This is a genomic window from Streptomyces sp. NPDC052236 (assembly GCF_044548015.1).
Lineage (GTDB): Bacteria > Actinomycetota > Actinomycetes > Streptomycetales > Streptomycetaceae > Streptomyces.
Genome location: NZ_JBIUBL010000012.1, coordinates 172,890 through 230,160, shown reverse-complemented (window position 1 = coordinate 230,160; position 57,271 = coordinate 172,890). Strand labels below are relative to the sequence as shown.

The 57,271-nt window shown below is 68.6% G+C and carries 48 protein-coding genes and 3 pseudogenes (1 of these 51 running past the window's edge); 21 read left to right on the top strand and 30 right to left on the bottom strand.

Annotated features, from left to right (window positions below):
* The first annotated feature begins 68 nt into the window (after positions 1-68).
* Both ACIHCQ_RS21530 and ACIHCQ_RS21525 read left to right on the top strand, forming a co-directional pair.
* Positions 69-752 carry a DUF899 family protein gene (locus tag ACIHCQ_RS21530; RefSeq protein WP_399664416.1) on the top strand — a complete coding sequence of 228 codons (684 nt, stop codon included), beginning with the start codon at positions 69-71 and terminating at the stop codon, positions 750-752.
* Positions 753-856: 104 nt separating this feature from the next.
* Positions 857-1,321 carry a helix-turn-helix domain-containing protein gene (locus ACIHCQ_RS21525; protein ID WP_399664413.1) on the top strand — a complete coding sequence of 155 codons (465 nt, stop codon included), beginning with the start codon at positions 857-859 and terminating at the stop codon, positions 1,319-1,321.
* On the opposite strand, the gene ACIHCQ_RS21520 is transcribed toward ACIHCQ_RS21525, so the two are convergent.
* The 3 genes and pseudogenes from ACIHCQ_RS21520 to ACIHCQ_RS21510 form a co-directional block, all read right to left on the bottom strand.
* Positions 1,257-1,397, bottom strand: coding sequence for a hypothetical protein (locus tag ACIHCQ_RS21520; RefSeq protein ID WP_399664532.1), 141 nt, complete (start codon positions 1,395-1,397; stop codon positions 1,257-1,259). The two genes, ACIHCQ_RS21525 and ACIHCQ_RS21520, sit on opposite strands and share 65 nt — an antisense overlap.
* Positions 1,398-1,533: 136 nt before the next feature.
* Positions 1,534-1,695: pseudogene (locus ACIHCQ_RS21515) on the bottom strand (branched-chain amino acid ABC transporter permease); the annotation flags it as partial.
* Positions 1,696-1,814: 119 nt separating this feature from the next.
* Positions 1,815-1,895 (bottom strand): ATP-binding cassette domain-containing protein, encoded by an 81-nt coding sequence (locus tag ACIHCQ_RS21510; protein ID WP_399664529.1) that lies wholly within the window; start codon positions 1,893-1,895, stop codon positions 1,815-1,817.
* Positions 1,896-1,973: 78 nt separating this feature from the next.
* Between ACIHCQ_RS21510 and ACIHCQ_RS21505 the strand changes: the two are divergent.
* Both ACIHCQ_RS21505 and lpdA read left to right on the top strand, forming a co-directional pair.
* Positions 1,974-2,114 (top strand): annotated as a pseudogene (locus ACIHCQ_RS21505) (4-hydroxy-2-oxovalerate aldolase); the annotation flags it as partial.
* A 279-nt stretch (positions 2,115-2,393) separates the two neighbouring features.
* A complete protein-coding gene (gene lpdA, locus ACIHCQ_RS21500) occupies positions 2,394-3,806 on the top strand; it encodes a dihydrolipoyl dehydrogenase (protein ID WP_399664409.1) in 1,413 nt (470 codons plus the stop codon).
* A 75-nt stretch (positions 3,807-3,881) separates the two neighbouring features.
* Here lpdA and ACIHCQ_RS21495 read toward each other — a convergent pair whose 3' ends face one another.
* The 4 genes from ACIHCQ_RS21495 to ACIHCQ_RS21480 all read right to left on the bottom strand — a co-directional run bounded on the left by ACIHCQ_RS21495 (position 3,882) and on the right by ACIHCQ_RS21480 (position 8,939).
* A complete protein-coding gene (locus tag ACIHCQ_RS21495; protein ID WP_399664406.1) occupies positions 3,882-4,985 on the bottom strand; it encodes a hypothetical protein in 1,104 nt (367 codons plus the stop codon).
* Between the two features lie 195 nt (positions 4,986-5,180).
* Positions 5,181-6,305, bottom strand: coding sequence for a ferritin-like protein (locus ACIHCQ_RS21490; RefSeq protein ID WP_399664403.1), 1,125 nt, complete (start codon positions 6,303-6,305; stop codon positions 5,181-5,183).
* A 59-nt stretch (positions 6,306-6,364) separates the two neighbouring features.
* The gene (locus ACIHCQ_RS21485) at positions 6,365-8,638 is read right to left on the bottom strand and encodes a hypothetical protein (RefSeq protein WP_399664400.1); all 2,274 of its coding nucleotides are present in this window, start codon (positions 8,636-8,638) and stop codon (positions 6,365-6,367) included.
* Between the two features lie 61 nt (positions 8,639-8,699).
* Positions 8,700-8,939, bottom strand: coding sequence for a hypothetical protein (locus ACIHCQ_RS21480; RefSeq protein ID WP_399664397.1), 240 nt, complete (start codon positions 8,937-8,939; stop codon positions 8,700-8,702).
* Positions 8,940-9,257: 318 nt separating this feature from the next.
* Here ACIHCQ_RS21480 and ACIHCQ_RS21475 point away from each other — a divergent pair, with 318 nt between their 5' ends.
* From ACIHCQ_RS21475 to ACIHCQ_RS21445, 7 genes are all read left to right on the top strand, one after another.
* On the top strand, positions 9,258-10,451 hold the full coding sequence (locus ACIHCQ_RS21475) for an inositol-3-phosphate synthase (protein WP_399664394.1): 1,194 nt from the start codon (positions 9,258-9,260) through the stop codon (positions 10,449-10,451).
* A gap of 53 nt (positions 10,452-10,504) precedes the next feature.
* On the top strand, positions 10,505-11,356 hold the full coding sequence (locus ACIHCQ_RS21470; protein ID WP_399664391.1) for an SCO3242 family prenyltransferase: 852 nt from the start codon (positions 10,505-10,507) through the stop codon (positions 11,354-11,356).
* A 38-nt stretch (positions 11,357-11,394) separates the two neighbouring features.
* Positions 11,395-12,303: a sugar phosphate isomerase/epimerase family protein gene (locus ACIHCQ_RS21465; RefSeq protein ID WP_399664388.1), complete on the top strand. Its 909-nt coding sequence runs from the start codon at positions 11,395-11,397 to the stop codon at positions 12,301-12,303.
* The gene (locus ACIHCQ_RS21460; protein ID WP_399664385.1) at positions 12,300-13,046 is read left to right on the top strand and encodes an EboA domain-containing protein; all 747 of its coding nucleotides are present in this window, start codon (positions 12,300-12,302) and stop codon (positions 13,044-13,046) included. Before ACIHCQ_RS21465 ends, ACIHCQ_RS21460 begins: the two co-directional genes overlap by 4 nt.
* Entirely contained in the window at positions 13,046-13,915 is an 870-nt protein-coding gene (locus ACIHCQ_RS21455; protein ID WP_399664382.1) for a TatD family hydrolase, read from the top strand. Before ACIHCQ_RS21460 ends, ACIHCQ_RS21455 begins: the two co-directional genes overlap by 1 nt.
* A gap of 62 nt (positions 13,916-13,977) precedes the next feature.
* The gene (gene eboE / locus ACIHCQ_RS21450) at positions 13,978-15,177 is read left to right on the top strand and encodes a metabolite traffic protein EboE (protein WP_399664380.1); all 1,200 of its coding nucleotides are present in this window, start codon (positions 13,978-13,980) and stop codon (positions 15,175-15,177) included.
* Between the two features lie 225 nt (positions 15,178-15,402).
* A complete protein-coding gene (locus ACIHCQ_RS21445) occupies positions 15,403-16,770 on the top strand; it encodes an alkaline phosphatase family protein (protein WP_399664526.1) in 1,368 nt (455 codons plus the stop codon).
* A gap of 288 nt (positions 16,771-17,058) precedes the next feature.
* On the opposite strand, the gene ACIHCQ_RS21440 is transcribed toward ACIHCQ_RS21445, so the two are convergent.
* The 3 genes from ACIHCQ_RS21440 to ACIHCQ_RS21430 form a co-directional block, all read right to left on the bottom strand.
* Positions 17,059-18,591, bottom strand: a complete 1,533-nt coding sequence (locus ACIHCQ_RS21440) for a helix-turn-helix domain-containing protein (RefSeq protein WP_399664377.1) — start codon at positions 18,589-18,591, stop codon at positions 17,059-17,061.
* 281 nt (positions 18,592-18,872) lie between these two features.
* On the bottom strand, positions 18,873-19,733 hold the full coding sequence (locus ACIHCQ_RS21435; RefSeq protein ID WP_399664375.1) for a fructosamine kinase family protein: 861 nt from the start codon (positions 19,731-19,733) through the stop codon (positions 18,873-18,875).
* Between the two features lie 70 nt (positions 19,734-19,803).
* Complete coding sequence (locus tag ACIHCQ_RS21430; RefSeq protein ID WP_399664372.1) at positions 19,804-21,666, bottom strand: DNA/RNA non-specific endonuclease; 1,863 nt, start codon at positions 21,664-21,666, stop codon at positions 19,804-19,806.
* Between the two features lie 616 nt (positions 21,667-22,282).
* Between ACIHCQ_RS21430 and ACIHCQ_RS21425 the strand changes: the two genes are divergently transcribed.
* Positions 22,283-23,830 carry an esterase/lipase family protein gene (locus ACIHCQ_RS21425; RefSeq protein WP_399664369.1) on the top strand — a complete coding sequence of 516 codons (1,548 nt, stop codon included), beginning with the start codon at positions 22,283-22,285 and terminating at the stop codon, positions 23,828-23,830.
* Positions 23,831-23,843: 13 nt separating this feature from the next.
* On the opposite strand, the gene ACIHCQ_RS21420 is transcribed toward ACIHCQ_RS21425, so the two are convergent.
* From ACIHCQ_RS21420 to ACIHCQ_RS21395, 6 genes are all read right to left on the bottom strand, one after another.
* Positions 23,844-24,803 carry a hypothetical protein gene (locus ACIHCQ_RS21420; RefSeq protein WP_399664367.1) on the bottom strand — a complete coding sequence of 320 codons (960 nt, stop codon included), beginning with the start codon at positions 24,801-24,803 and terminating at the stop codon, positions 23,844-23,846.
* A gap of 817 nt (positions 24,804-25,620) precedes the next feature.
* Complete coding sequence (locus ACIHCQ_RS21415; RefSeq protein WP_399664364.1) at positions 25,621-26,844, bottom strand: hypothetical protein; 1,224 nt, start codon at positions 26,842-26,844, stop codon at positions 25,621-25,623.
* A 333-nt stretch (positions 26,845-27,177) separates the two neighbouring features.
* Positions 27,178-29,031 (bottom strand): peroxidase family protein, encoded by a 1,854-nt coding sequence (locus tag ACIHCQ_RS21410; RefSeq protein ID WP_399664362.1) that lies wholly within the window; start codon positions 29,029-29,031, stop codon positions 27,178-27,180.
* 54 nt (positions 29,032-29,085) lie between these two features.
* The gene (locus tag ACIHCQ_RS21405) at positions 29,086-29,208 is read right to left on the bottom strand and encodes a hypothetical protein (protein WP_399664359.1); all 123 of its coding nucleotides are present in this window, start codon (positions 29,206-29,208) and stop codon (positions 29,086-29,088) included.
* The gene (locus tag ACIHCQ_RS21400; protein WP_399664356.1) at positions 29,205-29,318 is read right to left on the bottom strand and encodes a hypothetical protein; all 114 of its coding nucleotides are present in this window, start codon (positions 29,316-29,318) and stop codon (positions 29,205-29,207) included. The genes ACIHCQ_RS21405 and ACIHCQ_RS21400 overlap by 4 nt, the downstream gene beginning before the upstream one ends.
* A 397-nt stretch (positions 29,319-29,715) precedes the next feature.
* Positions 29,716-30,108, bottom strand: coding sequence for a PPOX class F420-dependent oxidoreductase (locus tag ACIHCQ_RS21395; protein ID WP_399664354.1), 393 nt, complete (start codon positions 30,106-30,108; stop codon positions 29,716-29,718).
* Between the two features lie 132 nt (positions 30,109-30,240).
* On the opposite strand from ACIHCQ_RS21395, the gene ACIHCQ_RS21390 reads away from it, so the two are divergent.
* A complete protein-coding gene (locus ACIHCQ_RS21390; RefSeq protein WP_399664351.1) occupies positions 30,241-30,816 on the top strand; it encodes a TetR/AcrR family transcriptional regulator in 576 nt (191 codons plus the stop codon).
* Between the two features lie 375 nt (positions 30,817-31,191).
* Positions 31,192-32,862 carry a cellulase family glycosylhydrolase gene (locus ACIHCQ_RS21385; protein ID WP_399664348.1) on the top strand — a complete coding sequence of 557 codons (1,671 nt, stop codon included), beginning with the start codon at positions 31,192-31,194 and terminating at the stop codon, positions 32,860-32,862.
* Positions 32,863-32,924: 62 nt separating this feature from the next.
* Here the strand turns inward: ACIHCQ_RS21385 and ACIHCQ_RS21380 are convergent, their stop codons facing one another.
* Entirely contained in the window at positions 32,925-33,545 is a 621-nt protein-coding gene (locus ACIHCQ_RS21380; RefSeq protein ID WP_399664345.1) for a cysteine hydrolase family protein, read from the bottom strand.
* Positions 33,546-33,619: 74 nt separating this feature from the next.
* Between ACIHCQ_RS21380 and ACIHCQ_RS21375 the strand changes: the two genes are divergently transcribed.
* The 4 genes from ACIHCQ_RS21375 (at position 33,620) to ACIHCQ_RS21360 (ending at position 38,360) form a co-directional block, all read left to right on the top strand.
* Positions 33,620-34,597, top strand: coding sequence for a GlxA family transcriptional regulator (locus ACIHCQ_RS21375; RefSeq protein WP_399664342.1), 978 nt, complete (start codon positions 33,620-33,622; stop codon positions 34,595-34,597).
* A 553-nt stretch (positions 34,598-35,150) separates the two neighbouring features.
* Complete coding sequence (locus ACIHCQ_RS21370) at positions 35,151-36,491, top strand: SGNH/GDSL hydrolase family protein (protein ID WP_399664523.1); 1,341 nt, start codon at positions 35,151-35,153, stop codon at positions 36,489-36,491.
* A gap of 114 nt (positions 36,492-36,605) precedes the next feature.
* Positions 36,606-36,869, top strand: a complete 264-nt coding sequence (locus tag ACIHCQ_RS21365; RefSeq protein ID WP_399664340.1) for a GlsB/YeaQ/YmgE family stress response membrane protein — start codon at positions 36,606-36,608, stop codon at positions 36,867-36,869.
* Positions 36,870-36,998: 129 nt separating this feature from the next.
* Positions 36,999-38,360 carry a CAP domain-containing protein gene (locus tag ACIHCQ_RS21360; protein WP_399664337.1) on the top strand — a complete coding sequence of 454 codons (1,362 nt, stop codon included), beginning with the start codon at positions 36,999-37,001 and terminating at the stop codon, positions 38,358-38,360.
* Here the strand turns inward: ACIHCQ_RS21360 and ACIHCQ_RS21355 are convergent.
* Positions 38,357-38,770 (bottom strand): BlaI/MecI/CopY family transcriptional regulator, encoded by a 414-nt coding sequence (locus ACIHCQ_RS21355; RefSeq protein ID WP_399664334.1) that lies wholly within the window; start codon positions 38,768-38,770, stop codon positions 38,357-38,359. The two genes, ACIHCQ_RS21360 and ACIHCQ_RS21355, sit on opposite strands and share 4 nt — an antisense overlap.
* 146 nt (positions 38,771-38,916) lie before the next feature.
* On the opposite strand from ACIHCQ_RS21355, the gene ACIHCQ_RS21350 reads away from it, so the two are divergent.
* Together ACIHCQ_RS21350 and ACIHCQ_RS21345 are read left to right on the top strand one after the other, a co-directional pair.
* Positions 38,917-39,492 (top strand): TerD family protein, encoded by a 576-nt coding sequence (locus ACIHCQ_RS21350; protein ID WP_399664332.1) that lies wholly within the window; start codon positions 38,917-38,919, stop codon positions 39,490-39,492.
* 83 nt (positions 39,493-39,575) lie between these two features.
* Entirely contained in the window at positions 39,576-40,157 is a 582-nt protein-coding gene (locus ACIHCQ_RS21345; RefSeq protein ID WP_399664329.1) for a TerD family protein, read from the top strand.
* A 10-nt stretch (positions 40,158-40,167) separates the two neighbouring features.
* On the opposite strand, the gene ACIHCQ_RS21340 is transcribed toward ACIHCQ_RS21345, so the two are convergent.
* From ACIHCQ_RS21340 to ACIHCQ_RS21325, 4 genes and pseudogenes are all read right to left on the bottom strand, one after another.
* The gene (locus ACIHCQ_RS21340) at positions 40,168-40,884 is read right to left on the bottom strand and encodes a hypothetical protein (RefSeq protein WP_399664326.1); all 717 of its coding nucleotides are present in this window, start codon (positions 40,882-40,884) and stop codon (positions 40,168-40,170) included.
* A 7-nt stretch (positions 40,885-40,891) separates the two neighbouring features.
* The gene (locus ACIHCQ_RS21335; RefSeq protein WP_399664323.1) at positions 40,892-47,365 is read right to left on the bottom strand and encodes an RHS repeat-associated core domain-containing protein; all 6,474 of its coding nucleotides are present in this window, start codon (positions 47,363-47,365) and stop codon (positions 40,892-40,894) included.
* 261 nt (positions 47,366-47,626) lie between these two features.
* Complete coding sequence (locus ACIHCQ_RS21330) at positions 47,627-48,154, bottom strand: NUDIX hydrolase family protein (protein ID WP_399664520.1); 528 nt, start codon at positions 48,152-48,154, stop codon at positions 47,627-47,629.
* A 565-nt stretch (positions 48,155-48,719) separates the two neighbouring features.
* Positions 48,720-49,172: pseudogene (locus tag ACIHCQ_RS21325) on the bottom strand (MFS transporter); the annotation flags it as partial.
* Between the two features lie 230 nt (positions 49,173-49,402).
* Between ACIHCQ_RS21325 and ACIHCQ_RS21320 the strand changes: the two are divergent.
* On the top strand, positions 49,403-49,642 hold the full coding sequence (locus ACIHCQ_RS21320) for a hypothetical protein (RefSeq protein ID WP_399664320.1): 240 nt from the start codon (positions 49,403-49,405) through the stop codon (positions 49,640-49,642).
* A 68-nt stretch (positions 49,643-49,710) separates the two neighbouring features.
* Here the strand turns inward: ACIHCQ_RS21320 and ACIHCQ_RS21315 are convergent, their stop codons facing one another.
* From ACIHCQ_RS21315 to ACIHCQ_RS21280, 8 genes are all read right to left on the bottom strand, one after another.
* Positions 49,711-50,682 carry a hypothetical protein gene (locus tag ACIHCQ_RS21315; protein ID WP_399664317.1) on the bottom strand — a complete coding sequence of 324 codons (972 nt, stop codon included), beginning with the start codon at positions 50,680-50,682 and terminating at the stop codon, positions 49,711-49,713.
* 83 nt (positions 50,683-50,765) lie between these two features.
* Positions 50,766-51,668 carry a helix-turn-helix domain-containing protein gene (locus ACIHCQ_RS21310; protein ID WP_399664314.1) on the bottom strand — a complete coding sequence of 301 codons (903 nt, stop codon included), beginning with the start codon at positions 51,666-51,668 and terminating at the stop codon, positions 50,766-50,768.
* 195 nt (positions 51,669-51,863) lie between these two features.
* Positions 51,864-52,055, bottom strand: a complete 192-nt coding sequence (locus tag ACIHCQ_RS21305) for a hypothetical protein (protein ID WP_399664311.1) — start codon at positions 52,053-52,055, stop codon at positions 51,864-51,866.
* A 236-nt stretch (positions 52,056-52,291) separates the two neighbouring features.
* Positions 52,292-54,145, bottom strand: a complete 1,854-nt coding sequence (locus ACIHCQ_RS21300; RefSeq protein ID WP_399664308.1) for a hypothetical protein — start codon at positions 54,143-54,145, stop codon at positions 52,292-52,294.
* A complete protein-coding gene (locus ACIHCQ_RS21295) occupies positions 54,142-54,765 on the bottom strand; it encodes a hypothetical protein (RefSeq protein WP_399664305.1) in 624 nt (207 codons plus the stop codon). Before ACIHCQ_RS21295 ends, ACIHCQ_RS21300 begins: the two co-directional genes overlap by 4 nt.
* Positions 54,762-55,625 carry a carbohydrate ABC transporter permease gene (locus ACIHCQ_RS21290; protein ID WP_399664302.1) on the bottom strand — a complete coding sequence of 288 codons (864 nt, stop codon included), beginning with the start codon at positions 55,623-55,625 and terminating at the stop codon, positions 54,762-54,764. The genes ACIHCQ_RS21295 and ACIHCQ_RS21290 overlap by 4 nt, the downstream gene beginning before the upstream one ends.
* The gene (locus ACIHCQ_RS21285) at positions 55,622-56,596 is read right to left on the bottom strand and encodes a carbohydrate ABC transporter permease (RefSeq protein WP_399664298.1); all 975 of its coding nucleotides are present in this window, start codon (positions 56,594-56,596) and stop codon (positions 55,622-55,624) included. Before ACIHCQ_RS21285 ends, ACIHCQ_RS21290 begins: the two co-directional genes overlap by 4 nt.
* Positions 56,593-57,271, bottom strand: partial view of an ABC transporter substrate-binding protein gene (locus ACIHCQ_RS21280; protein WP_399664296.1) — the 3' portion only. 614 nt of this gene lie beyond the right edge of the window; 679 of the gene's 1,293 nt are visible here — the last part of the coding sequence; its start codon lies beyond the right edge, outside the window; it ends in the stop codon at positions 56,593-56,595. Before ACIHCQ_RS21280 ends, ACIHCQ_RS21285 begins: the two co-directional genes overlap by 4 nt.

Genomic DNA, 57,271 nt, shown 5'->3' with positions numbered 1-57,271 from the left:
CCGCCATAGACTTGAAGGACCGGTTCGGGGACCGGGGACCGGGGGGATGGCCACCCCAGGAGGACGCGATGTTGCGGTACACCAGACTGGCCGGGGAATCAGCGGGCTACCTCGCCGCCCGCGAAGAGCTGCGCCTGGCCGAGATCGACCTCATGCGCCACCGCGAGAAGGTCGCGGCCCAGCGGCGGGCACTCCCGCAGGGGCCGCCCGTCGACGACTACGTCTTCATCGAGGGCCCCGCCGGCCTCGACGCCGGCGACACACCTGTCCGCGAGGTCACCCTGAGCGGGTTGTTCACCGCCCCCGACCGCCCGCTGATCGTCTACCACTTCATGTACGGCAAGCTGCAGACCGTCCCCTGCCCGATGTGCACCCTGTGGATCGACGGCTTCAACGGCATCGCCCACCACATCGCCCGCAACGCCGACTTCGCCGTCGCCGCGGCCGCCGACCCGCCCGCCCTGCGGCAGCACGCCCGCAACCGCGGCTGGCACCGGCTACGGCTCCTGAGCTGCGGCGACAGCACGTTCAAGTACGACTTGGGCAGCGAGGACAAGGACGGCGAACAGGACTCCACCATCTCCGTCTTCACCCGCGACGGCGACGGCACGATCCGCCATTTCTACTCCACCCACCCACGCATGGCCGACGACATCGACGAGCGCGGCATCGACCTCCTGGCACCCGTGTGGCACCTCCTCGACCTGACCCCGCAGGGCCGCGGCGACTGGTACGCGAGCCTCGACTACTGACCCCGGACAACGGCCACCGCGGCGCCGGGCGTCGCGGCGTTCGCCCTTGAGTAGACGTCGCCAGGTGCGGTAACTGGAGTGGTGAGGTGTCAACAGGAAACGCCGTGGTCGCGCGCACCATACGCATCTTCCGGGAGCAGCGGGGCCTGTCCCTCGCCGAGCCGGCCCGGCAGGCGGGCCTGGCCAAGCAGACGCTGTCGAAGCTGGAGCAGGGCACCGGCAATCCCACCGTGGACACCCTGTTCGCCATCGCCATCGCCATCGCCACCGCGCTCAGCGTGCCGGTGACCCGGCTGGTGGCCGAGCGGGAGCAGGTGATGACCGTACAGCGGGCCGACGACGTGGTCTGGCAGACGCACGGCGGGTATGCGAGCCGGTCGCTGGACCATGTCTATGGCTCCGGTGTGATCGAGAACTACCTGATCCGCATCCCGGCCGGACAGCAGTCGCCCGGCGGTCGGTCGGAGGCCCACCCGGTGGGCACGCTGGAGCACCTGTATGTCATCAGCGGGCGAGTACGGGTGGGCCCGAGTGGCTGTCCAGACCGGCGGTCGGGAACGTCGACATGAAGACGCCCGCCCCGGCGGCCAGTGCCCCACCGATCAGCCAGGAGACCGTGGCCACCCGGCTGAGCCGGATACCCATGGGCGAGGCGGCCTCGGGGTCGGCCGACGCGGCGCGCATCGCCACGCCCCAGCCGGTGTGGCTCGGTGATCAGCAGGATGCCGATGGTGGCGATGGCCAGCGCCATGTGGTCGTGACCGCGGGCGCGGGTCAGCAGCAGCCGGATCAGCAGGGCTTTGGCGACCGTCACCGCGATCCCCGCGCCCGCCGCCGCCCAGAAACCGAGGGAAGGGGCGAGCCGGGCCACCGTATAGGCGCCGAGTACCAGCAGCGAGCCCTGGGCGAAGTTGACGACCCGGGTGCCCTTGTAGATGACCACGAAGCCCAGGCGATGAGCGCGTAGAGCGTGCCCAGTGACAACCCCACGGCAAGCAGTTCCAACAGGCGTGTCATACGTGCTCCGCAGAGGTTGTGTCGTCGGCCCGAGGTAGGCGCGGATCACTTGTGGATCGGCGCTGACCTGTTCCCCGACAGGGCACGCATCAGCGTGGACTTGCCGGCTCCATTGGCGCCCAGCACCGTGACGGCCGCCGTTCCGGCACCTGGAGGCTCACGCTCCGCAGGGCGAGCTGTGCCTTGCCGTAGCGCACACCGGCTTCCAGCTTCCTACGCCACGCCGAGGCCGCCGCGGCCCGCTACGGCCTGGACACCCGCTCCGTACTGGTCGAGGCCGGGCGGCGCGGCATGGTCGGCGGACAGGAGGACGTGATCACCGACATCGCCCTGGACCTGGCCTCGCGCGTCCCCGCCCCGCTCCGACGTGGGGAGCGGGCGTCGTCCTCCAAGGCGCCCGCCCTCATGGCCAGGGGCATGTCGTGGAAGTCCCACGCTTGCCCTCGCCGGGGCCCAGGGCGTGACTCAGGTCACCGCGACCGGTGTGCCGGGCCGCCCCGGCCGATGGAGCATGCTGGCGGAGGACGGCCGGGTAGCCGCCGCTGAAGTGATGAACAAGCCGTTCGACCGGGAGTGCGTCGGCCCTCGTACGGGGTCGGCCGCCCCATCAGAAAGGAACCTTCCATGAATGAGCAGGGCGAGCACTTCGACGTCGTCGTCCTCGGAGCGGGCCCCGGCGGATATGTCGCCGCCGTCCGCGCCGCACAGCTCGGCAAGCGCGTCGCGGTCGTCGAAGAGAAGTACTGGGGTGGCGTCTGCCTGAACGTCGGCTGCATCCCCACCAAGGCCCTGCTGCGCAACGCCGAGCTGGCGCATATCTTCACTCGCGAGGCGAAGACCTTCGGCATCAAGGTCGAGGGGCAGGTGTCCTTCGACTACGGCGAGGCGTTCCGGCGCAGTCGCAAGGTGGCGGACGGCCGGGTCAAGGGCGTCCACTACCTGATGAAGAAGAACAAGATCACGGAGATCAGCGGGCGCGGCACGTTCCGCGACCCGCACACGCTCGACGTGGCCCTTTTCGACGGCTCGACGCAGACGATCGGGTTCGACCACTGCGTCATCGCCACCGGCGCGACGCCGAAGCTGCTGCCCGGCACCCGCCGCACCTCCCGCGTGGTGACGTACGAGGAGCAGATCCTGGCTGAGGACCTCCCGCAGTCGATTGTGATCGCGGGCGCCGGCGCGATCGGCGTCGAGTTCGCCTATGTCCTGCACAACTACGGCGTGAAGGTCACGATCGTGGAGTTCCTGGACCGGGTCGCACCCCTGGAGGACGCCGACGTATCCGCCGAACTCGCCCGCCAGTACCGCAAGCTGGGCATCGACGTGCTCACCTCCACCCGGGTCGAGTCGATCGACGAGTCCGGCCCGCAGGTCCGCGTCACGGTCACCGGCAAGGACGGCAACCAGCAGGTTCTGGAGGCCGACAAGGTGCTCCAGGCGATCGGCTTCGCCCCGAACGTGACCGGTTACGGCCTGGAGAACACCGGCGCGACGGTCACCGAGCGCGGCGCCATCGACGTCGACGGGCGCTGCCGCACCTCCGTCCCGCACATCTACGCCATCGGCGACGTCACCGCGAAACTGATGCTCGCGCACGCGGCCGAGGCGATGGGCGTCATCGCCGCCGAGACCCTCGCGGACGCGGAGACCATGGAGCTCGACTACGCGATGATCCCGCGCGCGACCTTCTGCCAGCCCCAGATCGCCAGCTTCGGCTACACCGAGGCCCAGGCCCGCGACCTCGGCCACGACGTGAAGGTGGCGAAGTTCCCCTTCACCGCCAACGGCAAGTCGCACGGCCTGGGCGACACCACGGGCTTCGTGAAGCTCATCAGCGACGCCAGGTACGGCGAGCTGATCGGTGGCCACCTGATCGGCCCGGACGTCACCGAACTCCTCCCCGAACTGACCCTGGCCCAGCAGTGGGACCTCACCGTCCACGAGGTGGCCCGCAACGTCCATGCCCACCCGACTCTGGGCGAGGCCGTCAAGGAGGCCGTGCACGGCCTCGCAGGGCACATGATCAACATGTGAGAAGGCTCATCGAGGCGCGTACGAGTATCCCGTCGTGCGGCATCGGCTGCGAACCGGAGCACCCGGACCGACGCCTTACGACCGCGTCGCCGTTCCGCACCCCTCGTCCGCGGCCTCCATTCGCTGGGCCATCGACGAGCTGCGGTCGTAGGGGTCGACCTCGGCGCCGTCGCCCGCGCCGATGGCCGGCCGTTCGGCACCGAACTCCGGAGTGAGGTAGCCGGTGACGTTGTTGCAGCCGCCGTTGGTCATGTCGACCTTGTACGAGACGAGGGAGAAGGTTCCCGGCTCGGTGATCACCTTGGCGGGGTCGTCCCAGCTCAACACCACCTCGCGTCGCACGATCGTGCGCGCGACCTCGTCGCTGCCCGCCGCCGCCCGCGCGAGCGGATACACATATGTGACATCGGTGGTCACCTGGAGGGCGCCGCGCTCGCCCTCCCCATACGTGATCCGGCCCCGGGTTTTGACCACGTCCCCGACAACGCGCGCGTGCGACTTCTCGAACCGGCTGAAGAGCAGCAGCGGGTCGTTCTCTTTGCTCGGCGTGCGGAACGCAGCCGTCAGAAAGTCCTGGACGTCCTGCTGATGCGGGTTGATCAGGGCGATCGCCTTTCCAGGGTGCTCACTCCGCAGCACCCCCGGATCCAGGCTGGACGCGGTGAGGAAGTCCCGGGTCTGCGCGAGAGCCCGTGCCACTTGCGCCGTACTCATCCACCCGGTCGCTCTGGCCGCGGGTACCGTGATCCCGGCCGTGCCGCTCGCCCAGCGCGCCGCAGGCGACCCCTTGAACGGTTCGTCAAGCGTGGGCCGTTGGGCTGCCTTCATGGGGGGCGGTTGGTCCGGGCGCTCCGACTCCATGGCCAGCGGCTCCCCGGCCTGGCCGTCACCACCGAACCATCCGGTCACTCGCCCCGGATCCAGCGCCACTACCAGCAAAGCCAGCGTGGCCAGCAGCCCGACCGCATACCAGCCTTTCCTCCGCCCGGGCCGGGCCGGCGGGTACGCGCGCCATGCCTCTGCCTTCGCGGGCTCCTCACGCAGCCGCCGCGTCACGACTCGGGCTCGCGCCGACGGTTCCTTGGGCGCATCCGCCACGCCGTCCACCGAATCCCGCAGGAACTGGTCCCACTCCTCGTCAGGCACGGATGAACCGCTCCGCTCCCCACCCGTGCTCACACTGAACTCCTTGCATCGAGCACCACTTTGGCCCCTCCCCAGGGTCATCCTTCCAATGATCGCACAGAGGCTCCTGAGCTGCTGAAAGCCGACTGGGCGTTCTCGGAAAGACCCGAAGGGACTGAAGAAACCCGAGAACGCCCAGCCGACGGCATAAACAGAAGTGCGCCGCCAAGGGCTCGAACGCCGGACTCGCTACTGAGGGCGCTGCGGCAGTTCGAAGGTCGGGGCCGCGAACTTGTCCTTTCCGGGGCCGTCCACCAGTTTGACGGAGAGGACGCGCTGGGCGTATCCGTCAAGCTGGTGCATCATTCCGATGGCGTTGTCCACCTGCCCCGGGTGGCCGTTGAAGCCGACGTGCAGGTTTTCGACGATCTTCCCGTAGAAGCTGTTGAACTCCATGGCACGCTCCTTGGCCACGCCCGAGTACATCGACACGCTCGGGTTCTTCGGGATCGGCACAACACCGCTGGGGAGAGGCACTTCGTTGAAGGTCTTCGAGGGTTGGCACGGAGCGTTGTCCTTGCCCCGCACGTACTTCTTCTTCTTGCGCAGCTGGTCGAACGCGTAGTAATGGGTGAGTTCTCCGTTCTGGTCCCACACCCGCGTCTTGTCGCCCTCGCCTTCCTCGATGATGTCGTTGAGCAGCGTGACGGCATCATCGATATTGGAAACCCTGATGTCGTCCTGGCCCCCGAAGCTGGTGTACTGATTCTGCCCGGACGCGTCGTCCGGGAAGACGTAATCGTGTCCGTACTGCTTGTTCAGCTCTTGGATGCTCTCCACGATGTCCGTGTAGAACAGGCCAATCGAGCCGTACCCCGGCGCCAGCCGCTGATACCGCACCCCGCCGAAGTCGAAGAAGTGACTCCCGTCGATCTCGGTCACCGTCACATCTTCCGCGATCTCACCCTCGATTTTTGTGCCGCACGCGGGAGGGAGCGGTGAGGGCTCCTCAATGAACAAGCCCGTCCTGATGAATTCGTCCCCGTACGCGCAGAGTTCGACCTTCTTTGTTTTGTCCAGATTCGGCAGCGCGCACGGATAGCTCGGAGCGGCACTGCGGAAGTCCGGCTGTCCGCCGGTGGCGATGAGTACGTTTGCCGCGATGCACATGTGCCGCATCTCGGCGATGGCGATACTCATGATGAGATCGGCAACCTGCGAGTAGCGCTTGCGGTCACTGATGGTCCACCAGCCGGTGAGGTAGACGGGGATGGTGGCGAACTCCAACGCCACCGCGTCCTGCAGCTTCGCGCGCAATTCCTCGATGGTTTTGATGTTGGGGGCGCTGATGGTCTCCTGGACGGTAACTGCCATGGCGGGTGGTCCTTTCTTTCACCGGATACGCTGGATGCGCCAGGGCGTGTTTTGGCACCCTAGAGCGTCACCGATGTCGACCAGTCGTTCTTGACGAGCTTCTGGTACTCCATCAGGACCTCTCGCTTGCCCGCTGACAGATCGCGGGACACGGGCATGTAAACCGTGCTGTTGTCCTGGTCCCTCAGTTTCGGGTCGGCCAAGTCCACGATCAGGTCGATGTTCTTCTCAACGCTCAGTTGGTCGCCCAGATCGAGCCCGGCGTTGTACCGCATCACGGGGTAGATCACGTCGAACATGCACAGCACGTTCTCGTAGAGGAACTGCCATGCCTTCTCCCGGTCCTTGGTGCTGTTCCAGTGCTTCCTGAACGCTTCTGGAAGGGCGTTGTCGAAGGGCATCACCCGTACGGAGCAGAACGGCGCCCATACGGTGGTCAGCGTCCCGTCATTGTGGGCGGGGATCGGTGGCGCGGTGAGTTCCTTTGGTGGTGCTGCGGGGAACCCTTCGTCATGAGGAGCGAAGACGATGATCGAGTTTCCTGGCGCGGGCTGGATCGACCCGTCCGCAGAGGGTTTCTCCGGCAACATGACGTCGAAGGTGGCCTTCCCCTGCTTCCCTGGGACAGTGATTTCCTGCGGGGAGATTTCGACCACGCCGGGAGCGTCCTTTGAAATCAACTGCCAGCCGTGGGCGCCGGGCGCCGGGGGGTAAGGATTCGGCACGTACTGCCACAGCCGGATCTTCACGCTATTATCGGGCACCTTCCCCCTGTCCCTGATGTGGACGGTGATGGTGACCTTGTTACGGGGGGCTTGGGGGTCCTTGGGGTTCTGCTCGATGTAGACACTGCGCTGGTCGGTGTCCACGGTGTACCGGCACTCAGTCAAGAGGTCGACGATTCCCTTCGACTGACCGTTTTCTTTCAATGTCCCCTGCAGGATCAGGGCGCCCTTGTCGATGTCGACGTCCTGTGGCAGTTTGATGTCGACGATGCCGGCAGTTTTCTCGTAGCGGCTCTGTTCGTAGTCGGCTTTCTTGATTGTGGCCAGGGTTGTCTGATCGTCACTGTCCTTCTTCAGCTTGAGTGTGAGGTCGCCCAGATCGTACTTCTCTCCCTTGATGTTGATTTCTGGAATGGTGTTGCCGAGATCAACGGTGATGTAGTGGTCATTGCCCACTTGTGTCTTTCTCGCCGACGTCGGCCCGAGGAACGTCTTCATCTTGTTGGTATTTTGCCCGACAATGCGGAAGGGGTTTTCTGGCCTCAGCATGCGATCGCCCGGCGATGACGTGAGAAAGTCGTCATCGAGCCACAGGCCCACCGTGCCGACGATCTTCGCCACTGCGGGATTCTGGCTGGGAGTCCGCCCTGCTTCGATGTCCTCGTTCCACATCTGGACCATCCGTCTGTACATCGCAGTGAGCCAGGCTTCGTGATCCTTGTTCTTTTTGCGGAACTCCTCAAGTGTGGGGAATCCATCCAGGTTGAAGTACAGGGTCGAGTGCGCGTTGATCCGCACCATGAGACCTCTGACCGTTTTATCTTCCCGCAGTGTCTTGTCGAATTTCTGCAGGATACTGGAAGTTCCGGGGTTGATCTGGAGCGTTTCCTTGGGAAGGCAGGCTTGCAGTACCACCCCGGCGATGCCGGCGGACCGCAGATAACCGTCCTCGTTGAGGTTCCGCTGGAGGTTGAGCCACCGAGACGTCATGTACGTGCCCGGCTCGATCTCTCCGGAAAGAAAGTGCTCGGGAGCCGACGTGGTGCCCAGCTGGAACTTCCGTAGATAGAAGTTGGTTGCCCAGTAGGCGTTGAAGGGATTGTCTGTCATGCGCGCCGGAGTGTGGAACGTGCTCCCGGGGAATCTGTCCCCGACGACGTTGACGGTGGCCTTGACATTTTCTTTGGCCTTGGTGACCAAGGCGTCGTCCTCGGAGTAGCGGCCATCGTCGCCGATGCCCGTTACGATGGTGTTGGCCCTGGACGGACCGTTTTCTGTCGGGAGTCCCCAGCGGACCTTGGTCCTGGTGTGCAGCGCCCACTCCATGCCGCCGTAGTAATTCCATTGTCCCGGCGTCTGCTGCCACCTTCTGCGGACTTGGCCCTGAGCGTTCTTCTCCTCGACAGTGCGCAACTTCCGTGCCCACTCGGGGAACTTGTCACGCACATTTTCCGGGGTAATGCCGCTGCCGACTTCTTCGAGGTAACTCCAGTTGAGCTCCGCCCGGGAACTGTCGACGACCGGCCACACGTCGTTCCCATTGGCCAGGGCAGGGTTCCACTCCGCCAAACCCCTGAAGTAAATACGTGGAAAAGAAAGGACGCTCATTTTTTCTCCTAGTCCGAGCGGGACGAGAACGTACGGGAGGACTCAGGGCTCGCCGGAACCGTCAGGAGGACTGGATGACGTTCTCGGACGAGACCGCCAGCGTGATGACGGTCTCTCCGTCGCGCCGCAGCGCCAGCTCGACGGGCGTCTCCTGGTACTCGGCCAGACGGCGCATCAGCTCGGTGCGCTCGTCCTCGGCGATGTCGGCGGTGACGGGCTCCGGCCTGGGCTGCGATTTCGAGAATTCCTCCTCGTACCCCGGCACTTGGCTCCGGATCATTTCGTGCAGGTCTCCGACCATGGGATTCACCTGATTTCTGGAAGAAGCCGCCTGGGCGCTATCGGAGAGCACCGCACAGCGTCCTCACGCGGTACGGCGTGGGTTCTCTGTCCGACTGGAGAGGTAGCACAATCGGCACCGCGCAAACGAGTTATTCGCCCGACCGGCCTTTCCGTGTCATGCGCAAGGGTGACACGGGCGCGTGAGGTGCCGTTTCCGTCCAGTGGCGTTCGTACGGTGTTCCCGCCAGTCGGCCACGTTGCGTCCGTTTGTCGGTGAATTCCCGGGCTGGGCATTGGCGTCACATTCCGAAGGATCAACGCACCGAGGGAGAGCAGTATGCAGCGAACGGGACGCCGCACGGGGGTATGGCTGGTCGGGGCACGAGGTGCGGTGGCGACCACCGCCGTGGTCGGTGCCGCGGCGATCCGTGCGGGGCTCGCGGAGCTGACCGGCTGCGTCACCGCGTGCGAGGGATTCCCGGGTGACCGCCTGCCGGCGCTGGACGACCTGGTGTTCGGCGGGCACGACCTGCACGGTTTTCCCTTGACCGACCGGGCAGAGGAGCTGGCCGCCGGGAGGGTGTTCCCCGCCGGCCTGCTGGAGCCGCTGGAGAAGGACCTGGCCGCGGCCGACCAGGAGATCCGCGAAGGGTACGTCGGAGGAGAAGGCCGGGGGCGCGGCCCCGGCGGCGCGGCGGTCTCCCAAGAGGAGGCGGCGCGGGCGCTGGCGGCCGACATCGTGGACTTCCGCGAGCGCCTGGAACTCGCCCGGGTGGTGGTGATCCACGTCGCCTCCACGGAGGCCCCTGTGCGGCCGCGCCCCGAACACGAGAACCTGGCGGCGCTGGAGAAAGCCCTGTCCGCCGGGGCAGACGTGCTGCCGCCCAGCTCTCTCTACGCGTATGCCGCCTTCTCGGCAGGCTGCCCGTACGTGGACTTCACCCCGTCCACGGGGGCCCGGCTCCCGGCGCTGGATGAGCTGGCCCGTCAGCGCGGGCTGCCCTACGCGGGCAGGGACGCCAAGACGGGGGAGACGCTGATGCAGTCGGCCCTGGCGCCGATGTTCGCCGCGCGGGCGCTTCGGGTCCGCGCCTGGTCAGGTACGAACCTGCTGGGCGGCGGCGACGGCGCGACGCTGGTGGCGCCCGGCCCGGCGGCGAGCAAGACGATGTCCAAGCGGCGCGGGCTGGGACACCTGCTGGATGATCGCGTCGAGGGAACGGTGCACATCGACTGCGTGCCGTCGCTCGGCGAATGGAAGACCGCCTGGGACCACGTGGCCTTCGAGGGCTTTCTCGGCGTGCCGATGAGCATGCAGTTCACCTGGCAGGGCTGCGACAGCGCGCTGGCCGCGCCGCTGGTGCTGGACCTGGCCCGGCTCACGGCCGCCGCGCACGCGGCGGGCCTGGCCGGACCGCTCGGAGCGCTCGGGTTCTTCTTCAAGGACCCCGCCGGAACCGACGAGCTCGGCCAGGCCGCCCAGTACCAGGCTTTGCGCTCCTTCGCCGCGGCGCTCGGCGGCCACGCGTGAGACCGGGGGCGGCCTGCCTCCGGCGGCCCCGGGCGCCGGAACTCCGGGCGGTCGTGCAGCTGGTCAGGGCACCCGCCGCGCTCACCGTGCCGGGGGACACCCTGGCGGGTGCGGCGGCTGCGGGCCGGCCGTTCGGCACGGGCATGCCGGTGCTCTGCCTGTCGTCGGTGTGCCTGTACTGGGCGGGCATGGCGCTCAACGACTACGCGGACCGGCATGTCGACGCCACAGAGCGCCCGGAGCGACCCATTCCCTCCGGCCAGGTCGAACCCGGCTTCGCGCTCGCGCTGGCCGCCGGACTGACCGGGGCGGGACTCGCCCTGGCGGGGGCCGCCGGAGGCCCGCGGGCACTGGCGGTGGCCGGGCCGCTGGCCGCGACGGTATGGGCCTACGACCTCGCCGCCAAGCGCCACGTGGTGGCCGGGCCGGTCGCGATGGCCACCGCGCGAGTGCTGGACGTGCTGCTGGGCGCCGGGTACGGGCGGCTGCGCGCGGCTGCCCCCGCCGCCGCGGTGCTCGGAGCACACACCCTGATCGTCTGCGCCCTCAGTGGCCGTGAGGTGCGCGGCGCCGACGGGCCGCTGCTGAAGGCGACGCTCGCGTCCACCGGCGGTGTCGTGGCCCTGGCCGCCCGGCCGGCGCGTGGCTCGCGCTGCGGCAGGCGGCACCGGGCGGTGGGCCTGACCGCGCTCGCCGCGTACACGGCCGGATTCGCCGGCGCCCAGGTCACCGCCGGCCACCTCGATCCGTACCGCCTCCAGCGGGCGGTGACGGCGGGCATCGTCGGCACGCTCCCGCTCCAGGCCGCCTGCTCCGCGCGGGCCGGAAGACTGTCGGTGGCGGCATCGCTGCTCGCCTGTGTCCCGACGGCCCGGCGGCTGTTCCGGAAGGTGTCACCCACGTGACTGATGTGACTGACGTGGCTGATGTAACCGTGACCGGCGTGGCTGACGCAGCCGCCGCAGCACCGGTTCCCGGTGTGCCGGAGCGGCCTGCCGGGTTCCGCTTCGGCTACGGAACCAACGGGTTCGCGGGTCACCGGCTCACGGACACCCTGGCGGTACTGGCCGATCTCGGCTACCAGGGGGTCGCCCTGACACTGGATCACTGTCACCTCGACCCGTTCGCCCCGGGACTGGCCCGGCGGGTCGCCGCCGTGTCGCGTCGACTCGGCGAACTCGGGCTGGCCACGGTGGTGGAGACCGGCGCCCGGTATCTGCTCGACACCTGGCACAAGCACGCCCCGACCCTCCTCGACGACGAGCGCGACCGGAGACTGGAGTACCTGGGGCTCGCTATGCGGGTCGCCGCTGACCTGGGGGCGGAAGCGGTGTCCCTGTGGAGCGGCGCCGCGCCGCCCCGGCTTCCGGCACGTGCCGCATGGGACAGGCTCGTGAGCGGCTGCGCGTGGGCCCTGGACGAGGCCGAACGGCGGGGCGTCGTGCTGGGCTTCGAGCCGGAGCCGGGCATATTGGTGGACACCCTGGACGCGTACGACCGGCTGTCCCGGCTGCTGGGCGACCCGCCGCGCTTCGGCCTGACCCTGGACGTCGGCCACTGCCGGTGCCTGGAGGCGGCTCCGGTGCCCGACTGCGTCCTGCGGGCCGGCCCGCGCCTGGTCAACGTCCAGATCGAGGACATGCGCCAGGGCGTGCACGAACACCTGGAGTTCGGCGCGGGCGAGATCGACTTCCCGCCGGTCCTCGCAGCGCTGCGCCGGACCGGCTACCAGGGGCTGATCAGCGTCGAGCTGCCCCGGCACAGCCACGCCGCGCCGCGGATCGCCGCGCGCTCCCTGGCCTTCCTGCGGGCCGCGGCGGGGGCGGTCTCCACGCCGGAGACGGTGCCATGACCGCCGGCAGTGTCGGCAATGTCGGCAATGCCGAGGAGGTCAGCGTGGACCGACTGCGCGCCGCGCTCGGCGTGCGCCTCGCACCGGACGCCGCCCGGTGGCTGGACACGGGCCTCAGCCAGGTGACCGCGGACCCGGAGACAGCGCTGTGCCGCCGCTTCGCGGAGGCGGGCCGCCAGTGCGGCCGGACCCTGCTCGCAGCCGCGCCGGAAGCCCATCCGGCCGACGGCCTGCCCGCGGCCGCGCCGGCTGAGGCTCTCGCCTGGACCGTCGACGACGCCGTACGCGCCCTGCTGCTGGCAGCCGTGCCGGTACGCGCCGCCGACGCGGCCCGCTGGGCCACGGCCGTCTACCAGGGCGGGGACGCCACCGAACGGCGCGGTGTGCTGCGCGCGCTCAGCCTGCTGGACGTGGGGGACCACGCCGTACCGCTGGTGACCGACGCCCTGCGTACGAACGATCTCCGGCTGGTGGCCGCCGCCCTCGGCCCCTACGCGGCCCGGCACCTGGAGGCGCACGCCTGGCGGCAGGCCGTCCTCAAATGCCTGCACTGTTCGATCCCGCTGCGGGCCGTGGCCGGTCTGTCCCGCCGGGCGGACGCCGAGCTGGCCCGCATGGCCCGGTCGTACGGCCGCGAGCTGACGAGCGCCGGCCGCCCGGTGTTCGCCGACGTGCGGTCGCTCGCCGGACCCCCGCCGCCCAGGACCGTACGCCGTCCCTCACCGCACTCCTCCGAGGCCTGATGCGCATCTTCGACCCCCACATCCACATGACCTCTCGCACCACCAGCGACTACGAGGCCATGCACGCGGCCGGCATCCGAGCGGTCGTGGAACCCGCGTTCTGGCTGGGCCAGCCACGCACCGGCGCCACCAGCTTCACCGACTACTTCGACTCGCTCCTCGGCTGGGAACCCTTCCGCGCGGCCCAGTTCGGCATCCGGCACCACTGCACCCTCGCGCTGAATCCCAAAGAGGCGAATGACCCCCGCTGCGTGGAGGTGCTCGACCTGCTGACGCGCTACCTGGACAAGGACGCCGTAGTGGCGGTGGGCGAGATCGGCTACGACTCCATTACGCCGGAGGAGGACCACGCGCTCGTCACTCAGGTGCGGATGGCGATGGACCACGGGCTGCCGGTCCTGGTCCACACCCCCCATCGCGACAAGGCCATCGGCACCCGCCGCACGCTCGCGGTACTGCGCGACGTCGGCATCGCACCCGAATCGGTGCTCATCGACCATCTCACCGAACTGACGGTGGCGGAGGTCGCTGACACGGGCTGCTGGATGGGGTTCTCCATCTACCCGCACACCAAGATGGACCCGCAGCGGATGGTGCGGGTCCTCAAGGACCACGGAACCGACCGCATCCTGGTCAACTCGGCCGCCGACTGGGGGAGAAGCGACCCGCTGGCCACCCGTCGTACAGCGGAGGCGATGCTCGCGGCCGGTTTCACCCCCGACCAGGTCGACCACGTCATGTGGCGCAACCCTGTGGCCTTCTACGGCCAGAGCGGACGGCTCACCCTGCCGGACGACCCCGACGAACCTGCCGCCGCGCCGCCGCGCACGGCCGCCTACCTCGGGAACTCCGTCATCCGCGGCGAGTAGCCCGCTCCACGCGGGACCGCCTTACCCGCCGGACGCCCACGACGACAAGGAGACCGGCCGCAATGCGCCTGCGCCACCCGGACGGCAGCACCGTCCACCTCGCCTACTGCACGAACGTCCACCCCGCGGAGGAACTCGACGGCATCCTCCGCCAACTCGCCGTCTTCGCCGAACCCGTCCGCGAACGGCTCGGGGCAGCCCGCCTCGGGGTGGGCCTGTGGCTGCCCCACCGGACGGCGCGGCTCCTGGCGCACGACGAGAAGGCCCTGGCCCGGCTGCGCGGCGAGTTGTCGGCGCGCGGGCTCGAAACCGTCACGCTCAACGGCTTTCCGTACCGCGGCTTCCACGACCCCGTCGTCAAGCGCGCCGTGTACGCGCCTGACTGGAGCGAACCCTCCCGGCTGGCGTACACCCTCGATCTGGCCCGGATCCTGTCGGCGCTGCTGCCCGAGGACGCGACCCGCGGCAGCATCTCCACCCTTCCTCTGGGCTGGCGCACCTGCTGGACCCCGGCCAGGCACGACCGCGCACGGCGCGCGCTCGATCTGCTGGCCGAAGGACTCGCCGAACTCGCCGCCCGCACCGGCAGGACCATCCGCGTCGGCATCGAACCCGAGCCCGGATGCGCCGTCTCCACCGTGCGCGACGCCTGCGCACGACTCAGCGGCCTCGACACCGAGCACATCGGCGTCTGCCTGGACGCCTGCCATCTCGCCGTCGACTTCGAAGAACCCGGTCCCGCGCTCCGGAGACTTGCCGCGGCCGGCCTGCCGGTGGTCAAAGCCCAGCTTTCCAGCGCCCTCCAGGCCGACGACCCGTCCGACCCCGCCGTACGCCAGGCCCTTGCCCGCTTCGCCGAGCCGCGCTTCCTCCACCAGACCCGCGCCGGGGCACACGAGGCCCTGGCGCACTGGGACGACCTGGACCTCGCACTGCGTGCGACCGGCGGCCCTCGTGCCCGTACCCCCGTCGAGGCCGGGTGGAAGTGGCGCGTCCACTTCCACGTGCCCGTACACGCCGACCCCTGCCCGCCCCTCACCTCGACCAGGCCGGTACTGGCCGACACCATCCAGGCTCTCCTGTCCGGCCCCCGACCGCTCACCGACCATCTGGAGGTGGAGACCTACACCTGGTCGGTGCTGCCCGGCACCCGCCGTTCCGCTGGTCCCGCCGACAAGGACGCTCTGGTCACGGGCATCGCGGCCGAACTGGCGTGGGCGCGCGACCGCCTGCTCGCCTCCGGGCTGAAGGAGCCGGACTGATGCAGCCGGACTGATGCAGCCGGGCTGATGCAGCCGGACTGAAGGAACCGCACCGAAGAGGCCGCACCGAAGAAGCCGCCACCGAAGAAGCCGCCACCGAAGTAGTCGGACGACCAGTCCGGACCCGCACCCGAAAAGGACCACCGCGTGACCGCCGCCCCACCCGCCGGCGCGGGACGACCCGCCCCGCTGCTCGTCCTGAACGTCGTCGGACTCACTCCCCGCATGCTCCGCCACATGCCCCGGCTCCGCTCGCTGACGGGCGCCCCGGACAGGCCCACCGCGCACATCGCGCACCTGGACCCCGTGTTTCCCGCCGTCACCTGCTCCGTGCAGGCCAGCCTGCTGACCGGCCTCCCGCCCAGCCGGCACGGCATCGTCGGCAACGGCTGGTACTTCCGCGACCTGGGCGAGGTCCTCCTGTGGCGCCAGCACAACCGTCTGGTCCACGGCGAGAAGGTGTGGCAGACGGCACGGCGTCGCTACCCGGGGTACCGCGTGGCCAACATCTGCTGGTGGTACGCGATGGGTGCCGACACCGACATCACGGTCACGCCACGCCCGGTCTACCACGCCGACGGCCGCAAGTCCCCGGACTGCTACACCACCCCTCCCGGACTGCACGACGAACTGACTCAGGCCCTGGGGCCTTTCCCGTTGTTCGACTACTGGGGGCCGCGAGCCTCCCTCGCCTCCACGAAGTGGATCGTCAACGCCACCGCACACGTCATGCGGACGGCCGACCCGGACCTCACCCTGGCCTACCTGCCGCACCTGGACTACGACCTGCAACGCCACGGCCCCGACGGTCATCAGGCCGTGACCGCGGCCACCGCCCTCGACGACGCCGTCGCGCCGCTGCTCCGGCTCGCGCGCGAGCGTGGAACGACCGTGGTGGCGCTGTCCGAATACGGGATCACCGCCGTCGACCGCCCCGTGCACATCAACCGGGCGCTGCGCGAAGCGGGACTGCTCGCCGTCTACACGCAGGCGGGCATGGAATACCTCGACCCCTGGACGTCCCGCGCCTTCGCGGTCGCCGACCACCAGGCCGCCCACCTGTACGTGCGCGACCCGGCGGACTTCGCCCGCGTACGGGAACTGGTCGCCGCCCTCCCCGGGGTGGAACGCGTCCTGGACGCGGCAGGCAAGGCCGCCTACGGAATCGACCACTCCCGGGCCGGCGAATTGGTCGCCATTGCCGAGCCCACCGCCTGGTTCACCTACTACTACTGGCTCGATGACCCCCGCGCGCCGGACTTCGCCCGCTGCGTGGACATTCACCGCAAGCCCGGCTATGACCCCGTCGAACTCTTCCTCGACCCCGGCGACCGCCTGGTCAGACTCCGCGCCGCGAGCGCCCTCGCCCGCCGTCGGCTGGGGCTGCGCTCCACCCTGTCTGTGGTTTCCCTGAACGCCGACTGCGTACGCGGCAGCCACGGCCGCCTGCCCGACCACCCGGACGACAGCCCCGTACTGCTGTGCTCCGACGCCGACCGCCTGCCCGACCCGCGCGCCCGGTACCACGCCACCGAGGTCGCCGGCCTGTTGCTGGGCCTCATGGACCGAATTCAGTTCAGTACCCGCGCGTAAGAACAGCCACCCACCCGAAAACTTGGCATGAAGTCCGATGATGTCCCCAGGCGCTTCGGTTCCCGAGGAGGGCAATTGCCGGCAAGGAAGCGATCCGGTGACCGGACAGCGGGCGGGATTTGACATAGAGAGCGCTGTTCCAGCGGCACACCGGCCTCCGTCGCCACCGGGCGTGTAGTGGTGTTCACGCCCCGTCCCCCGAATCAGGGCGTGAACACGGCCCCGACTCTAAGTTCCGTGCGGCGGACCGGCGAGAGTCAGACTGCACAGCCGGACCGGCCGACGGTTTCAGAAGTTCCTGTCAGGCTTTCCGCCCTCAAGGACCTTCACGGCCAGCCACAAGTCATGACGCGCGTTCGGGACCCGCAACAGCGACCGGCACATGACCTGTTCGAGCCGCATCAGTCGCTTACGGGCTCCCGTCACCGACACACCGAGCGCCTGCGCCGTCGCACTCAGCCGGGTGTCGTTCCGCAGCCAGGTGCGCAGCGTCGTCTCCAGCGCGGGCGCTTCCTCATGTACGGGGCGCAACTGCGTCAGCGCCCACTCCCGTACGGCCGGCAGGCGCAGCAGCGCCTCGAAGGCGTCCTCGGCCGGAGTCGCCGCCACCACCACCCCCGCCGGGCCGTGATCCATCACACGCGGCAACGCCCCGATCCGCAGCGCCAGATCGAGCTTCGCCTGATCACCCATCAGGGACAGGTCCAGACCGAGGAGCACCTCAACGCGGCGGAGACGCGAGGCCAGGGTGTTGCGGTGGATCTTCATATGCCGGGTCGCGGCCGACGTGAAGACCAGCCACGACCGGACCGTGTCGGTCAGCGTGCGGCTGTCGGGGTCGGCGCCCCGGGCGGGGACATACCCGGTGAGCGGCGCCAGCAGGTGGTCGGCCCAGGCGCGGCCCTGGCGGGCCACCACGACGGGCAGACCCAGCGCTGCGTCGAACCGCGCCCAGCGCTCGGGGCGGCCACGGGCCACCGCGAGCGCGTGGAAGGCCTGTTCGTAGCCGACGGCCGTATCGCGCAGCGCCAGCGCCTCGCCGGTCCCCACGACACAGCCCTCGATCTCGGCCGCGAGGGCGGCTTCCAACGGGCGGGCGTCGGCGGGGACACTCGTCGCCGACGCGACCACGAGCACATGGTCGGAGTAGATGGGACACCGTACGATCCACGCCCGGCCGCCGGTGAGTTCGGCGCAGATACGGATCGTCTCGGCCCGCCGGTCGACGCCGCACTCGATGACATGGAACCGGGCCGGATCGTGGAGGCGCGGTCCGAGGACGTCCGCGATCTGATGCGCCGTCGTCAGGTTCCCGGACATCAGCAGATGCAGCACGGCCTCCCGTCCGCGCGCGTCGGCGATCTCCACGCGCCGCCGGGTCTGTTCGGTCTCCTTCGCCCACCAGCAGACCCCGAGCAGCGGCACCGCGTCGGCCGGGGCGGCCGTCCTGAGGGGGTCGGGTCCGACGACCGCGAGGACCTGTCCGGACGGGACGGGTCCGGACTGGTCCCCGGGTATGTCGACGGCCAGCAGCGCGCCCGAGAGGCCCAGGGACTCGCCCGCGACGAACGTACGCAGCCCCCGCTCACGCATCACGCGCAGCGCGTCGGCGACGAGCGTCATCACATCGGAGTCGTACTCCAGGGGAGATGCCGCCTGTACACCGCCGTGCGGGTCCACCAGCCCGACCCAGCACCCCGTCCGGCGCGCCAGCCACCGCAGCAGCGCCTGTACGCCGTCCCCCTTGCGGGCCAGCCGGTGCATGGTCAGGATGTCGGCCGCGCGCCGGGACTCCGGGGACGGCGCCGCTGGCACGCCCACGCCGCACTCCTTCGCCTCGTCGGTCAGTGTGCGGGGTTCTGGAAACCCGCCACGGGAGGAGACCGATTGTCCCCGCTGTGGCGGGACTCCTGCTACGCCCGGCGCGCGGCTCACCACCGAATACCCGGCCCTGCCGCCACCGGCGGCAGGGCCGTCTCGACCAGGCGGCCGTCAGTATCGGCATGCCCTGAGGAACCCTTCCCCAAGGCATTGGAGACGGAGGGCCCGCAGCCTGTCGCGGCCGTCCCAGGACGGCTTGGCTCAAGTTGCCTGCGTTGGGGTCAGCTGTAGCGCCGCACGAGCCGACGTACCGGCGCGAGTGCCCACTCCTGGTGCCCGGCCGCGATCAGCACCAGCAGCTCCCTCAGGTTCAGCAGCTCCAAGTGCTCGCGCCAGCCGGGCTCCGGTGGGTGGATCTCGTGGTAGGCGGCGAAGAACCGTTCCTGCGCTTGGGAGCCGCCGCCCTCGGCCATGCCCCTGTCGCACAGCATCATGCTCAGGTCGACCTCCGGCCAGTTGAAGGACACCGCGCAGTCGATGACCGCAGGGGTGCCGCCGGGCATGGCCATGATGTTCCTGTGCCACAGGTCGCCGTGGGTCAGGACAGGCCCGGACGGCGGCGGCACCAGCTGCGGCAGCTCCTCACAGACCCGTTCGATGACCGCGATCTCGGCGGGATCGAGCACCGCCTTCACCTCCGGCTCGTACAGGAATCGCAGGATCCGGTGGCGGGCGTAGAACTCGTACGGGTCCTGCGTCCAGGTGTTGACCTGCCGGAACGGCCCCAGCCAGTTGTCACGGTGCCAGCCGAACGCCTGTCCACGTACCTTGTGCAGCGCGGCCAGCGCCCGGCCCGCTCCCTCCCAGAAGCCGAGCGCGTCGTCAAGCCCCGGCACGGGCCGCAGCTCCTCCATGGCCAGGTACGTGTCGTCGTATCCCAGGACCAGGGGCGTCCCCATCGCGCCGCTCTCCCGCAGGGCGGCCAGGCCCTCTGCCTCCGCCTCGAACATGCCGGGCGGCGCCTCGGGGGTGGCTTTGACGACGCAGCGGGAGCCGTCCTCCCGGGTGACCAGCCAGCACGTGTGATGCGTACCGCCGGTGAGCGGCTCGGCCGCAAGGGCACTGTCCAGAGGGGAAGTCACCGCGCCAGGGTAGCGCTCCAGGTCAGGTGTCTTCGAGGGCTTCAAGGGCTTCTGGCCGGGCGGACAGACCCTATTGCCAGGCGATGTCCGACAGGTCCTCCAGGGGCGTCCGAGCTGCGAGTGATTCGGGCACGGCCAGGGTGTCGGCCTTGCTCAGGGCGGCGGGGAAACGGAAGCGGCCGCGGCTTTCCAGCTCGCTCAGCATGACCTGGAACACGCGGAACTCCTCCAGATCGAGGGCTTCGAGCTGATTGAGGTTCTGCGTGAGGAGGAAGGCCTTTGCCTTGAGCTGCCCCTGCTCGGAGAACGCGAGCACCTTCCAGTACTCGCGCGGGATTTGGACCCCGCGGAAGACCCGGTCGTCGTCCTGGAAGACCGGTCCGCCGAAGGCGCTCACCTTCAGGTCGTCGACCTCGACTTCGGCAAAGAGGGCCTCCTCGAGCCGTCCCCACAGGCCATCCTTGCCGGACTGGTTGAAGTCCTCCATCTGGGGGGTGATGTTGGTGTAGAAGAACGAGTCCTTGTTGGCCTTCTTGGCCTCAAGCGGTGCTCCCCACAACAGGTCGGCGCGGCGGGCCAGGTGCCCGCGGTCGAGTGGGTTGTCCTCATACAGCTCGTTGCCGACCTGGACGTCGTCCGGCAGGCGGGGGTCCTTGTCGAACTTGATTCCGGTGCGGGGCAGCCTCTGGAGGGTGCTGCCGTCGATGTTCCAGGCCACCCAGAACGCGAAACCTCTTGAGGCGCTGAAGGCGAGGGAGAAGTGGGTGTAGGGGATGACGTCGGAGCCGTTGAGCTGGACGGCGTCGTCCTTGATCGCGGCGCCGAGACGTGGGGTGTCGATCCGGTCGCCCAGGAATGTGGGGTTGTACCCCTGGATGACTGCCGCTTCTTCGACGGAGGGGCGTTGCAGGCTGATCTCGAGCTTCTCGAAGACCGAGCGTGGCAGGCACGCGAGCGCGTGTTCGTCGAGGCTGGTTTCTCCCTCGCCTGCGAAGTGGAGGCCTGCCAGCACCTTGCCCGGTCGGCCGTTGGCCGTCTTGAACATCCAGACGGCGCCGGAGTCGCCGCCCTGGCTGATCTCTCCGTTGTCGGGCCGATTGGCAGGGTCGAGTTCGATCTCGAAGCAGCCGATGGTCTGCACCCCGACCGTGCCGCCGTAGTCGAGCCGGGCGAGAGTTTCGATGCGCCGCACCACGCCGTGGGTGACGCCGGTGGTGCGACCGCTCTTGATGACCTTGTCACCGAGCTCCGGCTCGCCCAGCTCCTCCGGTACGACGTCGAGCTCAAGGATCTCCCCGCTGAAGTGGCGGTCCTCGATGGTCGCCACCGCACAGTCGCCGGCAATGCCGAGATGGGAACGCTTCAGGGTGCCGAGGCGGTTTTGGGCGACCCGGTTGTCGTCGTGCCGACCGGGCTGCACGATGTTTTCGCCCAGCTCGCCGCGCGCCCCGTGCAGCACGTGCCAGTTACTCAAGATGTAGGGGGTGCCGTCGTTCTTGTCGAAGACGATGCAGCCGATCGTGCCCGCCGACGCCTTTACGTGTCCTACGCTCGCACCAGGCAGGATCGGGGAGAGGCGCCGCTTGCGGACCGGGCTTTCCACCTCGGACACCACGAGGAACTGCGGTTTATAGCTGCGCTGGATGACGGCGGTCGGGACCTCGACCCCGTCGACCGTGATGGTTTCCGGAATCGGCGTGGTCTTCAGCGCAGCCAGCGCCTCCGGCTTCGCTTTCGTGTCCACGGTGAACTGGAGGGTGATCTCCTTGGTCGGCTTCCCGCCCTTCTTGCCGTAGCCGATACCGATGCTGGTCACGTTCGCATCAGTGAGGTATTTCTGCCCCTTGGTCCGGATGAACTGCCGGAGAGAGGCGACGAGTTTGTCCTGCTCGGGTGCGTTGTTGGACGCCGCGGTCTTCTTCTTGGCAACCATGAATGATCCCTTCACGGAGGCGTATGGGGACGTGCTGGCAGGGACACGGGGTGGCGCCGCCAGCCCCGTCGGCACCCAATATGGACATAAGGGGCATTTCGTACGCGACGGAGTCTAGGGCAGTAATGGGCTGTGCAACGGCACCCACGGCCAAGGCCCCGCGATGCGGCCGACGCCCCGGCGTGTCGCGCTGATCAGGGTGGGGTGGCGCTGTGGCGTCGTCGCCTTCCGCCGGCTCTCCACTTCCACGCACTTATCGCCGTGCCGTCCGCTGTTCGTACGGTCCCGCAGCAGCCGGCGCCGCAGATGTGTGTGCGCGGCGCCCTCCTTGAGGGATGGCTGAATGTCCGTCAGTCGCCGGTTCGCGGCCCAGGGATTCGCTGCGCAGGACTGCTCCAGTGGTCCGCCCGGACGGGCGGACATACAATTCAATCAAGTCGGCAATCTGGCGGTATCGTGCAATTACCGGCGAGGTCGAGCAGACGTACAGGGGCATGAGGTCAAAGCGCGTTGGCGCCACCAGGCCCCGGCTGACCGAATCTGAATGTGAGCAAGGCGCCGCACATGGTGAAAACGTAGGGTCACACGTCACACGCCGCACGCCGCGGAGAAGCTCATGACTATCATACCCGAGCGAATGAAGCTCCCTATCGTATACGTCCGCGGATTCGCCGGGGACACTTCAGGGATCAACAGCGTCGTCAAGGATCCCTTTTATGGCTTCAATGAAGGGTCCACGCACGTACGTATCGGGGCGGACAACGACCCCAGCTTTCACCAGTTCGAGAGCCCGCTGCTGCGGCTCCACCTCGACGAGGGATACAAGATTCTCGTCGAGGGCAGCCAGGACTCCTATCTCGAGACCCACGAACACATTCCGCCTGACAGCATCTGGGTACACCGCTTCTACGATGCGTCCGGGACCACATGGGGCGGTGAGGACAAGCCGTTCCGGCTTGAGGACGCTGCGCTGGACCTCATGCGGCTGATCGACAGACTTCGGAAGAAGACCAGCGCTCCCCGAGTCCACCTCGTGGCTCACTCCATGGGAGGACTCATCTGCCGCTGCCTCGTGCAGAAGATTCTGCCCGACCTGGGGCGCGACCCCAATGATTGTGTCGACAAGCTGTTCACGTATGGCACCCCGCACGGCGGCATCGCCTTCGACATTGGATTCGGGCTGCTGGAGAAAGTCCGCGACGCGGTCGGCATCAATGGTGCGGACATTTTCGGTCCTCGGCGCATGTACGAGTATCTGACACCCAAGGACGACGTGGATCCCGACGGTCCTCCCGAATCCTGGAGCGCTCGCGAGATGCCTCAGGGCAACGGAGCGTTTGCCAAGGAGCGAGTCTTCTGTCTGGTGGGCACGAATCCTAAGGACTACGAGGTCGCGATGGGGCTCTCCGCAGCCGCGGTGGGGGCCAGGAGCGACGGTTTGGTGCAGATCGAGAAGGCCCGCGTGCCAGGGGCACACACCGCCTTCGTACATCGCAGTCACAGCGGGCGCTATGGCCTGGTCAACTCGGAAGAGGGATATCAAAATCTGCGCCGCTTCCTCTTCGGCGACCGGAAAGTGGAGGCCGACCTCGTCAGCCACCAGTTGCCCTCCGAGGAAGGCGGCGTCACCTGGCAGGCGGAGGTGCAGCTGTCCGTACGTGGCCTGCCCATTGTGATGCACGAACGATTGGCGTCCCACTGGTGCCCGATCCAGTTGACGGGCCAACCGCCGGATCGGCCGGACGGTGCCACGGCTGACGACGGACCCGACGGGGCTGTCCCCCTGACGACAGTCTTTCTCGGCAGTGTCCTGTCGCGACCGCATGGCAGCCCTGCCATGCGGTATGCCCTTCACCTGAGGATTCTGTCGCTGCGGGAGCGCCGCGGAATTCTCCTGCTCGGGGATCATCTCGAACAGGCCGCCGACTTCGACGACATACTGATCGTGGACGTCGGCACGAGGCAGTCCGTGCCGGGAATCTGGGCGGCATGGAATTCCGCCATCCCAGGCGCGATCAGGGATCTTGACCTCAGCGGCGAACCACTGGGCGACGAGGACCCCCGCAGCCATGTGTGGGTGGCCTGCATCCCGCTTCCGCGCAGTGCCGGGCCGATTCTCGGCGAAAACGCGAGGATCCGTCTGACCGTCACCCCGTGGAGCTGAGTCGCGGGCGCTTTCAGTCTTTGGGAATGTGAACCACACACGTAGAGAACGGGTGTCGTTGCACGCATTCAAATAGTGCACTCCACCGGCCGCTGTCTTGGCGGGCGCCCTCAGCTACCGTCGCAGCGCACAACGAATCACCAAGACCCCAGAGAGATCCATCTGACCAACCAGTCTGAAGCGTTCGGCTCTTTATTTCCTTGATACAGGCTGCGGGGGCCTTGTGGCGCTTAACTTCTTTCATGAGTTCCAGAAATTGAGAATTCTGGAGCGAGCGGGTCCGCTGGTCCAGCTTTTTCTTTGCCTCGTTCCGCTCCTTCTGCGACGCCTTCGGCTCCTGGGTTGCCGCCAGCGTGTTGCCGGTCTCCTTCACGGTCTTCTCGATTGCGAGTTGATCCTCTGGATCCTTCGGCCTCGTCTTCGGAGCCTGGACTGCTACGAGCGCGGCGGTGGTCAATTCCGCGACTCTCGCGAAGGACGCCCGCTCCTCCTGCGGTAGGGTCTGGATTTTGTTCACCGTGTAGGTGATCGTCTCCACGATCCTCATGTACGTGGCCCGCTCCGCGGGCGGCAGGTTCGGGGCGTGGACTGTTACCGGCGTGGTGGTGGCCAATTCCATAGCCCTTGTGTGGTGCGCCCGCTTCTCCTGCGGCGGGTTACCCTGTGGCAGGGGCGGGTTCTGGATGTTCTCCAGGGTATAGGTGATGCCCTCCAGGATCCTTGTGTATGTGGCCTGTTCCTTCGGCGGTGTCTTCGGGTCCTCGATTGTTTTGAGCGTTGTGGTGATCCCCTCCACGATCCTTGTGTATGTGGCCTGTTCCTTCGGCGGTGTCTTCGGGTCCTCGATTGTTTTGAGCGTTGTGGTGATCCCCTCCACGATCCTTGTGTACGTGGCCCGCTTCTTCGGCGCCGTCTCCGGGTCCTCGATTACTTCCAGCGTCTCGGGCAGCACCTTGGTCAGTTTCTCCTTCACCTCCTTCGGTGCCCTCAGTTCCGCTACCGCATCCCCCAGTTCCTTCTTCAGCTCCGCAAGGTCATCTGGCCCGTCGGGGTCCGGCGGTGGGGGTGGGGGTGGCTCCGGCGGTGGCTCGGGTTCTGCCGGCTCTTGCGGTTCAGGTTCCTGTGGGTCCGGTGGTGGTGGCGGTGGTGGCTCCGGCGGTTCTGGGGGTTCGGGTTCTTGTGGGTCCGGTGGTGGGGGTGGCGGCGGTGGGGGTGGCTGCGGCGGTTCTGGGGGTTCGGGTTCTTGTGGGTCCGGTGGTGGCGGTGGTGGCTCCGGTGGTGGCTCCGGCGGTTCTTGAGGCTCTGGCGGTTCTGGGGGCTCCGGTTCTTGCGGGTCCGGTGGTGGGGGTGGCGGTGAGGGTTGGCCAGGTGCTGCCGTCGTAGCTTGAGCGAGGGCAGCAGGCGCTGCCACAGCGGTGGCCAGGCCTGTCGGCAGTGCGAGCGCGGTAGCCAAGCAAGACGCGCCGACAATGCGGGAGATTTGTCGCCGGGGGGTTTTGGCCATGATGGTTCCAAGTGCGCTGATGATGTGCTGCTCGGCCCCGAGGCGGCCCAAGTCACCGGAGATCCATAGCTCAACGGTCACAGGCGTTACAAAACCAACTCTTCGCCCCCTCGCTATATCCCGCAACCCGGGCGCCATGCCCTGGGAGGGAAGCCTGAGCTCACGCGGGCGAGCCGGCGGCACCAGGTGGCGGAGACGCCGAGTCGCTGGGCTGCATATCGGCACTTCAAACACTGCTGGTCCGCGGTGATCCAAACATAACTGCCCAGCCGTTACGAAATCACCCTCAGGCCTCCGAAGGATTCACCAATGCCGCAAAGGGTACCGCCGCTTGTGCATCAACAGTGACAACACCATATCTTTCCTTTTCCCTTTCGCTCTCATTTTCGGCCCTCGTGTAATACTTCAGGGATCCTGGCCTGAAGTCGGGCGACGATGAGATGATTGTTACAGAATCGGACTTTGAGGGCTTCACGCCCCAGATGGAGGTTACATACACCGGCCGACGCGTGACATTGATAATGTTGTTGTTGTGGTGCAGTCTTGCGCGATATGCGATATGTTCCCAGCATTCATCGGGGGGACAATAAAAGGCCCCTTCATTCTTGTGCCATGAAGGGTGCGAGTCGATGAACTCTTCCAGATCGACCTTCCCTCGATCTTTTCTCATCAGCTCGATGGTAAGGGCGGCCTCTACTGTGTCATATCTGGCAGCCCTGGGTAGCTGGACCACCTTCTCCTCGCTATATTCTTCGCCTGGTTCGAGATAGCTGCCTGGCCCATAAAACGGTCCAGCACTTATGGTGTGCTCTTTGGGGATGCCGGTGTAAAGCCGCACGTCGGAGTTGGACTCCATGGCCTCTCTTCGCTCCCTCAGTTCTCCAGCATTCTCGGAAAAATCAGCCGTGAGTCCCTTAATTGAATATTCATCGCTAATAATGTATGCTGGGATCTGTCCAGTGTTTTTCACCTGAAGGATCAGCGGGAGATGGATGATCTGACGTTCAGGATCGATTCGCGGTGTCCCGAATTTAGCCGTCAGGCTGAAAAGGACGGGAGCAGATGTGGGTTGGTAGACTGCGGAATAGGCTAGGTTGACAGCGGCCAGGAGTGTTGTAGCAGCTACGCCTGCCGCAAATTTCTTAGGATGCGGAGTTCCCCTCCACGCTTTTTCACGGATGAGCAACCAGAGCGCCCACAAAGACCAGCACCAGAGCGGAAAATATGCCAGCAGGTAACGTGTGTATTCCCTTTCCTGGAGCCACATGAACAGTAGGAGGCTGTCGGTGCCCAGCGCGATGAGCGCCCCGAGCAGGACCACCGCTCCGGAGAAGCTCAACTGGCGCTTTCCCCAATAATCGAGCACTGCGAGTGCGGCCACACCCTCCACGACGCCCAAGACGACGAACAGGTAACCGGTGATTCTTCCCGCGAAAGTGAGCGCGCCGACGGCATCCGGGCTTCCGACAGCGGCCAGCAGCATCATGGATCCGAGCAGCCCGGCCATCATGAGTGCGATGGTCGTGCGCCTTCGCCACGTGCGATCGGGCCACGTTTCGCTGTCTGCGCCGCGCCAGCATATGGATGTCCGGTCTTCCACGTTCGTGTCTCGCGGGTAGCCAGTGCGACTGAGGATTTTTCGCAGCTCGCGCAGCGACCAGGCGCTGCCCACCGTCGTGCCGCTGATGGCGACTTCGCGTAGCCCACGGCTGTCCGGTGGCTGGACGACCACCTTGGGTCTGTTCCTCATGGCATCAGGCTCAGGTCCGCGTCTGTTCCACGCAACCGAGGGTTGCTCCGTCCGGCGCCGCAGGGGAGGGCTGCTGGTTCCGCCCACCGATCGTCAGGAACTCGTGGTGCTGCCCGCAGCGGTGTGCCACGGCACGAACGCGTTCTTCAGCCCCGCCAGGGCTGTGCGCAGCTCCGGGTGATGACGCAACAGCACCGACACCATGGTGTTGTCGTCGATCCAGGCCATACCGGCCTTGGAATAGACTTCAGGCCTGTAGTACTCGGTGAAGAAGCGGTCGCTGTTCAACCGACGCGAGGCCATCAGGATGAAGACACGGAACGCTGTATCGCTGAAGGCGAATCCCTTCGGAAGCTTCTCCGCGTACATCCCGACCATCAGGTCGACCTTCTCGATGTCGCCGTCGTAGAGCTGCTCGATCTCCTTTGCCCACGCCGGGTTGTCCGTCAAGTCCTCGAAGCGCCGGGCCGGCTTCAGCCGCAGCAGCCGCCGGAACTCGTTGTAGCGGGGAACACCCAGCTCCCGGCTGCGCAGTATGTCGGTGGCGGCGAGGTCTTGCAGATGCCCGTCCGGACGCTCGTACTCCTGCAGGAACTTCGGGAAGTTGTGCATGGTGACGAGGCCGGGGTGCAGCGTGCCGAAGCTGTAGAACAGGTCTGCCATCCCCGTCGTCCCCAGCACCTTCAGCGCCTCGGGCCCGGCGATGTCGCGGAAGGTGCAGTGGCGCAAGGTCGCGTTGTCGGTGATGGAGCGCAGGTGCCACTCGTCCCGGACGAGCGGATGCATGCGGTAGACGGCCACGAACTCCTCGGTGAGGGAGTACGGGATGCCGTAGTGGTCCGTCTTGGCGCCGGGGATGCCGCTGACGACCTCGCTTTCACTGATACGACCGAACAGATCGTGGACGCGTTCACCCGCCATGCCCCACCAGTTGGCTCGCAGGGCTTTGACCGTGGTGGGATGGCTGATCACGGCCGGTGTCCACTCCACGGTGTGGATCTTGGCAAGGAGCGCGGCGTTGACGAGCCGGGCACGCTGGAAGAGCTCCTCGTCGTCCCAGGACGGGTATGCCCAGTGCAGGTGTTCGCAGATGGCGTTGTGCTCCTGTGCGAACAGGTTCTGCATCATTACCAGGCCCAGCCAGAAACCGGGAACCCGCGAGGGATCGCGAGCGGGATCCGAGGGAAACGGAGTCTGCTCGTCATCCCACAGATGCAGCTTGCCCAGCGCGCCGGTGCGTAGCCGGCGCTGTTCCTCGCCGTTCGATCCGTAGACCTGGGAGGCGTCCCACCAGTGGGAGGAGACGTTGACGCGGGTGTCGGGCGTCCCCGGGGGTACCTGCGGATCCCGGGTCGGGTCGTCCGGTGTCCGCATGATCGTCATCGGGCGCTCCGGCCACGGGTCGTCGTCCATGAGAGGCACTTCCCAGGGCCGTTCCTCGGGGCTCGTACCGTGGCTGATCCAGTCGCGGATCATGAACTGCAGCCAGGCGGTGACCAGGGAATTGACCGACTCGGCCGGGATCAGCTGCCGGCGGGTGAGCAGGGCACGGCTGACCTCGCGCGGATTCGGCCTGGACAGCACGTCCTCGGGCGTGGCCGGCGGAATTCTGTCCAGCGGGATGTTGCGGCCGAAGCGGGTTCCGGCCATGCCCATACGTGGCTCGTCGAGGTCGTTGTGGCTGCCGTCGGCGGTCCGGTTGACCTTGTGGCTCTCTGAGGGCGGCGCGGGGTCGGGAAGATCGACGGAGGGCAGTCGGGTGGTGTCGTGGAGGTTCCTCTCGCGAAGCCTCTCGCGCAGACCGACGAGAACGAGCAGGCCTGGGGTGACGGCCAGCTTGTCCCAGCCGTTGCGTCGGTCGATGTACTCCGCGACGCCGGCGAGAATCCGCAGGACGAGGGAGGAGCGGTGTCCCGAGCCGGATCGCCGGGGGGTGCGTCGTTTCATGCCCATCGTGTACTCCTCCTTGAGTCTGTCCCGGTCCGTTCGCAGGGACGTGCGTCACTGCACGGGCGGGCCGTGCGTCAGTTGGCCGGGTGTGGCGAGTTCGCCGGGTGCGATGGGGGCTCTGGCGGAGCGAGCCGCGTCGCGGAGGATCACGTCGCTCGCCTTCTCGCTGATCATGTAGACCGGTGTGCCGGTGTGGCGACAAAGAATCCGGGAATGTGCGGAAAGATCAAGGCGTCCACGATCCGCAGGCGGTCCACACCACGTATCCGGAAGCTTCTGTCCACGACGGCTGACGGGTTGTCGGCCGGGCGGTTCTACAACTGCAGGACGGACGCGCCGTGACCGCACGCCTCGTCCTCTGGGATGCGGTGAAGCGCCGATATCGCTAGAAATGGCGCCTGAGCTCAGCGCGGGAAAGAATCTTGCCTTATGCCCAAAAATACGGGAATGCCTGATTGCGTGCATGTCGGGGCCCGCATGCATCGCCGACCGGCGCAAGCAACCGCCTCTGGCGGGTGTCCGGCACGCGGGATGCGCGGGCGGGCAGCGCCGCCTGGTGCGCGTAACCGAGGGCGGACAACACCTGGTGTACGAGCGAGAGTGCTTTCCCGAGCCGTACCGGACGTTCGTTGCCGAGATGACCGATGGGTCGTACTCCGGGCCGCCGGAGTGGCCGGAGGTTCACTCGGCGAGGCGGACGCGGATTCCCACAGTGCGGTTCCGCCCGCCCCTCAACCGACTGCCCAGCAGCCCGAGCCGCGCCGCCATGCCGTACTTGCGCTTCATCAGTTCGGTGTAGTGCCGAGTATCGGCCGCGGGCGGCAACTCGGCGACCCCCTGCACGGCCTCACCCAGTGCGTTACCGCGCCAGTCGCACGGCGCGACGGTGACCCTCCCGCCATTACGGATGCGCTTGACCTTTCCCGCATCCGCCGCACTCCACACAGCCAGCGTATCGCCGTCACGCATCACCCATACGGGCGTGGGTACCGCCCTCCCGTCGCGGCGGAATGTGGTGAGGAGCAGGTACTTGCCTGCTGCCAACTCGTTCAGGAGGCTGTCAGATTGAGTCATGACCAAAGAGTAACTGGTTAGTCAATTACGCTGTCCCCATGCGTAGGCCCACAGCAGTCCGGCCCGCGCATGCTTTCCGACCGCTCTCGGAGGACAGATATAACTGGTTAGTCCACCGATAGCATGCCCTCCATGCCCCCCACGTCCCGAGCAGAAGCCACGAAGGCCCGCATCCTCCAGGCCGCGACCGATGAGTTTGCGGCGCACGGGATCGCCGGGGCCCGGGTGGACCGAATCGCTGCGGCGGCTTCGGCGAACAAGAACCTCATTTATGTCTATTTCTGCAGCAAGGACAAACTCTTCGACGCGGTCTTCGAGGCCCATGTCGCCCGCGGACTGAACATGGTCCCTTTCGCCCCGGAGGACCTGCCCGGCTACGCGGGGCGGCTGTTCGACTTCTGCCAGGAGCACCCCGAGGTCGTCCGCCTGGCAACCTGGCACCGTCTGGAGCGTGGCGGCAACGAGGAGCGCGACCCTGCGGTGGCGTCCCCGGCACCCAGCACCAAGCTCGACTCGCTCGCGTACGTACAGAGCGAGAAGGGGATAGGTTCCAGCTTCACCCCGGCGGCTCTGCTCACCCTCGTCCTGGCCATTTCCACGGCCTGGGGGCCCAGCAACGCCATGTCCATGCCCGCATCCGCGACACGCGACCAGAGTCAGGACGAGCGCCGCCGGGCGATCGTCGAGGCCGTGCGCCGCCTCCTCTGAGACCCGCGCCGGGCGGCCGGGGCTTTTTGGCGTACGGGCGGGCCACTGCTCCGGCCCAGGCGGCCGGGGCTTCCGCGCCATGCCGACGACCGCCTTCTCCGCGGGACCGGTCAGCGCGGTCCTCGCAGCGGCCCGTACGACTGCGGCGGACGGTGTCCTCGGCCTCCCGAGCCGGCCGCACGGGCGAACCTGGCGGTCATCAGGGAGCGGGGCCACCGGCGAGTAGGTAAGGACTTCCCGCGAAGCGCCCGCCACGTCCGAAGCGGCGGAGCGTGCGCGATGTCTTGACGTGTTCCTGACCAAGTGGCTGTATGGGAGCGCTCCCACGTTTCTTCTGACGCTCAGGTTTCTTGGCGCTCACTCTCTGGAGTCGCAGTGAGAACAACAAGAAGTACGGCACGAAAGAGCTCCGTCACCGCCCTGCTGACCGCACTGGTCACCCTCCTCGGGCTCGTCGTTTTCGGGGCCCCCACCCCGGCCGCCGCCCAGGCCCAGCCACCCGGCACCCTGGCCGCCGGCCTCCACATCAGCGACGGCCGCCTGCTCGAAGGCAATGGCAACGACTTCATCATGCGCGGCGTCAACCACGCCCACACCTGGTACCCGGGCGAGACGCAGTCACTGGCCGACGTCAAGGCGCTCGGCACCAACACCGTCCGCGTCGTCCTCTCCAACGGCCACCGCTGGAGCAAGAACAGCCCCCAGGACGTGGCCGGGATCATCGCCCAGTGCAAGGCCAACCGGCTCATCTGCGTACTGGAGGTGCACGACACCACCGGTTACGGCGAGGAGGCCGCAGCCGCTTCGCTCGACCAGGCGGCCGACTACTGGATCGGCCTGAAGGGCGTGCTCACCGGCGAAGAGAACTACATCATCGTCAACATCGGCAACGAGCCCTGGGGCAACACCAACCCCGCCGGCTGGACCGCGCCCACGATCGCCGCCATCGAGAAGCTGCGCAACGCCGGGTTCCAGCACACGATCATGGTGGACGCCCCCAACTGGGGGCAGGACTGGCAAGGGGTCATGCGCGCCAATGCCCAGGCCGTCTACGACGCCGACCTCACCGGCAACCTGATCTTCTCGATCCACATGTACAGCGTCTACGACACCGCCGCGGAGATCAACGACTACCTGAACGCCTTCGTCAACGCCAAACTGCCCATCCTCATCGGCGAGTTCGGAGGCCCTCCCGACCAATACGGCGACCCGGACGAGAACACCATGATGGCCGCCGCCCAGCAACTCCGGCTCGGCTACCTGGCCTGGTCCTGGAGCGGCAACACCGACCCGATCCTCGACCTGGCGATCGCCTTCGACCCCAACCAACTCAGCTCCTGGGGCGAGCGCATCTTCCACGGCGCCAACGGCATCGCCCAGACCTCCCGGGAGGCCACCATCTACGGCGGCGGCGGCCCGGGCGACACCCAGGCCCCGACCACCCCCGGCACCCCGGCCGCCTCCGCCGTGACGGCCAACTCCGCCACCCTCGCCTGGACCGCCGCCACCGACAACGTCGGCGTCACCGGCTACGACATCGTCCGCATCAGTGGCGGCTCCGAGACCACGGTCGCCGCCTCCGCCACCAACACGGTCACCGTGACCGGTCTCACCGCCGACACGACGTACAGCTTCGCCGTCTACGCCCGCGACGCGGCCGGGAATCGCTCGGCCCGCTCGGCGACGGTGAGCGTCACCACCGCCAAGGGCGGTGGCACCCCCGGCGCGGGCTGCTCCGTCGGCTACCGCGTCGGCAACGAGTGGCCTGGCGGCTTCCAGGGCGAGATCACCATCCGCAACACCGGCACCACCACCATCAGCGGCTGGACGCTCGCCTTCGCCTTCGCCAACGGCCAGACCGTCACCAACATGTGGGGCGGGACCCCCACCCAGAACGGCGGCACGGTGAGCATCAGCCCCGCCTCCTACACCTCCACCATCCCCGCCAGCGGCTCGGTCACCGTCGGCTTCATCGGCAACAAGGGCAGCACCAACACCGCCCCGACCGCGTTCACCCTCAGCGGTAGCACCTGCGCCACCGCCTGACCCGGTTCGGTGCCCGCGCTCTCTCCATGACGGCCGGCCGGTAAGCAGCCGACAGGGCGCGGTTACGGGAGTGCCCTCCCCCGCTCGCGGGGGAGGGCACCTGCCGCCGCGGCCACGACCTCCTTCGTCGTCACCACCGTCGCGAAACCGCCGCCGTGCAGCGACACGGCCGAGGTCTGCGCCAGCTCGGCCGCGGACCGCCGCCAGCCGAACGGGCCCTCAAGATCGAACGTGTACGTCGCGTCCAGCGCGAAGAGCACGTCATAGCCGAGGTTCCCGCCCATCCGTGCCGTCGTCTCCGCGCACATATTGGTCTGAATCCCGCTCACCACGAACTGCGAGATCCCCTCCGCCCTGAGCCACGCGTCCAGGTCCGGCGTCCCGTAGAAGGCCGAGTTCACGCTCTTCGTCACGAGCAGCTCCGACGCAATTCCCTTTCCGCGCCGCTGCTCGACGTACTCCTTGAACTCGTTCCCCTCCTGCCCCTGCCGCAGCGGCGAGCCCGGCTTCGCCGAGTCGTGCCGCACGAAGACGACCGGCCGCCCCGTGGTCTGCCATGCGTCGATGAGCGAGGTGATGTTCTCGTCGGCCTCCGGATTGTTCCGGCCGCCCCAGAAGTCCAGCTCCTCGAACCCCTTCTGTACGTCCACCACAATCAGCGCCGCGTTCTCCGTAATCTCCATGCCCACGATGCTGCCGCCCCCGTCGGTCGATCCCCAGAGGGGGGAAAGCCATCGATCGATGGTTTACTGCCAATATGGCTGCCACCACCCGCCCGCACCGCGTCGCCCTCGTCAGTTTCCCGGGCATCCGGGCCTTCGACGTCTCCGTCATCACCGAGGTCTGGGGCACGGACCGCACGGACCGTGGCGTCCCCGCCTTTGACCTGCGCCGCGTTGCCGCCGAGGCCACCGCCGTCCCCATGCGCGGCGGGCTCAGCCTCACCCCCGACCGCACCCTGGGCTGGCTGGCCCGTGCCGACCTGATTCTCGTGCCAGGCCTGGACGACCACCTCACCCCCGCGCCGGAACCAGTGCTCGCAGCCCTGCGCCGCGCACACACGCGCGGCACCACCATCGCCGCCCTGTGCGGCGGCGCGTTCACGCTCGCCCAGGCAGGACTCCTCGACGGCCGCCGCGCGGTCACGCACTGGAACCTGGCCGAGCCGCTCCGGGCCCACCACCCTCGCGTCACCGTCGAACCCGACGCGCTGTTCATCAACGACGGCACACTGTGGACCGCCGCCGGTACGGCCGCCGGCATCGACCTGTGCCTGCACCTCGTCCGTACGACCCACGGCGCGGAGGCCGCCGCGACGATCGCCCGCTCCATGGTCACCGCCCCGTTCCGCACCGGAACCCAGGCCCAGTTCATCGAGCACCCCACGCCGCGCACCGACCGCGACGCCGACGCCCTCGCGGCCGTACGTGAATACGCGCTCCGCCACCTCCACGAACCGCTGACCGTCGCACGCCTCGCCGCCCACGCCGGCATGTCACCGCGCTCCTTCGCCCGCCACTTCGCCGCGGCGGGTGGCACGACACCCGTGCGCTGGCTCCTGGACCAGCGCATCGCCGCCGCGCAGAAACTCCTGGAACACACCGACCTGCCGATGCCCGAGGTCGCCCGCCGTACCGGCTTCAACAGCGAGATCACCATGCGCCAGCACTTCGCCTCACGCCTCGCCACCAGCCCTCGGGCCTACCGCGCCTCGTTCGCGGCAGGCGGTCAGTAGGCAGTCTGTGGGCGGTGTTGCCTCGGTGGGGGAGCTCGGCGAGGGAGGTGGCGGGGGTGGGGGAGGCGCCGGTGGGAGCGCTTCCATAAGAGTCGTGTTCATGTCACGATCTCTCCGGGGTTCCCTGCTGAGAGGGGCAATTCGTGAGGATTCCGCGTACGCGCGTGTTCGTAAGCGGTCTGATCCTTGGGCTGTTGGCCGTCGGTGCTGTCACCGCCCCGCCACCGGGAGCGGCCACCACGGCCACCGCAGCGACCTCGGCCACCGCAGCCTTCTCGGCCGAACGCTGTACCGCGTCGAGACCCGGGTCAGCTGACGCATCCCCCAGTGAGACGTCCTGCACCAGCAGTTCGCCTCTGAACTCGGCAAGTTCGCTGCCCAGTTCCTTCAGGCGCGAGCGGTGACTACTCGCAACTCCCGTGGCGGCTGGGCCTGCTCACCCAGACCAACTCCGTCTGCTGAACGACGCCAGGACGTGTCCACCATCGCCCGAGACTTTCCAGAGGAAGGCACTGTGCCAGTGAAACCGTCGAGAAGATTGCCGTTCGCCCAGCTGATAGCCACGGCCGCCCTCGTACTCGGTCTCGTTCTCGCCGTCGTCTCGACGGCGTTCCCGGTAAGGGCCAAGGACATGGGCGGACAATCCGCCGACGGCACCACGACCGGGGCCACGACCGGGGCCACGACCGGGGTCACGAACTCATCGGCGTCCGGCCGCCAGTGGGTGAACACCTGGACCGCGATGCCACAGCTCACCGAGCCCCACAACATGCCGCCCGCGCCATTCACCGGGGAGAGTGCCGTCCTGGTCGACACCACCCTGCGGCAGACCGTACGCGTCTCCACCGGCGGCGAGTACATCCGGCTGCGCTTCTCCAACGCTTTCGGTGACACCCCGCTGTCCCTCACGGCGGTGTCCGTGGCGCTCCCGCTGGACGGGCGAGCCGGGATCGACGCGATCGAGCCGGGCACTGCGCGGAAGGTGACCTTCGCCGGACGGGAGACCGCGACCGTCCCGGTCGGGGCGCAACTGGTCTCCGACCCGCTGGGCTTCGGCGTGCGGCCCGGATCCAACCTGACCGTGACGACCTACCTGGCCGAAGGGCAGGCATCCCTGGCCCTCACCTCGCACCCGGGCTCCCGCACCACCTCCTACCTCCAGAACGGCGACCACACGCGGGAGCGGGCCCTGCCCGCGGCGACCCCCGTCAACCACTGGTACCTGCTCAGCGACGTCGAAGTCCTCTCTCCCGCAGGTACCGCGGCGGTCGCCGTCGTGGGCGACTCGCTGACCGACGGCCGCGGCTCCACCACCAACGCCAACAACCGCTGGCCCGACCAGTTCCTGGACCGGCTCAGGGGCCGGCCCACCACCGCCGACGTCGCGGTACTGAACCAGGCCGCCGGCGGCAACCGCGTACTCAACGACGGTCTGGGCCCCAACCTCCTCGCCCGCCTGGACCGCGACGTCCTGGCCCGCAGCGGCGTCGCCTGGCTGATCGTCTTCGAGGGCGTCAATGACATCGGCACCGCCGCGGCCACCCCGGCCGCCCAGCAGCGCGTCGCCGCCGACCTGATCGCCGCGTACCAGCAGATCATCGTGCGGGCCCATGCCCAGGGAATCCGCGTCTACGGCGCGACGCTGACGCCCTTCGGCGGCAACGTCGCCTACGACGACCCCGCCGGCCATCGCGAGGCGGCGCGGCAGGAGGTCAACACCTGGATTCGCACCAGCGGCGGGTTCGACGCGGTCATCGACTTCGACCGCGCGGTCCGCGACCCGGCCCACCTCACGCGCTTGGGCCCCGACCTCCACGACGGCGACTGGCTGCACCTCAACCCCACCGGCTACCGAGCCCTGGCCACAGCTGTTCCCACCCGCCTCTTCCGTTAGCTGCCTGAATGCGGAGAACGGGGTGGGGCGTTGTGGACGGCCGGCGGCGACCAGGACGCGTGGCCGGTGCCGTGACGGGCATACGGATCAGAGAACGTGCCGAAAGGAGCACTCATGGAGATCTCCAGCATCATCAGCGCGATCGTGATCGGTATCGTCATCGGCATGCTGGGGCGGCTTGTCCTGCCGGGTCGGCAGCGTATCGGTTTCCTCTGGACGATCGCCGTCGGTATCGTCGCGGCCCTCGTCGGCACAGGTGTCGCGGGCGGTCTCGGCGTCGCGGACACCGACGGCGTCGACTGGGTCGAGTGGGCCATCCAGATCGCTCTCGCCGCCGCGGGCGTGGCCGCCCTCGACCGCTTCAAGGCCCGGAACTGAAGCAGGGCGGGCCCGCTCCACTCGGCCGCGGGCCCGCCTGCGTTCCAGGAACCATGACGTGTCCGCACCGCGTTGTCCTGACAGAGCCCCAGCCGGCCGCAGGGGCGGTCAGGACAAGAGGCGGTACGGATGAGCGACTTGGTTCCCGGGGGGAATGTGCCCCTGCCCGACGGCACCCTCACCGTCGATGTGCCGGGTCCGTTCGATCTGTCCGTGCTGATCACCGGCGATGACGGCAAGGTTGAAGGCGACGGCGACTTCGTCTTCTTCAACCAGCCCTCGGCTCCCGGCATCCGTCTCCACTCCGGCACCGTCACGGTGGACCGGCAGCGCCTTCGCGCCGGAGCGAGCCGCGTCACGGTGGTCATCAGCCCCGCCGACCCCGGTGCCCCACTCGGTCGTCTTCCCGCCCCCACGCTGCACGTCACAGGACCCGGTGGACGCCGGCTGGCCCGGTTCGACCCGCCACGGCCGACGCACGAAACCGTGCTGCTGCTCGCGGAGATCTACCGCCGCGGCGGCACATGGAAGCTGCGCGCCCTCGGGCAGGGATGCGCGGACGGCCTGGCGGGCGTGGCCCGCGACTTCGGCGTCGACGTGGCGGATGACGGCACTGCACTCGACGCGGCACAGACCCTCACCGCACAGACCACCACCGGACTGACCCACACCGCACAGACCACCACTGCGCAGACCGGCGCGGGCCGCCACGCAGACGGCTTCGCCTCGCTCGTCAACGCCGAGCGCGCCAGGGCCGGTGCCCCCGCGGTGGCGACGGAGCCACGGCTCACCGCGGCGGCCCAGGCGCATGCCGCAGCCATGGCCCGGCAAGGCCGCCTCGGCGCCGAGGGCCCGGACGGGCGGTCCGTCTTCCAGCACATCACCACCCGCGGGTACGCCTATCTCTCCCTCGCCGAGCACCTGGTCTCCGGCCCGCGCACGCCCTCCGAGTTCCTGGACTACTGCCTGACCGGAGCGGAGACCCGGCGTCCCCTGGTCAGCCCGGCGTTCTCCGACGTCGGGCTGGCTCACGCCACCGACACCCGCTCCGGCGACATCTACTGGACGGCTCTGTGGGCCCGGCCGCTCACGACCGACGGCCTGGCGCAAGCCGTGTCCGAGGTTCTCTCTCGTACCAACGCCGAGCGGTCCGCAGCCAGGCTCCCGCCGTTGGCCCACGACCCGCGCCTGGCCGCCGCGGCTCAGGCCTACAGCACCGACATGGCCACCCGCGGCTTCTACTCCCACACGTCTCCCGAAGGGCTCGAACCCTGGGACCGCGCCAGGGCCGCGGGCTGCACCCACCGCGGAATCGGCGAGAACATCGCCTGCGGCCAGCGCTCCCCGGCCGAAGTCGTCCAGGGCTGGATGAACAGTCCTGGCCACCGAGCCAACATCCTCAAAGCGGACTTCACCCACCTCGGGATCGGCTTCGCCGGCGGCGGCCCGGCGGGGACGTACTGGACCCAGCTCTTCGGCCTCTCCGCCTAGCGATGCTCAAGCTCCGGATCTCCGGGCTCGTTCAGCAGCGAGCGCAGGAGCTGCTCGTCGTGCGGGGAGAGGGCCGATACGAAACTGGACAGCACCGCGCCCCGGTCGTTCTGCCTGTCCAGCAGCCGGCGCATGCGCAAGGCGGTGAGCCCGGCCTCGTCGGTCACCTGCGTCCACAGGAAGGCCCGGCCCGACCGTCTGCGGGTCACCGCCTGCTTCTCATGCAGCCGGGTCAGGATGGTGATGACCGTGGTGTACGCGAGAACTCCATCGAGCCGCTCCTGCACCCATCCGGCGGTCACCGGGCCCGGCGCCGAGCCGAGGACGGAGAGCACCTGCGCCTCCAGTTCGCCCTGCCCGCGCCTGCGGACGCGAGGGCCAGGAGCGGAGTCCTGCGAGCGGTCAGCCATGACGGGAGCTCCTTTCCATGTCCGCCTCCGATCGACGGGCAGTCACACGGGAGAGGGAATTCAAGCCGGTATGGGCACACACCTCCCACCTCATTCTACAGTGCTGTAGTTTTAGGCTCCCTAAGTGGAGAGAGAAGGGGAGCAACATGGGTGTGAGCCTCGGCAAGGGTGGAAACGTCTCGCTCAGCAAGGAGGCGCCGGGTCTGACCGCCGTCCTCGTGGGGCTCGGCTGGGACGCACGCAGTACCACCGGCACCGATTACGACCTCGACGCCAGCGCCCTGCTGGTGGACAGCGGCGGCAAGGTGCTCTCCGACCAGCACTTCATCTTCTACAACAACCTCACTAGCCCGGACGGTTCGGTCGAGCACACCGGCGACAACCTCACCGGTGAGGGCGAGGGCGACGACGAGTCCCTCAAGGTGAACCTGGCCGCTGTCCCCGCCGAAGTGGCGAAGATAGTCTTCCCGGTCTCCATCCACGACGCCGAGAGCCGCGGCCAGAGCTTCGGCCAGGTACGCAACGCCTTCATCCGCGTGGTCAACCAGGCAGGCGGCGCGGAGCTCGCCCGGTACGACCTGAGCGAGGACGCGGCCACCGAGACGGCAATGATCTTCGGCGAGCTGTACCGGCACGGCACGGAGTGGAAGTTCCGCGCCGTGGGCCAGGGTTACGCCTCCGGTCTGGCAGGCATTGCCGTCGACTTCGGCGTAAACGTCTGAGAGCGCGCTGCGGGGCGCGGTCCGCACGGACCTGACCCCGCAGCGCGCCCATCGCCCACCACACCCGAACGAAGAGGCACCACATGTCCGTAAACCTGTCCAAAGGCCAGCAGATCAGCCTGAGCAAGTCCGACGGCGGCGCGCTGAGCGTCGTACGGATGGGACTGGGCTGGCAGTCCGCTCCCCGCAAGGGATTCCTGGCCAGAATGACCGCCCGCGAGATCGACCTGGACGCGTCGGCGGTGCTCTTCGCCGACAAGAAGCCGGTGGACGTCGTCTTCTTCCAGCACCTGGTCAGCGACGACGGTTCCGTCCGCCACACCGGTGACAACCTCGTCGGCGGCGCGGGTCAGGGCGGCGACGACGAGTCGGTCATCGTTGATCTGCAGCGCGTCCCCGTCCATGTCGATCAGATCATCTTCACCGTGAACTCCTTCACGGGACAGACCTTCGCCGAGGTGCAGAACGCCTTCTGCCGTCTGGTCGACGAGACCAACGGCCAGGAGCTGGCCCGGTACACCCTCACCGGCGGCGGGACCGCTACCGCTCAGATCATGGCCAAGGTCTACCGGGCAGGCAGTGGGTGGCAGATGGCGGCCATCGGTGAGCCCGCCACCGGACGAACCTTCCAGGACCTGATGCCCGCCATCACCTCTCACCTGTAGACACGGTCGCTTACGCCGGCTCCTCGTGCCCTGTGCCGAACAGCACGCGGAGCCGGGCGCGGCCCCGGTCGTCGGTCCACGGCACCACCCCCACCGGGTCCGTGACGGCATTCTCCATGGCGGTGGCCAGGTCGCCCGCGAAGGTCCTCTCCGTCACCGCGGGCAGCTCCGTGAGATTGTCCAGGTCCTCTTCGGCGCCCAGGGCCACCGACGGCGCGTACGTCCAGTGCTTGTCCGGCGCGATCGGGCCGGACCGGTCGACCGCGCCGAGCAGGTACCGGTCGTACGGCTTCCTGGCGTTGCGTACGAACTCATCGGCGAGGAACTCCTCGAACGAGCCGGCCAGCGGCTCGGGCTGCAGCAGCACGCCCTCCAGGAAGAGAACCTCCGGTGCCAGGCCGCCGTCCGGGGAGCGGCGGTAGGCGTACGAGTCCCCGAACGCGGACTCCGCGAAAATCACATACGGGTCGATCCGGTCGTCCCAGGCGAACCTCCAGGTCTCCGGGGCATTCCAGGCGGCCAGGTCCAGGGAAGGCAGCTCGCGCCCGATCCCCAGCATCCGGAACGTCCCGTGGTAGACGGTGAATCCGTTCATGGCCAGCAGCAGTTCCCGGTGTGCGGGCGGGAAGTGCTCCGCGGGGGTGCCCGCCACCGCCGCCACGTCGGGCCGTGGCCCGACGTGGTCGGCGAGTGGCAGGAGCACCTCGGTCGCTTCGCTCGGTGTCACAGCGGCATCACAGTGGCGGTCCTCCGTCGACGGTGTATCCACGGATCAGCTTCCCGACCCGGGATCCCAGTACACCGCCAGCGATGCTATTCGACTTGCCCGGCATGTCGAGCCAGCCGGCGGGTGGCTGCCCGGTGCCGGAGACCGCGGAGTCGGGAACGTGTCCCGCCTGCCCCGAGTACGGGGTGCCGGCGCGGTCCGCGCGGATCCGCTCGGCGCGGCGGGCGGCGGCGGAGTCCTTGCCCAGCTGGGTTCCCTTGGTGGGCTGGATGGTCTTGGGCCCGTTCTGGGAGAGCCAGGCATTGCTGCGTTTCGCGTACTCGTGGATGGCGTCGATCTCGGCCTGAGTGGCCGCCTTCGCGGTGGAGATATTGACCGTCTCGCCCTTGGGCTGTCCGCGCCCGGCGAGCGCCTTGACCTTGGCCGCGGCGGCCTTGGCGGTCGCGGCGACCTTGGTGCCGAGCCGCGAATTGGCCACGGCCCGCCCCGTCTTGGCGGCCGCCCCGGTGACCGTGGCCGCCGCCTTGGAGCTGGAGGAGGCGACTGCCTTGCCGACCGTCGTCTTGGCGACGGCATTGACCACCTTCGGCGCTGCCGCCGCGACACCCTTGCCGATGGCGCCGCCGAGGACGCCCGCTGCCGCCCCGACTCCGACCCGGGTCGCCAGACCGCCCAGCGAAAAGTCGGTCTTCCCCTCGGCGACGTCCACGCCGTATCCGGCGGCGGCGCCCGCGGCTCCGGCCGCGACACCCGCGACGATGAGGCAGCCGACGCCCGTGGAGCACAGTGCGCCGACCGCGATGCCGACGCCGATGCCGACGGCGACGTCCGCGATCAGGCCCTTGTTCTCCTTGGCCCAGTCCCAGGCCGCGGACGCGCCTTCCTTGACGGAGTTCCACGCGCTGGACAGCGACCACAGGCCGGTCGGGTCGAGATAGAAGACCGGGTTGTTGGAGCCGTACGCGTAGGGGTTGAGCGACTGTGAGGAGGAGGCGTCGAGGGCGGGGTCGGTGGAGATGAACCGGCCGAGCCCGGCGTCGTAGTAACGGGCGCCCAGCGCGTTGAGACCGGTCGTGTGGTCCTTGACCTTGCCCAGGAAGCCGTGGTCGGTGGGGGGCGGCGACGATCCGGCGCGGATGTCCCCGTACGGGGTGTAGTAGGTGCGCTTGAGCAGTCCGGTGCCCGCGGCGACGGAGCCCTGTGCGGAGCCCTGGACATCGTTGAGCTGCCAGGTGAGGACTCCGCCGGGCAGCCGTGCGGCGACGGTGATGCCGTCCGACTGGTAGAAGCGGGTCGCCTTGGCGATGCCCAGGGCGACGGTGATCTCCTGGCCCTCGATGTAGAGGGTGGCGACGCCGGCCGGGTCGGTCCGCGCCATGCGGGTGCCGTCCGGCGCGTAGACGAAGCCGGTCTTCGCGATGAGCTTGCTGGTGACCTGCTCCAGCTCCTGCTGGCCGTTCCACTCGTAGGCGGTCGGGACCAGCCCGTCGACCTTCTTCTTCAGGGCGCCGTTCGCGTCGTACTCGTACGAACTGATGCCCTGCTTCGTGACGGCGTGCGGGTGCTCGGGGTCCTTGTATTCGTAGGTGTCGGTGTCGTGCAGGGATCGCTTGGAGGCGAGATTGCCGTCCGCGGTGTAGGTCCACGACTGGTTGAAGCCCGCCGGGCCGTCGTGGGTGAGGGTGGAGTCGGAGTCTGAGCAGTCGGTCTGATGGGTGGTCCAGGCGTGACTGAGCCGGTTGAGGCTGTCGTAGTCGAAGCAGGACGACACCGGGCTGTGCAGGGCGCTGTCGGTGATCGAGGTGAGGTTGCCCGCCTTGTCCCAGGCGTAGGTGTCGTCCTGCTGGGCCGCCATCTCGTCGGAGAGGGGCTTCTCGATCAGCGTCTGGATGCGGGAGAGGCGCTGGGTGTCGCTCTCGTAGGCGTAGGCCCGGCGCAGTTTGTGGTGCGGATCGGCGTAGTCGCGGGAGGCGAGCTTGCCGTCGGCCGCGAAGCCCGTCGCCGAGACATAGGGAACGGTGGACTGGTGGCCTGTCAGCGGATCGGTCTGGACGCCGGTCAGCGTGGTCGGGTTGCCCTGCGCGTCATAGGCGGTGGTGATCTTCTCGCGCGGAGTGCCGGCGAGCTCGTCGGGGTACTCGACGCTGACCTTGTGATCGGCGGCGTCGTAGCCGTAGCCGACGGTGTACGTCTTCTGGTGCGGCGAGCCGCCGAGTCCGGCGGGGAAGGTCCAGGTCCTTCCGGTGACACGTCCGCGCGGGTCGTATCCGGTGGCGGCGATGGTGTAGTTCTTGCCGTCACGGTGGGTGGTCATCGACGCGGTCTGGCCGATGCCGTTGGCGATCGCGGCCGAGTCGTACGCCCAGCTGCCCACCTTGGTACCGGATCCCGACGCGCCCTCCCAGCGCGCCACGGGGCGGTCCAGCTTGTCGTAGTCGGTGGAGAGCGTCGGCCCGGCGGCGCCCGCGGCGATGGTCCTGGCGTCCCAGACCGCGGTGATGTTCCCGTTGGCGTCGTACGCGGTGCGGGACGGGCCCGCGTCGGCGTCGTCGCCCGAGATCCGGCGGCCGAGCAGGTCGTAGGTGCTGGTGGAGGTGTGCCCTGCCGGGTCGGTGACGGAGGCCACCTCGTCGGCGGGCGTGTAGGTGTAGGTGGTGGTCACCGGGTTGGCGCCGGTGCCCTCCTGCTGGCGGATCTGGCGGCCGCGCGCGTCGGTCCAGGCGCTGGTGACGGTGCCACCGGGCGGTGGGGTGGCGCGGACGCGATCGCCGAAGTACGCGATGGAGGTGGCCCACAGCTCCTTGCCGTCGCCGTAACGGGCCGAGCGCACCACCCGGTTGAGGGAGTCATAGGTGCGCCGGGTCTCGTCGGCCTGGTCGCCGGGCACGGAGAGCAGAGCGCTGCCGGGTGCTCCGGGGGCGACCACGGGCAGTGACTCGGCGGCCGTGTTGCCCACGTCGTCGTAGCGCGTGTCGATGACGATGGTTTTTCTCGCGCTGTCGGTGGAGGCGGGGGAGACCTCCTGGACCTGGCGGTCACGGCCCAGCGAGTCCAGGTACTTCCAGTTGGTCAGATAGGTGTCGCCCGACTGGAGCTGGCGGGTGGTGATCAGCGGCGGCCGGCGGTGTTCGGGATCGAGGGCGTACGCGAAGGTCTGCGCGGGCGGGTCGTCGGCACCCTGTTCCGCCTCCCGCACGCTCACGATCCGGCCGAGCTGGTCATAGGCGTTGACCGTGGTACGCCCGTTGGCGTCCTTCACCGACGCCGGCTGCTGCCGGTCCGGGTCGAGGGTGGTCACCTCTTCGTGCCCCAGCGCGTTGGTCTCGGTGACGGTCGCGGGGCGCCCGGTGGCCGGGGCGTAGGCGGTGCGCTCCGTGTTGCCCTTGGCGTCGGTCTCGGTGACCGTCCTGCCGTAGGCGTCGAAGGTGGCCTCGGTGGCGGTGGACTCGGTGATGGTGTCGGGTCCCGACGCCCTGACCGCGGCGACGGTACGGGTGACATCGCCCCTGGTGACCGGCGCGCCCAGCTGCGTAGAGCCGTCGTAGTACTGGTCCTTGCCGCTGATCAGGGACGTCGGCTCGGCACAGCTGCCGTTGTAGCCGCGCACCCGGTACGGGAACGCGAGCATCCAGGAGTCGAGGGTCGCGGCCGACCGGTCGTACGTCGTCCTGGTGCAGCGGACGTCGGAGCCCGCGGTGTCGAGGACGGAGGTCACCTGGCCGTAGGTGTCGTGCTGCGTCTGCAGCCGGGTGGTACGGGAGGTGCGCGGTCCTTCGTCGGGTATGCCGGTCTCGCGGGTCACCGAGTCGTTCTCGACGACGAGATGAGCGTCCTTCTCCGGGTCGCTCTCGCCCTCCTCGGCGGGGGTGGTGCGGGCGGAGGTGTAGCCGTGGACGGTCCCGCCGAGTTCGTACTCGATCGCGCCCGAGCCGCTGACCTGGAACTGCTGACTCTCCCGCTCCTTGCCGCGCAGATAGGGCAGGTCCTTGAGGGAGGTGCCTTGCGAGTCGGTGACCTCGACGGACTTGCTGGAGCCGTCCGCCCTGCGGTCGCCGTCCATGCCGCGGAAGTGGAGGGTGCGGGTGATCTGGACGGCGCGGCCGGTCTCCTCGCCCCGGTATCCGGGGTCGGTCATCTTGGCGACGTCGACGCTGCCGTAGCCGCGCCAGTCGCTCCACGACTTGCGCTCGGTCTCGGTGACCGGGTCGTCGTCGTAGTGCCAGGCGGGGGTTCCCCGGTAGCGGTACTCGGTGGTCTGCGGGGGCGCGCCGCCGCCGTTGTCGCGGACGGTGACCTTGGTGGTCAGGTACTTGTGCCAGATGCCGAAGCCGGAGTCCTCGCCGTTGGTACGCCAGCCGGGGAAGCAGTTCTGGGTGTTGGAGTCGAAACGCCCCTCGGGCAGGTCGCCGACCGGGCAGGGGTGCGGCTGCCCATAGGTGACGTCGACCTTGCGGCCGAGTTCGTCGGTGAACGAGTCGATTCGGAGTTTGCGCATTTCGGGGACGCCGGCGGAGGGGTCGGCGTCGGCCCTGTTGGCGAACTCCTTGCCGGTGAACTCCACGGCGGGGAGCTTCAGTTCACCCGAACCGGCGAGTCCGGTCTGCTGGACCTTCTCCAGCCAGAGCATGGCGCTGGTGCCGTCGGACGGCTCGGGATAGGCATAGGTGAAGTCGAGCCGGTCGACGTCCGTCCAGCCGCCGTCGCCTCCGGAGCGCTGGGCGGTCACCGAGCGCAGCAGCGCGCTGGTGAAGAAGGTCGGCGACTTCTGGTCCTCACCGGTGCAGTCACCACTGGCGCACAGCGAGTCGATCGGGGCGTCGGGGTAGGAGGAGGCGTGGTCGGCGTCGAAGGCGGGGCACGTCCCGGAACCGTCGGCCGCCTCGATACAGCGCAGGTCGGCGGTGAAGTGCAGCCGGGCGGGCGCCTGCTGGTCCTCGGCGCCGGAGCGCTGCGAGTAGACGATGTCCTTGAGCCGACCGCCGCGGATGTACTCGGTGGACTTGTCCGGTTCGCCGTTACGGGCGTAGCGGTTTTTCTCCGGCTCGTAGAAGTACGTGTTGGAGACCCCGTGGGCGTCGACGACGCCGTCGAGGTTCCAGCGCCATGCCTGGGTGCAGTAGGAGTCCTCGACACTGCCCGCGTGGCAGGGCTCGCCGTCGTCGTCGCCGAAGACCGGGACGGTGTAGACGGAGTCGGTGGCGGCGCCGGTGGTGGCCTGCTTGCCGCGGCCGAAGGTGTACTGGGTGCCCTCCGGGGTGGTCACCACCCAGTACTCGCCGTCGTTGTCGCCGTTGTCCGCGCTGTTGGCGTTCTTCTTGCGCTGCACCCGCCAGCCGGGGTCCTCCTGGGCGCGCCAGGTGTCGCCGCCCGCGGCGGTGTCCTTGACCAGGGCCGACGAGGTGCCCTGGAGGGAGATCCGTAGTTCGTCGCCGGCCCAGCAGAGGTCGCCGGTGTCTCCGCCGTCGTCGGCGCAGCCGTTGTAGCGGCGCTCGATGTAGGGCAGGGCGAGGTCCCAGCCCTGGCCGACCCAGGACGGCTGGTTGTTCTCGGCGGCGACCATGCCGTCGACGGCCTGGGAGGAGTATCCGAGGTTGATGTCGGGGGCGTCGCCCGCGATGGCCGGAACCTGCGGCAGCGGCAACGACCAGGAGAAGTCACCGGAGTTGAGGCCGACCTGCCATTTGCTGGAGGAGGCGAGTGTGGTGGCGGTGGCGGAGCCGGTCTCGCCGCTGGGGGCGGCCGCCACGACGAAGACGGTGGAGGCGGTTCCGGGGGCGGCGGCCGGGACGTCCGCGGTCAGGAGGTGCCGGGTGAGGTCGATCCGGCTCCTGACCGGCTTGCTGGTCGCGCACTTGGCGGCGCGTGGGGTGGTGAGGGCGCAGTCGGGCTTGGCTATCAGGCGCAGCCGGGACTCGAAGTTTCCGCCGAAGGCGTCGGCGAAGCCGGAGGTGTCGATGCGTACGCCGACGGGGGCGGGGCCGGCGCCGATGCGGGTGTCGGCTTTTGTGCCCGTGCCCGTGCCCGTGTCGGCGTCGGTGTCGGTGTCAGTGTCGGCGCGCCGGACGGTGAAGGCGGTGGCGTGGCCGCCGAGTCCGCGGGCCTTGTCGGGGCCGTACGCCTCGATCGTCACCTGCCGCGGGGCGGCGCTCCGGGCGGCCTTGGCGGTGGGTACGGCGACGGAGACCGCGGTCCCCGGTACGGCGGCGGGGCTGGGGCTCAGGGCGACGGTGGCCGAGCCGGGGGAGGGCCAGTCGACCTTGGCCGGACGGGCGTCGGCGAGCGGCCTGCCCTGCGGGTCGGCCGGTCTTTGGCCCACCGTCGAGCCGGGTCTCAGCTCGGTCCGGTCGATCTCGGTCACCGAGGCTGCCGCGTCCGCGACGGATCGCTGCCTCGCTTCGGCCTGCGCCACAACGGGTTGCAGACCCGGCACCATCAGGGCGAGCACCACAGTCGCGGTGCCCACAAAATGGCTGCGCCTCATCGCTTTCCCCTCCCGTCAGATGGGCCTCAAGCGTGATTGTGGTGCCATGGGCACGTCAATACACTGTTGAGACCAACCTGCATACGTGAGGCGGGGTGTGGCAGTGGGAGTTCGCCATCACGGAGCCTCGGCGCAACTACGAGGCGACGATCCGCCGCCACCGGCACCAGTACCGCTGCCGCCCGTGCGGTCAGGTGACACCATCGAGCGGCGACATCCCGGCAGCGCGCTCAGCCACCCTGCGCCGGCGCCCGTCCGCAGTCAGGAAAGGCAACCGACATGCGCGAGGGCCTGCTTGAGCAGGACTCCCTGTCCGCCCGGCATTTCCAGCTGCATCTGCGGTGATGAGGCCTCGTGCGGGGTGAACCAGACCAGGTCGAGAGCGTCCTGCCGGGGGCGGCAGTCACCTGCCACGGGGACGACGTAGGCAAGGGACACCGCGTGCTGTCGGGGATCGTGGTACGGCGTGATTCCCTGCGTCGGGAAGTACTCGGCGATGGTGAAAGGCTGCAGAGAGGTCGGGATCCGGGGCAGCGCCATCGGGCCGAGATCCTTCTCCAGATGGCGCATGAGCGCGTCACGGATGCGCTCGTGGTGCAGAACCCGGCCGGAGACGAGGGCGCGGCTTACCGTCCCGTCCTGCCCGATGCGCAGCAGGAGGCCGATGTGGGTGACTTCCCCGCTGTCGTCGACCCGTACAGGCACGGCGTCGACGTATAGGATCGGCATGCGGGCGCGCGTCAGCTCCAGCTCGTCCGGGGCGAGCCAGCCAGGGGTGGTTTCAGTCATGTCAGCCATTGGCTGATAGTACGTTGAGCGCCTTCCGCTCGAAGGTCTCGTCCATGGTCATCAGCGTGCGGACTGGGCCAAGCGGCCCACGATTCGCCCTGTCGGCCCTGTAGCCGGCGGTATGCGGCGAGCTGCGGTGGAAGCGGCGGCGCGCCGTCTACTCGGTCATGCCGGCGCCGACTCCGCTGCCGGTGACGAGGAAGGCGGTCTCGGGCAGGCTGCCGTCAGCCGCTCGCTGTGCCTGGAACACCTGGGACAGCGGCGACCGAAACATGGGGCTCTTCGCCACCACCGACGTTCAATTTCCGCGGCGTGGCGGCGGCGGACATCTACGTGGCCCCGACCAGGTCGGACTCCGGCACGGCGTCAACCGGCTGGGCCCCAACACCGATCACGGATCGGAGTCAGGTGGTGTGCACGCGACGAGCTTCCCCACCAACTCCGCCGCGGCGATGACATGGGAACCGGATCTGATCTACCGGGAGTCGACCGCGATATCCGACGAGGCCCGCGGATTCCTGGACAAGTCCCTCTGGGGGACCGGCCAGAACAACATCGGCCCGTCGAAGGACGCGTACGGGGCGCTGACATACTGGGCGCCCACGGTCACCGGAACCCCCTCAATGACCACCTTGAAGCCGTTCTCGGAGGGCAGGGCGGCGGACCCGAAGTCGGTGGTCATCTGCGCCAGAATGACACCGGCGACCGCACTGGCGAACGACGTACCGATGGACCGCATCAGGGCGTTGAGGCTGTTCGCGGCGGCCGTCTCGGACGCGGGCACGGCACCCGTGATCACGGCGGGCCTGTCGCCGTAGGCGAAGCCGATACCGGCGCCGATGATGCAGGAGACCAGGACGAGGTGCCAGACCTCGGACATCAGCACGATGTTGAGGCCGTAGCCGGCGGCGACGATGACGGCGCCGAGCATCAGGGTGATCTTCGGGCTCTTGGTCTTGGAGATGGCGGCGGACAGCGGCGCCGTGGCCATCATCACCAGACCCTGAGGCGCCAGGACCGGTGAGCTCTTCTGGGGCAGGACGCAGAAGGACACCATGGAGGGCGACCCGGCCCACGGGTCGCCGGCCGGCCGGTTCGCCGTGGGCGGGCTGCACGAGACGCTGCTCGACGCGTTCCGCGAGGGGGACGTCGGCACGATCGTCGAGAAGGCCCATCCCGAGGTCCAGACGGGCGTCCGGGACTATGTGGCGCAGACCGACCCTGGTGCAACTGCATACCCAGGACGACGTGAGAGCCCACCTCCAGGACTTCTACGGCCACTACTCCGTCCGTGGGATCGAGGTCGTCAACCAGCACTTCGACGACTGGTTCTTCTTCCACGAATTGCGGTGGACGGTCGAGGTCCGGAAGGGTCCGGATGCTGGCGGCGTCTTCCGCTACCACACCGCCGAGTACGCCGAGGTGTCGGCCGCCGGACTTGTCGTGGCGCGCATCGGGCACGACACGGATCAGCTCAGGATCGGCTGAGACGGCTCCGGGCCCCTACCCCGCTACGTCGGTTTCCCGGACGATGCCTCATGAGAATCGTGCCGTTCTTACCGGTGGTCGCGCAGGTGTGCGCGCAGCAGGTTGGGGTCGGTCGCGGTGGTGTAGGCGGCGCTGGACACGTACACGTCGTTGCCGCGCAGCGCGACGGAGGTGGGGTTCTGGAGTCCGTCGGCGGCATCCAGAACGGTGGTGTTGGTGCCGTCGGAGCGGATGCGCACGACCGTGTTGGGCGCGTTGAGCGCGGCGAGGATGTCGTCACCGCGGCCGGTGAAGGTGAAATCGTCGATGCCGACCAGGCCTGATGCCTTGACCTGCGGTGCTCCCGCACGGTTTCCGGAGCGGATCGGAATGCGCAGGAGGGTGCCCTGGTCGAGGTTGGTCACCCACAGGGCGCCGCCGTGTACTTTCGCGCCGTTGGCTCCGAGGAAGCCGGTCGCGGCGAGTTCGGGAGCGGTGGACCATGCGGTGGGTGTGCCGCCCGTGGTGGGGACGGTCCATACGATGCCGAGCACCGAGTCGGTGATGTAGAGCTGCTTGCCGCGCTCATCCAGTGCCAGCCCGTTGGGCAGGCCGTTGGCGGGCAGTGCGGCGATGCGCTGCGGGGCCTTCCCGGGGCGCAGCCGCCACAGGCCCGTCAGATCGGCCGTGCCGGTCGCGTACAGCACGTACAGGGTGCCGTCCGGGGTGTGGACGATGCCGGTGGCGAGGGGAAAGCCGAGGACCGGGGTCTTGACTCCGCCGTCGGCGGGCGCGGGCAGCGTCGCCAGGATGCGCGTCGTGCCCCTGGGGGTGACCTGAGCGACCTGGCGGCTGGCGGCGAAGGTGACGGCTGCCGTGCCGTTGGGCAGCAGGGTGATGTTCTCCGGCAGCTGGCCCGCGGACAGGTCGAAGTGGGCGGTGACCCGCACATGTGCGAGGGGCCCTCTGACGGGCGTCGCGTTGGCCGGCGCAGTCGCTGTGAGGGCGGCTGCGGCCACCAGAACGGCCGACATGGTGATCTTGATGCTTCGCTTGGACATGGTGGACATGGTGGACATGGTTCCTTCACTGTTTTCGGGCATGCGGCAGCCGCGGTGCGGCGCCGTGGTCGAGTGGGCTCGGGTCAGGTGGTGGTGCGGGTTTCGGCGCCATGGCGCGGCTGGGCCGCTGCCTGCGGTGCGGTGGCATGGGTGAGCAGAGTCAGGGCTGTCGCGGACGGGGAGCCGGGAGCGGCTGTGGCCACCACCACGGCCGGACCGTCTCCTTGCGGGCTCTGCAAGGTCTGCTGGGTAACGGTCAGTGTCCCGACCAGGGGGTGGCGCATCTCGTAGTCGGCGACATCGCAGGCCACGATCCGGTGATCGGCCCACATCGTGGCGAACTCCGCACTGCGCATGGTCAGTTCGCCGACCAGTGCGGCCAGCAGCGGATCGTCCGGATAGCGCCCGGCTGCCAGGCGCAGATTGCCCACCACGGCCCGGGCCTTGGCGCGCCAGTCGGTGTACAGGTCACGGGTGTGCGCGTCGAGGAACACCAGCCTGGCCATGTTCGGCCGCAGGCCCGGACCGTGGGGGCTGTCCGGATCGAGATGGCCGGCGAACAGACCGTGACCTTGACGGTTCCAGGCCAGGACGTCGCTGCGGCGGCCAACGACGATGGCGGGTGTGCCCTCAATGGCTGCCAGCAGAGCGCTGATTGCCGGGGTGACGCGTTCGGGACGCGGCCGGGCCGCGGGTCTGCCCCGTCGCGGTGCACCGGCCAGGGCGTGCAGATGGGCACGCTCGGAGTCATCCAGTCGCAAGGCGCTCGCTATGGCGTCGAGCACCTCGCGCGAGGCGTTGCGTGACTGGCCCTGCTCCAGGCGGGTGTAGTAGGGCGCGCTGATGCCCGCGAGCATCGCGAGTTCCTCTCGCCGCAGCCCCGGCACCCGGCGTCGCTCGCCGTAGGTCCGCAACCCGACGTCTTCGGGCCGCAGCTGGCCCCGGCGGGCCTGGAGGAAATCGGCGAGGTGCCCGTGCTTGTTCATGGAACTGAGTATGCGTACCGCCGACGATCCGCGCCTCACCCCGCTGGGGTAGGGATCCGCAGGGTCTGGCTCACCCCGCTCCGGCCCGTAAGGCACGGGAAAAGCACGGGAAAGCACGGGAAAGCACCGGCGTTGGCCGGACGCACCCTCACGACCACGCGCCCACAACTCCGTCACGGGCCGGCGCACCCGGTTTCAAGGGGCATCGCTCTTCAGGTACACCTGGGGCGGCCCTGCCTCGGCCTGAGGGCGCGCGTACTCCCGGGTCGGGGCCTGCCACACCTCGTTCCCGGCAGTCGTGTCCAGCGCCAGCAGTCGCCTGTAGCCGTTGACGAAGTACAGCGCGCGGTACTTTTCCGACAGCACCGGCGCGGACAGGTTTTCCACCCCCGTGTCACGTTGCCACCGCCCGTCCCGGTGCGCGCCGACACCGCTGTGACCATGCCGCCGGCCCGCACCAAGTAGAGAGTTTCGCCGATCAGCCGCACCTCGTCGTTCTGCGTGACACGGCCCTGCTTCGGCAGCGCCACACGGCGGGTCTTGCCGGGGTCCCCCCACGGAACGACGAAACGGCCCGCCGTGAGAACGACGGGCCGTCACGAAGGCTCACGGTCAACGGGCCGTCAGCGCAGACTCATTCGGTACGTCAGCGGCGACCTGCCGGTGATCAGCACGCGCACGCCGTCCGGCGTGAGGGAGCCGTTCATCCACGTATAGCGCTCGCCCGGCTCGACCACCGGCGGCTGCTTGCCGCCCTTGCCGTTCCCCGGCCCGAAGGTGATCCGGTCGTCGCCGACCGTGTACGCCGCCTCTCCGCTGACCAGCTGGTACGTGTCCGCGGCTCCGGCGACCGGCTCCAGGCCCTCGCCGGTGAGCTTGCCGCCGCGGCGGAAGCACAGCTCCAGGGCCAGCGGCACCGCCGACTCGGACACGTCGAAGGACAGCTCCCAGCCGCCGTCCGCCGCCTCCCGCACCAGGATCTCCGTGTGGAGCCTGCGGTACTCCTTGGCGCGGTGCGGGAAGTCCATCGCCGACCAGAAACGGCCGTCGTTGGTGAGCGGGTACGCCCCGTCCCGGCGCCGGTAGCGGCGTGGCAGCGGCTGATGGAACCCCGCGCTCACCTCCGCGCGCAGCCGCCAGCCGTCCCCGTCGCGCTCCACGCCCTCGGACCGGAAGTGCCCCAGCGAGAAGAACTGCGGGGACAGCCGCAGCGAGTCCAGAATCGCCGCGCCCTTGCGCATCTTGAAGAACGTGGGGTTCGTGGAGAGCCCCGAGGAAATGGCGTGCACCTCGGGCAGATCCGTGCCGCCGAAGATGCTCGCGGTGCGCCCGCCACGGCGTACGCGTACGAGTCCGCAGCTGTCGTCATGGTGCTCGAAATCGTCGGGCAGGGGGGCCACGCGCGGCAGCGGGCGGGCCAGCTCCGGCCGGTCGAGCACCTCCGCGAGCCGGTCGCCCGGAGGCGTCTCACCGAACGTCTGCCCCGTGCCGCGTTCCTGCAGCAGCGCCGCCACCGCCGCGAACTGCCCGTTGCCGTCGCGGATCGCCAGCTCCCGGTACTGCAGCCAGAACTCGGGCACATGGCGCAGCGCCGTCTGGTCCTGACGCCGCGAGTGGACGGACTCCACCTCGCCGTTGGGTTCGGTGACGTACAGGGTGGCGGTGAGGTTGTCCCGTACGCACCCGTACAGACCGCGCAGATCACGCCGGCCGCGCCGGTCGTAGAAGCGGGCGAGCGTCAGCAGCGCCGGATTGGTCACCACCGCCGAGTAGGTGGGGCTGCGTTCGCTGTACTCGCCGCCCGCGAGCTGGTCGATGCCCTCCGCGAGCCAGTCGTCGATGCGCCCGGCGTACGAGGGGTGGGGCCAGCGCCGGTGGATGCGGGCGAGCGCGGCGCACACCAGCCAGCGGTGGTTGGCGGTGTGCACACCGCCACCGGCAAGACCGGGGCCCGCCTTGCGCAGAATCCGCTCGACTGTGGCCCGCACCTTCTCGGTGGCCCGGTGGCCGTCCCCGTCGAGCAGGCTGTACGCGATGTTCAGGTCGACGACGGAGAAAGCCGTGTCGGGCGGCGAATGGACCGCGCCCTGGTCGTACAGCCCGTCATCGAACTGCTCCTCGGCGAGGGCGTCCGCGAGCTGTGCGAGCGGCCCGAGCAGCGCGCTGTCGTGGTGGTACGCCGAGGCGGTGTGTACGTAGACGGAGGTGAGGGTGCGCAGGCTGCGGGCGGCGGCCCGGGCCCTGCCCCGGTCGCGCAGATCGGTGATGTGCGCGCCGTACCCCTCCAGGACCGCCGCGGCGCGACCGTCGGCGGCCGCGGTGAGGAAGGCGACGAAGTCCGCGTCCTGCTGTGTCTGTTGCGGCTGTTGCGGCTGTTGTGATGCGGCGGCCGTGCCCTGGCCCGAGACAGCCGCGATTCCAGCAGCAGCCGTGGCGGTGGAGGCAGTAGTGGCGAGGAAGGTTCTACGGGCTATCACGCTGTCTCCCTGTGTGTGACGGACTCGTCTCGTACATCGATGGCCGTGAGCGCCATGGCCAGCGGCCCCGGCGCCAGGAACGCCAGCGGCAGCATCATCCACGCGCACAGCACCGCCGCCGCCAGCGCCAGCAGTACGAGACCGCTGCCGCCCACGTCCCGCAGCGCGTCCCGCGCGGCTCCGCGCACCGCCGCACGCCAGTCGGTGAGCGACTCGGGGCGCGCGCACGAGCGCAGCCCCACCACCACGGCGTACGCGCCGATCACCCCGGCCACCACCGCGAAGACCCGCCCGCCCGGCAGCCCCGCCCCGGCCAGCCCCACGTCCGCCGCGATCAGCAGCGCACCGGCGAGGGCAACCGCGCCCGCGGCCAGGTCACCGAAGCGCGCGCGCTCCCGCAGCAGCGCCACGTACCGCCCGGCCGTCACCGGCCGCCCCTCGCGTACGGAGCGCAGCACCGCGCACGCGGTGGAGAGCGCCGCGGGCACGGTGACCAGCGGCAGACAGGCCAGCGCCGTGACGACGCCGATCGACAGCACATCCGCGAACAGCGTCATCCGCGGCCCGAAGATCTCGCCCGGCTCGCGCCTCTCGCCCGGCTCACGGGTCCGCGTGCTCATCCCTTGACCCCCGAACTGGCCATGCCCTCGACCAGGAACCGCTGGAAGGCCAGGAAGAACAGCACGATCGGCAGCAGCGCGATCACCGACATGGCGAACATCGGGCCGAACGCCGACTGGCTGGAGGCGTCCACGAACGACCGCAGCGCCAGCGTCAGTGTGAACTTCTCCGGCGAGAAGAGATAGATCAGCTGAGTGAAGAAGTCGTTCCAGGTCCAGATGAAGGTGAAGATCGCCGTGGTGATCAGCGCGGGCCGGGTGAGCGGCAGGATCACCTGGAAGAAACTCCGGAAAGGACCGCAGCCGTCGATGCGCGCGGCCTCCTCCAGCTCGCGCGGCAGCCCCCGCATGAACTGCACGATGAGGAAGACGAAGAACGCCTCGGTGGCGAGGAACTTCGGCAGGATCAGCGGCCAGTACGTGTTCACCATGCCGAGCTGGTTGAAGATGATGTATTGCGGGATCAGCACCGCGTGGTGCGGCAGCATGATCGTCGCGATCATGAAGGCGAACAGCGGCCCGCGGAAGCGGAACCGCAGCCGGGCGAAGGCGTACGCCGCCAGCGAGCAGCTCAGTACGTTGCCGAGCACCGCGCCGCCCGCGATGAGCAGCGAGTTGGTGAGCAGCCGGCCCACGGACACATCGCCCACCCCCTCCAGCGCGGTCGTGTAGTTCGACCACTCCAGCTTGCTGGGCAGCAGATTCAGGCTGGCGATCACCTCGTCGGCGGGCTTGAGCGAGGTCGCGACAAGCCACGCCAGCGGATACAGCATCACCAGCAGCGCGGCCAGACACCCCACATGCAGCGCGACGCGCCGCCACGCCACAGGTTTACGAGCCACAGCGGTCGTCGTGGTCATCGGGCTCCCCCCTGGGTGTCGTTGGTGTCGGCGGCGTAGAAGACCCAGGAGCGCGAGGTGCGGAAGAGCACCGCAGTCACCGCGCCGAGGGCGAGCAGCAGCACCCAGGCCATGGCGGAGGCATAGCCCATGTGGGAGGCCACGAAGCCGCGGTCGTAGAGATAGAGCGTGTAGAAGAGAGTGGAGTCGGCCGGGCCGCCCTTGCCCGCGCTGACCGCGAAGGCGGGGGTGAAGACCTGGAACGCCTGGATGGTCTGGAGCACCAGATTGAAGAAGATGACCGGCGACAGCATCGGCACGGTGATGGACAGGAACTGCCGCCACCGGCCCGCCCCGTCCACCGCGGCGGCCTCGTACAGCTCCGTCGGGATCTGCTGGAGACCGGCCAGGAAGATCACCATAGGCGCGCCGAACTGCCACACCGTCAGCAGTGCCACGGCGAACAGCGCCCAGCCGGGCTGGTTGACCCAGCCCCCGGTGTTGATGCCGATGTCCGACAGCAGATTGTCGACCGTGCCGCCGTCGTTGAAGACCGCCCGCCACACCAATGCGATCGACATGGACGCGCCGAGCAGCGAGGGCGCGTAGAACGCGGACCGGTAGAAGCCCCTGCCGCGTTTCATGGACTTCAGTGCCAGCGCGACGGCGAGTGCCAGCGCCAGTTGCAGCGGGACGGCGATGACGACGTACGTCAGGGTCGCGCCGACCGAGCGCCAGTAGCGCGGGTCCTCGGTGAACATCTGGATGTAGTTGCGCAGTCCCACCCAGCGCGGGGTGTTGAACATGTCGTAGTCGGTGAACGACAGATACAGCGAGACGGCCATCGGCAGCAGCGTCAGGACACTGGCGCCCAGCACCCAGGGGGAGAGGAACACCCAGGCCGCGCCCTCGCGCCGCCGCTTCGTGCGTTTGTTCTTCGGTCCCGGGCTCGGGGCGGGGGCGGTGGCCGGGGGTGTGTCGGTGGTGGTCATGACCTCAGCTCCGCCTTTGCCTCGGTGACGTAGTCCTCCGCGGCCTCACGGGGTGACATCCGCTCGAACGACACCTGGTCGTAGTCGCGCTGGAAGGTGGTCTGCAGGGCGTTGTCGCCGCTGGGCGGAGCCTGCGGCGGGGGCTTGAGGCTGCCGTCGACGGAGTTCTGGTAGTCGGCGACGGTCTTGTCGAACTCCTTGAGTTCGGGAACGACGTCCCTGCGGATCGACTCGTTGACCGGGATGCCGCGGCTCGCGCCGAGGATCTTCGCGGCCTCCTGGTCGTTGATGAGGAAGTCGATGAGCTGGGCCGCCTCCTTGGGGTGGTCGGTGGTGGCGCCGGTCCCGACGAACATCGACGGCTTGAAGTACTGCCCGGGCGTGCCGTCCGGACCGGACGGCATCGGCGCGATCGTCAGACCGTCCTTCACGACCGCCTGGAAGCCGCTGGAGGGCGCGTCCCAGTTGACGTCGGCGACCGACTTGCCGCGGGCCAGCGGGGTGTTCTCCACCGACCCGTCGAGCTGCGTGGTCTGCTCTGCGGGGGACACCGCGCCTTCGCGCCGCAGCTTGTCGGTGAAGGTCCACCAGCGGGTCAGGTCGTCGGTCGTGAAGCCGAGCCTGCCGCCGTCCTCGGTGTAGAGGGACTTGCCCTGGCCGCGCAGCCACACCTCG

Excerpts from the sequence above, each read along its gene's own strand:
- ACIHCQ_RS21530 (WP_399664416.1), top strand. The coding sequence starts at position 69 with ATGTTGCGGTACACCAGACTGGCCGGGGAATCAGCGGGCTACCTCGCC.
- ACIHCQ_RS21520 (WP_399664532.1), bottom strand. The coding sequence starts at position 1,397 with ATGGGTATCCGGCTCAGCCGGGTGGCCACGGTCTCCTGGCTGATCGGT.
- lpdA (WP_399664409.1), top strand. The coding sequence starts at position 2,394 with ATGAATGAGCAGGGCGAGCACTTCGACGTCGTCGTCCTCGGAGCGGGC.
- ACIHCQ_RS21490 (WP_399664403.1), bottom strand. The coding sequence starts at position 6,305 with ATGGCAGTTACCGTCCAGGAGACCATCAGCGCCCCCAACATCAAAACC.
- ACIHCQ_RS21485 (WP_399664400.1), bottom strand. The coding sequence starts at position 8,638 with ATGAGCGTCCTTTCTTTTCCACGTATTTACTTCAGGGGTTTGGCGGAG.
- ACIHCQ_RS21480 (WP_399664397.1), bottom strand. The coding sequence starts at position 8,939 with ATGGTCGGAGACCTGCACGAAATGATCCGGAGCCAAGTGCCGGGGTAC.
- ACIHCQ_RS21475 (WP_399664394.1), top strand. The coding sequence starts at position 9,258 with ATGCAGCGAACGGGACGCCGCACGGGGGTATGGCTGGTCGGGGCACGA.
- ACIHCQ_RS21460 (WP_399664385.1), top strand. The coding sequence starts at position 12,300 with ATGACCGCCGGCAGTGTCGGCAATGTCGGCAATGCCGAGGAGGTCAGC.
- ACIHCQ_RS21455 (WP_399664382.1), top strand. The coding sequence starts at position 13,046 with ATGCGCATCTTCGACCCCCACATCCACATGACCTCTCGCACCACCAGC.
- eboE (WP_399664380.1), top strand. The coding sequence starts at position 13,978 with ATGCGCCTGCGCCACCCGGACGGCAGCACCGTCCACCTCGCCTACTGC.
- ACIHCQ_RS21445 (WP_399664526.1), top strand. The coding sequence starts at position 15,403 with ATGCTCCGCCACATGCCCCGGCTCCGCTCGCTGACGGGCGCCCCGGAC.
- ACIHCQ_RS21430 (WP_399664372.1), bottom strand. The coding sequence starts at position 21,666 with ATGGTTGCCAAGAAGAAGACCGCGGCGTCCAACAACGCACCCGAGCAG.
- ACIHCQ_RS21425 (WP_399664369.1), top strand. The coding sequence starts at position 22,283 with ATGACTATCATACCCGAGCGAATGAAGCTCCCTATCGTATACGTCCGC.
- ACIHCQ_RS21415 (WP_399664364.1), bottom strand. The coding sequence starts at position 26,844 with ATGATGGCCGGGCTGCTCGGATCCATGATGCTGCTGGCCGCTGTCGGA.
- ACIHCQ_RS21410 (WP_399664362.1), bottom strand. The coding sequence starts at position 29,031 with ATGAAACGACGCACCCCCCGGCGATCCGGCTCGGGACACCGCTCCTCC.
- ACIHCQ_RS21405 (WP_399664359.1), bottom strand. The coding sequence starts at position 29,208 with ATGATCAGCGAGAAGGCGAGCGACGTGATCCTCCGCGACGCGGCTCGC.
- ACIHCQ_RS21395 (WP_399664354.1), bottom strand. The coding sequence starts at position 30,108 with ATGACTCAATCTGACAGCCTCCTGAACGAGTTGGCAGCAGGCAAGTAC.
- ACIHCQ_RS21390 (WP_399664351.1), top strand. The coding sequence starts at position 30,241 with ATGCCCCCCACGTCCCGAGCAGAAGCCACGAAGGCCCGCATCCTCCAG.
- ACIHCQ_RS21380 (WP_399664345.1), bottom strand. The coding sequence starts at position 33,545 with ATGGAGATTACGGAGAACGCGGCGCTGATTGTGGTGGACGTACAGAAG.
- ACIHCQ_RS21375 (WP_399664342.1), top strand. The coding sequence starts at position 33,620 with ATGGCTGCCACCACCCGCCCGCACCGCGTCGCCCTCGTCAGTTTCCCG.
- ACIHCQ_RS21365 (WP_399664340.1), top strand. The coding sequence starts at position 36,606 with ATGGAGATCTCCAGCATCATCAGCGCGATCGTGATCGGTATCGTCATC.
- ACIHCQ_RS21360 (WP_399664337.1), top strand. The coding sequence starts at position 36,999 with ATGAGCGACTTGGTTCCCGGGGGGAATGTGCCCCTGCCCGACGGCACC.
- ACIHCQ_RS21355 (WP_399664334.1), bottom strand. The coding sequence starts at position 38,770 with ATGGCTGACCGCTCGCAGGACTCCGCTCCTGGCCCTCGCGTCCGCAGG.
- ACIHCQ_RS21350 (WP_399664332.1), top strand. The coding sequence starts at position 38,917 with ATGGGTGTGAGCCTCGGCAAGGGTGGAAACGTCTCGCTCAGCAAGGAG.
- ACIHCQ_RS21345 (WP_399664329.1), top strand. The coding sequence starts at position 39,576 with ATGTCCGTAAACCTGTCCAAAGGCCAGCAGATCAGCCTGAGCAAGTCC.
- ACIHCQ_RS21335 (WP_399664323.1), bottom strand. The coding sequence starts at position 47,365 with ATGAGGCGCAGCCATTTTGTGGGCACCGCGACTGTGGTGCTCGCCCTG.
- ACIHCQ_RS21330 (WP_399664520.1), bottom strand. The coding sequence starts at position 48,154 with ATGACTGAAACCACCCCTGGCTGGCTCGCCCCGGACGAGCTGGAGCTG.
- ACIHCQ_RS21315 (WP_399664317.1), bottom strand. The coding sequence starts at position 50,682 with ATGTCCAAGCGAAGCATCAAGATCACCATGTCGGCCGTTCTGGTGGCC.
- ACIHCQ_RS21310 (WP_399664314.1), bottom strand. The coding sequence starts at position 51,668 with ATGAACAAGCACGGGCACCTCGCCGATTTCCTCCAGGCCCGCCGGGGC.
- ACIHCQ_RS21295 (WP_399664305.1), bottom strand. The coding sequence starts at position 54,765 with ATGAGCACGCGGACCCGTGAGCCGGGCGAGAGGCGCGAGCCGGGCGAG.
- ACIHCQ_RS21290 (WP_399664302.1), bottom strand. The coding sequence starts at position 55,625 with ATGACCACGACGACCGCTGTGGCTCGTAAACCTGTGGCGTGGCGGCGC.
- ACIHCQ_RS21285 (WP_399664298.1), bottom strand. The coding sequence starts at position 56,596 with ATGACCACCACCGACACACCCCCGGCCACCGCCCCCGCCCCGAGCCCG.